The following is a 55014-nucleotide window of genomic DNA, read 5'->3' on the forward strand; positions in this document are numbered from 1 at the left end:
GGAGCTTCTCCATGCGAGAGTAGGTCATCGTCAGGCATCTATCCCGCAAAACCCCGGCCCAACGGCCGGGGTTTTTGCGTTGGGGGCCGGGGAAATGGACCCACACCGGGCCTTTTGCCTGCTCCTGCAGCACGGGCAAGGGCCCACGCTGCCTCGTCGTTTATACCAGCCCACCGATTCCTCGGCCCTACCACCCACTCCTGAACTCCCCAACCTGCTCACCTCGCAGCCACTCCACCAGCCAGCTTGAACCTATCCTTGTCCTGCAAGCCCTCCATAATTCTCCGATGATGGAGCGCACATGATACGGTGCAGCGTGGAGCTAATCGGTCTGGATCCGAGCTGGCTGAATTGCCCCGTGCCAAGCGGGCATCTTGTTTTATGCCTGACGGAAGCGGGTCAGCCGATCTGCACGGAGCCGCGAGCGTAGCGCAGTCCCTTGTCGCGCTGCGTGGACATGAGATAGCCCAGCGACAGCGGGCCGACACGCCCCAGCAGCATGGTCACGATGAGTGTCAGCTGGCCACCCGCGCTCAGATCGGCGGTCACGCCCCGCGACAGGCCGACGGTGCCGAAGGCCGAGACACTCTCGAAGGCCAGGTCGAGAAAGGGCTTGCCGGATTCGGTCACGGTCAGCAGAAACAGGCAGGTAAATATCAGCAGCATGCCCGCCAGAGCCACCGCCACGGCCTTGATGACGGTTTCCTGGGGGATCGCCCGTCCGAAGGCCACGGGTTGCGCGTTGCCGCGGATGAAGGCTCGTGCCACCAGCAGCAGCACCACGAACGTCGTGACCTTGATGCCGCTGGCGGTGGACCCCGATCCGGCGCCAATGAACATCAACAGCATGGTCAGCAGCGCCGTGGGGTCGGTCAGCGCCCCGGTGTCCAGGGTACTGAAGCCGGCGGTGCGCGGGGTGACGGCCTGGAACCAGGCTGCCTGCAGCTTGGCGCCGAGGGTCTCGAGTCCCCCCAGGGTGGCGGGATTGCGCCATTCCAGTGCCAGCACCGCCAGTGTCCCGCCCAGGGACAGCCAGAGCGTGGCATGGAGGACGATGCGCGCATGCAGGGTCAGCCGCCGTGTTCGGCGCCACTCGAGCAACTCGGCGATGACCACGAAACCCAGCCCGCCGACGATGAACAGGCCCGTGATCACCAGATTGTCCAGCGGGCTGGCGACGAAATCGCTCAGGCTGTCCGGCCAGAGCGAGAACCCGGCGTTGTTGAAGGCCGAGACGGCATGAAACAGGCTGACCCACAGGCCGTGGGACCAGCCGAATCGTGGCACCCAGCTCAGCGCCAGCAGCAGCGTGCCGATCGCCTCGGCGACAAGGGCGAAGACCATGACCAGGCGAACCAGCGTCATCAACTCGCTGAACGAGGTGTGATTCAAACTCTCCTTGATCAGGTTTCGCTGGTAGAGAGGCAGCCGCATGCCCATGAGGACCAGTGTCAGGGCGGCGAAGGTCATGAAGCCCAGCCCGCCGACCTGGATCAGGCACAGTACCACCCACTGGCCGAACAACGTCAGATCGGCGGTCTCGATGACCGACAGGCCGGTCACGGTGACCGCGGAGGTGGCCGTGAACAGCGCCTCGTGCCAGTTCAGCGGCGTCGTGGCCGAGATTGGCAACCACAGCAGCAGGGTGCCGAACCCGCTGAGCAGCGCGAAACCGAACAGCAGGATCTCCGGTGGCGAGAGCTGGATCACGCGGCCGTGCGGCAGATGACGAAGCGGGCGCACGATGCGATGGCGGTAGCTCATGGCGCGCGTCTCAAAGTTGCTTGCCCAGCTCGCGAAGGGCGTCGAGATCCCCGATCAGCACCAGATGGTCATTGCCGCGCAGCGAGGTATCGCCGGCCGGATCCCGGACGACCTCGCTACCGCGCTTGATAGCGATGAGCGAGAGATCGGTTTCATCGAGGGGCAGGTCGGCCACGGTCGGGCAGCGTTCGCTGAGATTGTCGGTCGCCTGGAGCTCGACGATGAACTGCCGGTCGCCGAGCTGGATGAAGTCGACCATGGCGCGATAGTGCAGGCTCTCCGCGACGCGCAGGCCGGTATCGTACTCGGGATAGACGATATGATCGGCGCCGATATGCTTGAGCAGGCGATAGTGGGTATCGGAGTGTGCCTTGACCCAGATTTCCTGGACCCCCTGTTCCTTGACCAGCAGCGTGCAGATCATGCTGGCCTCGATGTTGTCGTCGACATCGATTACCACGGCGTCGTAGTCGCCCAGCGAGAGCTCGGCCAGCGCCTTTTCGTTGGTGATGTCGGCGACCACCGCATGGGTCAGCAGATCCGCCAGTGCGTTGACGCGATCCTCGCTGTGATCGACGCCCAGGACATCATTGTGCTGGCGACGCAATTCCTGGGCGACGGTCACGCCGAAATATCCCAGGCCGAGGATCGCGAACTGGTGAGCCATGACACCTCCTTGCAGAAAGACGGGGGCTAGTCGCGTGTCGCCTCAAGGGCGAGCCCGGCCTCGAGCTTGTCCAGCAGCCGGAAAAGGTCACGATACTCTGCCGTGCTCAAGGTCGCTACCAGCGACTGTTCCCAGGCCAGCGCCCGGGGAATCGCCGAGTCGAGCAGGTCGAGTCCCGCCTCGCTGAGTGTCAGCCACAGGGTGCGCTGATCGCTGTCATCGCGCTGCCGGCAGATGAGCTCGCGCGAGAGTAGTTGCGAGACTGCCCGCGACACCCGGGCCTTGTCCATGGCCGTCAGTTCGCAGATGCGCTTGGCGGTCAGTGGCTGGGCCTGCTGCAGCCAGGCCAGGATGCGCCACTGGGCGATGGTCAGGTCATATTGCTCGGCATAGATCGTGGACAGTGCCTGGCTGATGCGCTCCGCCAGGTTCGCCAGGCGATAGGGCAGAAATACCTTGAGGTCGAGTTCGGCACGGGATGCGGCAGTGGTCGAGTGCAAGCGGCGACTCCTGATGGGCCAGTCGTGAACGGTTCCCCGAGTATAATTCCGCCCCGAAAGTCGTGGCAGGGGAATGTGCTGTACGGAAAAGTTGACAGCTTTGTGGGTCGGCTACGACTAAGGGGGGGAGGAGGCCCCTTGAGCGATCGGAGGCATTGCGCATACTGTTTCAAATGAAACTTTATGCCGGGTCGGCGATGCTCGGTCCACTTCCCATGACTGCTGAAGGAGGTCGCGATGGCTGAATCGCCTCCTGTTCTTTATGGCTACTGGCGCTCCAGCGCCACCTACCGTGTGCGGATTGCCCTCAATCTCAAGCAGGTCGAGGTCGAGCATCGCAGCGTGCATCTGGTGCGAGACGGGGGCGAGCAGCACGCCCCGGCGTATCGACGCCGCAACCCGGAAGGGCTGGTGCCGCTGTTCATCGACAGCGACGGCACCTGCCTGTCCCAGTCGCTGGCGATCATCGAGTATCTGAACGAGACGCGTCCCGGTGCATCGCTGCTGCCCGAGGACCCTGTGGCCCGCGCCCAGAGCCGTTCCCTGGCCCAGGTCATCGCCTGCGAGATCCATCCGCTCGACAACCTGCGGGTCCTGAAGTATCTGAAGCGCGAGCTGGGGGTCGAGGAGCCGGACAAGCTGCGCTGGTATCGCCACTGGGTCGCACAGGGACTGGCGGCGCTCGAATCCCGGGTGGCCGGGTGGTCGACGCCGTTCTCGCTCGGCGAGCGGCCCGGTCTGGTCGAGCTGTGTCTGGTGCCGCAGCTCTACAATGCGCGGCGTTTCGACTGCCCGCTCGATGACTATCCGGCGCTGGTCGCGCTGGATGCCCGGGCTCGCGATCTCGAGGCGTTCCGGCGGGCCGCCCCCGAGCTGCAGGCCGACGCTGTCACGGCATGAACGATTTCGGTTATCGCAGTGCTTTCTGCTGCAAAATGCTCAAGGTACGGCAGAATCGGGTGCGAGGTTGGTGCAAGCTCACCGCTTGGCGCTACAATCGCTGCCCTGTTTGCCAAACCCTGTGGGCGGCCTTTGGCACAACAATAAAACCTTCAAGGTGTGTGTTATGACGACAAGAGAAAAACCGCAGAATCTCTGGATGGGTCGCTGGGGCTTCGTGCTTGCCGCGACCGGCTCCGCGGTGGGGTTGGGCAATATCTGGAAGTTCCCCTACATGACCGGGGAGTACGGCGGCGGGGCCTTCGTGCTAGTCTATCTGCTGTGCATCGCGGCCATCGGCATCCCCATCATGATGGTCGAGATCGGCTATGGTCGTCGCGGCCGGGGCAGCCCGATCGACGCCATTCGGCGCGTGGCCCGGGAATCCGGCCAGGGAGCGGGATGGTCGCTGATCGGCTGGATGGCGATGCTCTGCGGCTTCATGATTCTTTCCTTCTATGTGGTGGTGGCCGGCTGGTCGGTTTCTTATCTGTGGAAGACGGTGACCGGCGGGCTCAACGCCGACACGGTCGACGGCATGGCGGCGATCTTCGGGGCCAACAACGCCAGTCCCTGGAACCTCGGCTTCTGGAGCACGCTGGTGACGGTGGTCACCATGGTGATCGTCGGCAAGGGCGTCCAGGAAGGCATCGAGAAGAGCGTGCGCTGGATGATGCCGGGCATGGTGGTCATGCTGGGTATCATGATCGTCTACGCCATGTTCTCCGGTGGCTTTGGTCAGGCGCTGGACTTCCTGTTCGGCTTCGAGATCGGCAAGCTTTCCAGCGCCGGCCTGCTGGCGGCCATGGGGCATGCCTTCTTCACCCTGTCCCTGGCGTCCGGGGCGATCCTCACCTACGGCTCCTACCTGCCCGACGGCAAGTCCATCGCCCGTACCACCTTCACCGTGGCGATCTGCGACACCCTGGTGGCCCTGATGGCCGGTCTGGCGATCTTCCCGGTGATCTTCGCCAACGGCCTGGATCCGGCCAGTGGCCCGGGACTGATCTTCATGAGCCTGCCGCTGGCCTTCGAGCAGATGCCGCTGGGCACCCTGCTGGAAGCCATCTTCTTCATCATGCTGACCATGGCCGCGCTGACCTCGGCGATCTCGATGATCGAGGCCACCGTGGCCTGGCTCAACGAAAGCAAGGGCATTTCCCGGGTCAAGGCGGCCTGGGGGACCGGCATCGTGCTGTGGATCGTCAGCACGCTGGCCATGCTGTCGTTCAATGTCGGTGCGGACTGGACGCTGGTCGGCAAGAACGTCTTCGGCTGGCTGGACTACCTGACCTCGCGCTGGATGATGCCGCTGGGCGGCCTGGGCATGGCCATTCTCGCCGGCTTCGTGCTGCGCGACGACATCTTCCGCTCCGAGCTGGGCCTGAGCCGCACTCAGCACGCCCTGTGGCTGTTCATGATCCGCTACGTCAGCCCGCTGGGCATCGTGGTGATCTTCATCGACGCGCTGGGCGTGATGACGCTCGACATGGGCCGTCAGTGGCCCTGGCTGCTGGCGGCGCTGGTCGTGCTGACCGTCATCGGTGAACTGTTCAGCCCGCGCCTGCGCAAGCAACTGGCCGGCTGATCCCGCCCTCCGGGACAGCCTGACCCGACGCCTCCGACGAAATCCCGTCGGGGGCGTCTTGCGTTCCAACGATCGAGTTATATGCTGGCAACCAGACGTTACTGGTACCGGGCGCCCCAGTTCATTATTTTTACGTATAAGATTTATCGACTTTCTATGTTTTCGTTATAACAGGGTGCCCCATGTTGTCGACCGACGATGCCGTCTCGAATCCCGCGCGTCTCGCGGCGCTGCGCGACTTCCCGCGTGGGCAGGTCTGTCTGGTCGGGGCCGGCCCCGGCGATCCCGAGCTGCTGACGCTCAAGGCGCTCAAGCGGTTGCAGACGGCCGATGTGGTACTGCACGACCGCCTGGTGAGCGACGAGATTCTGGCGTTGATCCCCCCGCACACGCAGCGGCTCTACGTCGGCAAGGCGCGCTCCCGACACAGCGTGCCCCAGTCGGGCATCAATCAGGCGCTGGTCGACTGGGCTCGCCGCGGCAGGCGGGTGGTACGTCTCAAGGGCGGGGACCCTTTCATCTTTGGCCGCGGCGGCGAGGAGCTGGAAAGCCTGGCCCAGGCGGGGATCGACTTCGAGGTGGTGCCCGGCATCACCGCGGCGTCCGGCTGCGCGGCCTACGCCGGCATCCCCCTGACACACCGGGATCACGCCCAGTCGGTGCGTTTCGTCACCGGGCATCTCAAGAACGGCAGCTGTGACCTGGACTGGCCGGCGCTGGCGCGCGAGGGGCAGACGCTGGTCTTCTACATGGGGCTGGGCAGCCTCGATGTCATTCGGCGGGAACTGCAGGCTCACGGCCTGGCCGGAGACACGCCTCTGGCGCTGGTCGAGCAGGGCACCACGGCGCGACAGCGCGTTCACGTCGGTTCCCTGGCGGCCCTGCCGGCGAGCCTCGACAGTGACAGCATCCGGCCGCCGACGCTGATCGTGATCGGTCACGTCGTGGGCCTGCAGGAAAGGCTCGACTGGTTCGAGGCCCAGCGTGCCACCAGCCGCGGCTGGGACGAGGGCAAGCACCCGACACCGCAGGCGCAGGCCGACAGTGCCTGACATCGGCGCCTCGGATTGACGGAAGTCGGTCGGGCTTCCGAGAATGACGGCAACACGTCACGGGAGACCGACATGAATGTCGAGCAGCTGGACATCCGCGATCACCTGGCGCAGTTCGCGCCCTTCGACAGCCTGTCGGACGATCTGCTCGACAAGGTCGCCGCGTCGGTCGAAATCCGTTACTTCCAGGCCGGCACCGAACTGCTGGTCAAGGACCAGCCGATCGAGGCCCTCTGGTACGTGCGCAGCGGGGCGGTGGAGATGTACCTGCGCAACGGCCGGCTGTTCAACCGGCTGGGGGAGGGCGACATCTTCGGCTACTCGGATCTGCTGCGCAATCGTCGGGTGCGCTATCCGGTCCGGGCCATCGAGGACACCCTGATCTACTTCATTCCTGCCGAGGTGTTCGAGGAAGTCTGCGACCAGGACGATGAATTCGCCGAGTTCGTCGACACCGGTGGCCAGCGGCTCAAGGCCACGGTCGAGCAGCAGCGTCACGACAGCGACATGATGACCACCCGGGTACGCAAGCTGCTCGGTCGCCCCGCCGAGATGATCGAGGCCGGCGTGACCCTGCAGGAAGCGGCACAGCGCATGCGCGATGCCAACACCACCTGCGTGCTGGTCATCGAACCGGCGGAAAAGGCCTCGCCGTATACCTTCATCGATCGCGATGGTCACGGCCGCCGCCTGTGCGGCATTCTCACCGACCGCGACTTCTGCACCCGCGTGCTGGCCGAGGGAGTCACGCCCCAGGCCCCGGCGACCGATGCGATGTCCCGGCAGCTGATCGTGGTGCAGTCCGACGAGACGGTCTACGAGGCGATGCTGAGCATGCTGCGCAACCAGGTTCACCACCTGCCCGTGCTGCACCGGCGTCAGCCGATCGGTGTCCTGCACCTTTCCGATATCGTGCGCTACGAGACGCACAGCAGCCTCTTCCTGGTCAACAACATCTTTCTCCAGAACGAGGTGGGCCAGCTTGCCCACCTGTCCGAAGAGGTGCGCACCGCCTTTGCCCGGATGGTGGCCGACGGCGCCAACTCGGAGATGGTGGGGCGGGCGCTGGCGACCGTGGGGCGCAGCTTCGCACACCGCTTGATCGAGCTCGCCGAAGCCAGGCTGGGCCCGCCGCCGGTACCCTACTGCTTCATGGTGCTGGGGTCGATGGCGCGTGACGAGCCGACCATCACCGCCGACCAGGACAATGCCCTGGTGCTCGACGACCGCTTCGAGCCTGAGCAGCACGACGCCTATTTCGAGGCCCTGGCCAAGTTCGTCAGCGACGGCCTTGCCGCCTGTGGCTACCCTTACTGCAAGGGCGACGTGATGGCCACCAACCCGCGGTGGCGCCAGCCCCTGCAGGTCTGGAAGCGCTACTTCACCGAGTGGATGGATGCGCCCAATCCCGAGCGGCTGCTGCACAGTTCGATCTTCTTCGATCTGGCGGCGGTACATGGCGAGGAGCCGCTGGTCGAGGCCCTGCAGGACCTCATTGCCGAACGCGCACCACAGCGGCCCTTCTTCCTCGCGGCGATGGCCCGCAATGCGCTCGGCCGCACGCCACCACTGGGCTTCTTCCGTACCTTCGTCATGGAACAGGACGGCAAGCACCGCAAGTCCATCAATCTCAAGCGGCGCGGTACCGCGCCACTGGCCGATCTGGTGCGCGTGCATGCCCTGGCCTGTGGCTCGAAGGCCCAGAACACCTTCGCTCGGCTGGACGACATCGCCAAGACGCGACTGCTGGCCGAGGGCGTCAACGAGCGGCTGCGCTACGCCTTCGAGTTCCTCTCGATGGTGCGCATCCGGCATCAGGCCCACGATATCGAGCAGGGCGAGGAGCCCGACAACAATATCGAGCCGGAAAACATCGACAGTCGCGAGCGACACCATCTCAAGGATGCCTTCGAAGTGATCAGTCACGCCCAGAAGTTCCTGGGATTCCGCTATCCCATGCCCTCGAAACGGGCGCGCGGATGAAGGCCGGCGGAGTCTTCAGGCACCGCGAGACGCGGCCGGACTGGGATGCCTACCTCGCCTCGCGGGCCCGGGAGGCCCGGGATCCGCGTCTGGTGAACTTCTTCTCGGCCGGCGTGGAGGCGCTGTCTCCCGACACGCCGATCGGCCGGGTGCCGCTGGCGGCCCTGGATCTGGAGACCACCGGCCTGGATGCCGGTCGGCACGACATCGTCAGCATCGGGGTCATGCCCTTCACCCTGGAGCGGATACGGGTCCGCGAGGGGCGCTACTGGGTGCTGTCGCCCCGGCGCAACCTGAGCGAGGAGTCCGTCGCCTTTCACCACATCACGCACTCGGAGGTGGCCGGCGCTCCCGATCTCAGCGCGATTCTCGATGAGCTGCTGGCGTGCCTGTCGGGACGCCTGGTGGTGGTCCACTACCGGCGTATCGAGCGCAGCTTCCTGGACGCGGCGATTCGCGAGCGCCTCGGCGAGAGCCTGCTGTTTCCGGTGATCGACACCATGTCGCTGGAAGCCCGCATCCATCGTCAATCCTGGTGGGCCCGGTTGCGTCGCTGGCTGGGCCAGCCGGTCGCCTCGATCCGGCTTCACGAGAGTCGCCAGCGCTATCATCTGCCGCCCTACACCGGCCACCATGCCCTGGTGGATGCCCTGGCCACGGCGGAACTGCTGCAGGCGCAGGTGGCCCGCTATCACACCCTGGAGACCCCGGTGGGCGAGCTCTGGCGCTAGTCGGTCGTTCCGCCCGCTCAGTCCGGGGCAGGAAATCCGTTCAGCCCGGCAGAAACGCAAACGGCCCGCCGAAAGGCGGGCCGTTGTCGTTGCGAAGGACTCGGCTGTCAGGTCCGGGGCTCGCTGCGCAGGCCCTGGATGATGGCGTAGCACGCCGCCAGCAGGACCAGCGTGAAGGGCAGGCCGGTGGAGATGACCGCTGCCTGCAGCGCACTCAGGCCGCCGCCCAGCAGCAGGGCGATGGCGATCGCGCCCTCGATCAGGGCCCAGAAGATGCGCTGCGGCTTGGGCGCATCGACCTTGCCGCCGGCGGTGATGGAGTCGATCACCAGCGAACCGGAGTCGGACGAGGTGATGAAGAACACCATGACCAGGATGATGCCGATGAAGGAGGTGATGCCGGTCAGCGGCAGCTGGCCGAGCATGACGAACAGCTGCAGCTCCAGGGCAGCATCCTTGACCCCCTCGAACCCGTTGGCGATGACCTGGTGAATGGCGGTGGTGCCGAAGGCGGTCATCCACAGCACGGAGACCAGCGAGGGCACCAGCAGCACGGCGATCAGGAACTCGCGTACCGTGCGGCCGCGGCTGACGCGAGCGATGAACATGCCCACGAACGGCGACCAGGAGATCCACCAGGCCCAGTAGAAGGCGGTCCAGCCCTGCACGAAGTTGACGTCTTCACGGCCGAAGGGATTCGACAGCGCCGGAAGGTTCTTCAGGTAGGAGCCCAGGTTCTCGAAGAAGCCGGTGGCGATCATCAGCGTGGGGCCGACGAAGATCACGAAGGCCAGCAGCAGGAAGGCCAGGACCATGTTGAGCTGCGAGAGGCGCTGGACGCCCTTGTCGACGCCCAGCACGACCGACCCCAGCGCGACCAGGGTGATGCCCATGATCAGCACGACCATCGCCACGTTGTTGTTGGGCGTGTCGAACAGATAGTGCAGCCCCGCGGACGCCTGGGATGCCCCGATGCCCAGTGAGGTCGCCAGACCGAACAGGGTGGCGAACACGGCCAGGATGTCGATGAGGTGGCCCGGCCAGCCCCAGACGCGCTCACCCAGGATCGGGTAGAAGATCGAGCGCATGGTCAGCGGCAGGCCCTTGTTGTAGGAAAAAAGGGCCAGCGCCAGGGCGACCACGGCATAGATGCCCCACGGATGCAGCCCCCAGTGGAAGATGGTGGCGGACATGCCCAGTGCGATGGCGCCCTGCTCGTCACCCTGGGCGGCGCCCAGCGGCGCCCAGTCGGTACGCACGCCGTTCTCGACGGTGGTGCCGCCCAGCGAGGTGCCGAAGTGGGTCATCGGCTCGGAGACGCCATAGAACATCAGGCCGATGCCCATGCCGGCGGCGAACAGCATCGCGAACCAGCCGGCGTAGCTGAAATCCGGCTTGGCGTGAGCTCCGCCGATGCGCACCTTGCTCAGCGGCGTGAAGATCAGCACCACCGAGACGATGACGAAGATGTTGGCGGACAGCAGGAAGAGCCAGCTCAGGTGACTGGTCAGCCACTGGCGGGCACCGTTGAAGATCGGCCCCATCTGGTCGGGCAGCGCGAGAGTGATGATCACGAAGAACAGGATCAACAGCGACGAGATCGTGAAGACCTTGCCGTGCAGGTCGACATCGAAGCCAAACTTGTTGGTGGTGATGTTGTCCTGTCCGATCACGTAATCGGTATCGATGAGATTGGCCGGGCCTTCAGGGGCTGGCACGCCTTCCTGTGGCGGCTCCGGCTGGCTGTTGGTGTCTTGAGCCACGGGTTGTCTCCGTTTTTCAGTCCGAGATGCAATGTCGGGGATGATACCGCTCTCGACATTCCCCTTGCGTTCCCCATGCGTCGTTCGAGCGTGTTTCGCCGGCAGGGGGCGGCGACTCGACAGGAACGCGCAAGCGTCAGGAATTATCCTGAATCAATAAATCCCTGCCTACCACCTTTCGGGAGAAATTGCGGCACAAAGATGGTGAAACCGGCCGTTCGGCGATGCGTCGAGGCAACATCGCGATGCACCGCCCGGCGAAGGTCGAGATGACGGCGCCGGCCGATCTGCGCTACATTCAAGCGACCGTTTGAATCTGCTGGAGTCCCGTTCATGGCCTACTATCAGGCACCCCTGCGTGACATGCGCTTCGTGCTCAACGAGGTTTTCCAGGCCGGTGACGAGTGGGCCGCCATGCCCGCCACCCGCGAGCTGACGCCCGATCTGGCCGATGCCATCCTCGAGGAAGCGGCCCGCCTGACCCGCGCCGAACTGTTCCCGCTCAACCAATCCGCCGACGCTCAGGGGTGTCGTTTCGAGGCCGGGCGGGTCGCCACCCCGGACGGCTTCAAGGAAGCCCGGCGCACGCTGGCCGAGGGCGGCTGGTTCGGCCTGGGCGGCAACCCCGAGCATGGCGGCCAGGGCATGCCCAAGCTGTTGACCGTCGCCTTCGAGGAGATGCTCTACGCCACCAATACCGGTTTCGCCCTGTATCCGGCGCTCAACACCGGCGCGACCCTGCTGCTGGATCATCACGCCCCGGAGCCGGTCAAGCGTGTCTACCTGCCGCGCATGTACGCCGGCGAGTGGCTGGGTACCATGTGCCTGACCGAACCGCACTGCGGTACCGATCTCGGGCTGATTCGCACGCGTGCCGAGCCCCTGCCGGGGGAGGACACCACCGGACAAGCGCGCTATGCACTGACCGGCAGCAAGATCTGGATCACCGGCGGCGAGCACGACATGGTCGACAACATCGTGCATCTGGTGCTCGCCAGGCTGCCCGATGCCCCGGCCGGTACCCGGGGGATCTCGCTGTTTCTGGTGCCCAGGCGCAAGCTGGACGCGGCGGGCGAGCCTGGCGAGACCAACGGGGTCAGCTGTGGCGGCCTCGAGCACAAGATGGGCATCAAGGGCAGCGCGACCTGCGTGATGCACTTCGACGCCGCCGAGGGCGTGCTGATCGGCGAGCCGCATCAGGGCCTGGCGGCGATGTTCACGATGATGAACTACGAGCGGCTGTCGATCGGGCTGCAGGGGCTGGGGCTAGGCGAGGTCGCCGGCCAGAGCGCCATGGACTTCGCCCGTCAGCGGCGCCAGGGGCGGGCGCCGCAGGGCGCGGCGGAGCCCGACCAGCCGGCCGATCCGATCCTGGTGCACCCCGACGTGCGTCGCATGGCGTTGGACATCCGCGCCTGGAACGAGGGCGGGCGCGCCTTCGCGGGCTTCGTCGCCGGCCAGCTCGACCGGGCGCGCCTGCATCCCGACGCCGCCGTGCGCGAAGACGCCGAGGCCCTGGTGGCTCTGCTCACGCCGGTGGCCAAGGCCTTTCTCACCGATCGGGGCTTCGACGTCACCGTCGAGGCCCAGCAACTCTATGGCGGCAATGGCTACTGTGTGGAGTGGGGCGCCGAGCAGTACGTGCGTGATGCGCGTATCGCGATGATCTATGAAGGCACCAACGGCATTCAGGCGATGGATCTGGTCGGACGCAAGCTGTTCCGCAATCAGGGCGCTCTGGTCGCGCGACTCGTCGAGCGCGTCCGCAGTGAGCTCGACGCGCAGCGCGACCCGGAACTGGCCGATGAACGCCGGCGCGTCAGCGAGGCCGTGACCGGACTGGAGCGCGCCACGTCGGCCTTGCTGGCGCGGGCCCGGGGGGATGCCGCCGAGCTTGGGGCGGCGGCGGCCGGTTATCTCTCTCTGCTGGGCCATGTCGTCTATGCCTGGCTGTGGTGGCGCATGATGACCACGGCCCGGCAGGGCCTGCAGCAGCAGGGGCCCTCCGGCGACGCCTTCTATCGCGCCAAGCTGGCGGTGGGGCGCTATTTCTTGACGCGCCTGCTGCCCCGGGTGGAGTCGCTGGAGCAGGAGATCGGGGCGGGCGCCGAGACGCTGATGGCGCTGCCCGAGGAGGCCTTCTACCCGAGGGATTGAGTATTGAAGAAGCCCCCCTGCGGCAAGGACCCCGACCTTGCCACAGGGCGGCCCCCCGGGGCTCACCGTTCAGGGGGTCACATCGCGGAAGCGGGCGTTGACGAAGCAATAGATCGCATAGGCCATCAGGCCGAGCGCGACCACGCCGAGCAGCCAGGGGCCGAAGGGCTGGCGGGCCAGCACGTTCAGGGCGCCGCCCAGCCCCTGGGCCTGGCTAGGGTTGGTCTGGACGGCGGCGACGACCAGAAAGCCGCCGATGATCAGGAAGACCACTCCCCGTGCGGAAAGCCCCCAGCGCGTGGCTGCCTCGGCCAGGTGTTGCTGGGCGTCGCTCATCTCGATCATGTGCCAGTTCTTGAGATACGAGCGCTTGACCGCCCGCCAGATCTGACGAATGCCCACGCCGGCAAAGCCGATGCCGATCGCCAGTACCAGCAGCACGCCGCCGGGATGGCTCATCAGTTCCGCCGTGCGGTCGGTGGTCGAGGTGTTGCCGGTCGCGGCGTTGCGCAGCAGGTTGGCACAGTACAGTGCCAGACCGGCGTAGATGCCGCCGCTGATCAGAAATCCGGCTCGGGTGACGAGCCCGCGTATCCCGTGGCCGAGGTGCTCGGTATCCAGCAGCACCTGGATGAGCCGCCACAGGGCATAGGCCAGCAGGCCGAGGCCCAGCAGGGCGAGCATCACGCCGCCGAAGGGCTGGGTGGCCAGCTGGGTGATGGCTTCCTTGGTGCCGGCGTTGCGGCCGCCCAGGTCGGCGGCGGCCAGGCTGGCCAGGCCGCCGACAATCAGGTAGACGATGCCCTTGGCGACATAGCCGCAGCGGGCAATGATCTTGATCGTCAGAATCAAGGCGTGGGAATGAAAGTTCACAAGCGCTCCTTGCTTGTTCGTGGTGGATGTCACGAGCCGGCATGCCCTTGCGGCTCATTCTCGTTGCGGGGCGAGCGCCTGCCGCTTGTGCCAGGCCAGGGGCTTGAGCAGCTCCAGAATCTCCAGGTATTCCGCCAGGCTGTCACCCACCATGATATAGAAATGTGCCTGCGGATCAGGGGTGGCCAGAATCAGGTAGCGAATGCCTTCCACACCTTCCCGGTAGGCACTGCCGACCTCGATGTCGGGGCTGGCCACGTGGATCGTGTAGGCGCCCGCGACCTGCTCGAGCGGCGTGAAACCGGCGCGATCGAGAAAGGTCGCATCATCGCTCGGGGTGGTCTCCCCGGTGTGGATGAGTTCATGGAGCGTGTTGCAGCGCTTGACCAGCTTGCCGTCGCTGAGCCGGTAGACGCCCTGGCCCGTCAGGTCTTCTCTCGGCATGGCTTTTCCTCCGGGTGTATTGCCAGTGGTCCTCCCAGTGTCGTCCAACTCGCGCGGAATGTCGTCAGGTTCGCCGGCGTGGGAACACGCCTCCGCCAAGGAAAAAGGCGCAGTGTCGCCGACAGGTGACATTTCAACTGCCTGTTTTCAAAGGATTATTCGGGTGAGTCCGGTAGTCTGGTCGCGACACGGCCCGCCAGTCGGCGTTTGGCAACACTCCATGGCCCGGCAGGGCCGTGCCGACCCGTCGCCGGGTTGTGGGTTTGTTTTCAAGTTTTTGATTTTATTGATTTAAGATATTTTCTGGCACACCTTTGGCAATGTATTGGGTGAACGGGAAGGCGAGGCAGCAAGCGCTCTCGCGCGTTTCACTCCCTTCCTTGCCGTTCACTGCGATGTGTGACTCAGGTTGCGATGAGATGGCACCGCCTTCGGGCATGGAAAGGTGCTTCGGGAAAGGACTCCCCGGCAAGGATGCCACCCGAATTGCGGCGTCCCGCCCACGGCGGGGCTGCAATGAACGACGCCCGAGACCGGCGTCGTTGCGGGGCTTTGCCCCTTCGACATTCCGCCAGTCCCGGAATGTTCGTGACCCTTCAGTTCCCTGCGTACCTGGACCGCCCACGTTGGCGGTCCTTTTTTTATGCCTCTCCTTGGTCACTGTTGGTCGGATCCGCGCTCTCGTCCGGCCGGGAGCGGGCTAGCGCGCGGGTTCAGTCGCGGTGCTCGGTATCCTCCCGGCCGGGCTTCTCGCGTACCGTGCCATGCGGGCCGTGAATCACCAGGTCGACGGCATCGCGTTCGGCCATGGCCCGTCCGTGGGCGATTGCCTCGGCCGGGCTCGAGAACTGCTCCTCGCCGTGCTCGGTGTCGCCCTGGCGGACTCCCCATTCGTCGTCGTGGGCTATCACCTGGACTTCCGCTGTCATCGCTCGCCTCCTCCGCTGAGTTCGAGATTGCCACCCGGCGTGTCGGTCGGGGCACCGCCGCCGGCCGGTCACGCCATCATCAGCGTGGTTGGCGTGTTCGGCCGCGTCTGTAGCAAATCGTCAGCATCGGGTTGAAATGCGTAAGCCGGCGAAGTGCGTTCCTTACTCGACGCGACCCAGCAGCAGGAACTCGAGCAGGGCCTTCTGGGCGTGAAGCCGGTTGCCGGCCTCCTGCCAGACCACGGCGCGCGGATCGTCGAGCAGCGTCTCGCTGATTTCCTCGCCGCGGTGCGCGGGCAGGCAGTGCAGGAACAGGGCATCCCCGGCGGCCCGGTCGAGCAGGGCTTCGGTGACCTGGAAGCCGCGGAAGGCCTGCTCGCGCCGGGCCTGTTCCTCTTCCTGACCCATCGAGGCCCAGACATCGGTGGTCACCAGATCGGCGCCGTCCACCGCCTGTTGCGGGTCGCGCAGCACGCTGACGCGCTCGCCGGCGGCGGCGAGGATCGCCGGGTCCGGATCGTAGCCTTCGGGGCAGCAGATGCGCAGCTGGAAGTCGAACTGGCGGGCGGCATTGATCCACGAGTGGCACATGTTGTTGCCGTCACCGATCCACACGGCGGTCTTGCCGCGTACCGAGCCCCGGCATTCGGTCCAGGTCATCACGTCGGCCAGCAGCTGGCAGGGATGGTAGTCGTCGGTCAGGGCATTGATCACCGGCACCGTGCTGGCGGCGGCGAAGGTTTCCAGGCCGGCGTGGGAGAAGGTGCGAATCATTACCGCATCGACCATCTCGGACAGCACGCGGGCGGTGTCGGCAATGGGCTCGCCGCGGCCCAGCTGGGTGTCACGCGGGGACAGGAACAGGGCATGGCCACCGAACTGGGCCATCGCCGTCTCGAACGACACCCGGGTGCGGGTCGATGATTTCTCGAAGATCATCGCCAGGGTGCGGTTGGAGAACGGCGTGTAGGTCGGGCCGTGAGTCTTCAGGCCGTTCTTGATGGTGATCGCCCGGCGGATCAGGTGGGACAGTTCGTCCGGGGTCAGGTCCAGCAGGGTCAGGAAGTGACGTGTGGCCATGGCAAGCTCCTGTCATCGGCAAGCCGCTAACGAAAAGGGCGCCGAGGGCTGGCCTGCCAGCCCTCGGCGCCCCGGCCGGAGTCGAGAGCCGGCCGCGCGAAAAACGATCATCCTAGCCACAGCCGCGACGGCGCGCAATGCACCCTGTCGCGCAGCACTGTGGCCAAGACGTCACGGGGCTGTTTTCGGGCGGCGGCGCGCGTAGAATAATGGGTCACGCAATCATTCACCGGCAACGCGGCACCCGTGACATGACGGTGCCCCGGCAAGGAAGACGCGATGAGTACCACGCTCGAGAACATCCAGCAGCAGATCCGTGAAAACCCGATCCTGCTCTACATGAAGGGCACGCCCCAGTTGCCGCAGTGCGGCTTCTCCGCCCAGACCGTGCAGGCGCTGATGGCCTGTGGCGAGCGCTTCGCCTTCGTCAATATCCTCGACAACCCGGATATCCGCGCCGAGCTGCCCAAGTACGCCAACTGGCCGACCTTTCCGCAGCTGTGGGTCGAGGGCGAGCTGGTCGGCGGCTGTGACATCGTCGTCGAGATGTACCAGAGTGGCGAGCTGGAAACCCTGATCAAGGAAACGGCCGCCAAGGCCGGTGCCGAGCAGAACGACGCCTGAGCGATCTTTCGCTCTTCCCGGTATCGGCCGAGCGCGTAACGCCCCGTCCTCATGGCGGGGCGTTCGTGTTTCGGGGCGGGGCCGGTGTCAGTCTTCCATGCCCTGTTCGCGCTGGGCCAGGTCCCAGCCGCCCAGATCCTTGAAGCGATTGACGATGGCGCAGAACAGCTCGGCGGTGCGCTCCGTGTCGTAGCGCGCCGAGTGGGCGGCGGCGTTGTCGAAGTCGATGCCCGCGGCCCGGCAGGCGCGAGCCAGCACGGTCTGGCCGTACACCAGGCCGGCCAGGCTGGCGGTGTCGAAGCTCGAGAAGGGGTGGAAGGGGTTGCGCTTGATGCCGCAGCGATTGACGGCGGCGTTGAGAAAGCCGTGATCGAAGGCCGCATTGTGGCCCACCAGCACGGCCCGCGTGCAGCCTTCCGACTTGATGGCCTTGCGCACGGGCCGGAAGATCTCGCCCAGGGCGTCGGCTTCGGCCTTGGCCACACGCCGACGCAGGGGGTTGTCGAGGTCGATGCCGGTGAAGTCCAGTGCCGCCTGGTCGATGTTGGCTCCCTCGAAGGGCTCGACATGAAAGGCGTAGGTGGCGTCCGGCATCAGGTTGCCCTGGGCGTCCATGGTCAGCGTGACCGCGGCGATCTCCAGAATGGCATCACGCTCGGCGTTGAAACCGCCGGTTTCCAGGTCCACCACCACCGGCAGGAAACTTCGAAAACGCTGGGACAACAGCCCTTGGGCGTTCGCCTCGGTCATGCCTCTCTCCCGTCCTGAGTCGATTCCCCGCGGTCGTCCCGCGTTGCATAGCGCGAGAGTCTAGCATTTTGCACGGTTGGCGTCCCCAACGGCGGTGTTCGCCACTCGGCCGGGGCGCTATAATCGCGGAATCGTCGTGCGTCGGCGCGTCACCGTCGACGTCCCATGTTGCCAAGCGCAAGAATCAGAAGGAGCCCCCGATGTCCGATGTGAAAAAGGTAGTCCTCGCCTATTCCGGCGGCCTGGACACCTCCGTGATCGTCAAGTGGTTGCAGGAAACCTACGATTGCGAAGTGGTGACCTTCACCGCGGACATCGGTCAGGGCGAGGAGGTCGAGCCGGCGCGGGCCAAGGCCCAGGCGCTGGGAGTCAAGGAGATCTACATCGAGGACCTGCGCGAGGAGTTCGTCCGCGATTACGTCTATCCGATGTTCCGCGCCAACACCATCTACGAGGGCGAATACCTGCTGGGGACCTCGATCGCCCGGCCGCTGATCGCCAGGCGGCTGATCGAGATCGCCAACGAGACCGGCGCCGATGCCATCTCCCACGGGGCCACCGGCAAGGGCAACGATCAGGTGCGCTTCGAGCTCGGCGCCTATGCGCTCAAGCCGGGGGTCAAGGTGATCGCGCCGTGGCGCGAATGGGACCTGACCTCCCGCGAGAAGCTCATGGCCTACTGCGAACAGCACGAGATTCCGGTCGACTTCTCCAAGAGCAAGAAGAAGTCGCCGTACTCCATGGACGCCAACCTGCTGCACATCTCCTACGAGGGCGGCATCCTCGAGGATCCGTGGGCCGAGGCCGAGGAGGACATGTGGCGCTGGAGCGTCTCGCCCGAGGCGGCCCCGGATCAGCCGACCTACATCGAGCTGACCTTCGAGCAGGGCGACATCGTCGCCATCGACGGCGAGCGCCTGGCGCCGCACGAGGTGCTGTCGCGCCTCAACCAGCTGGGCGGCGACAACGGCATCGGCCGCCTCGACATCGTCGAGAACCGCTACGTGGGCATGAAGTCGCGCGGCTGCTACGAGACCCCGGGGGGCACCATCATGCTACGTGCCCACCGGGCCATCGAGTCGATCACCCTCGACCGCGAGGCCGCGCACCTCAAGGACGAGCTGATGCCCAAGTACGCCGAAGTGATCTACAACGGCTACTGGTGGAGCCCGGAACGCCGGATGCTGCAGGCGGCGATCGACGAGACCCAGACCCACGTCAACGGCGTGGTGCGCATGAAGCTCTACAAGGGCAGTGCCACCGTGGTGGGTCGCAAGTCCGACGAATCGCTGTTCGACGAGTCGATCGCCACCTTCGAGGATGATGCCGGCGCCTATAATCAGAAGGATGCCGAAGGCTTCATCAAGCTCAACGCGCTGCGCCTGCGGATTGCCGCCGGCAAGGGTCGCAGCGCCAACTGAGAGCGTCCTTCCGGGATGTCCGGCGCCCGGAAGGCTCCGTGAGGAGGCGACATGCTCAAGAAGCTGATCGACGGATTGTTCCGCAGTGGCAACGTCAATGACGAGGAGATTCCTGCCACCGAGTATCGCGGCTATCTGATCACGCCCGACCCGCAGGATGCGGGCGGGCAGTATCGGGTCAGCGGCTGGATCCGCAAGCCGGTCGAGGGGGGCGAGACGCTCGAGCATCGTTTCGAGCGCTCCGACACCGTCGGCTCCCGGGAGGCCTGCGTCGAGTTGACCCTGGAAAAGGCCCAGCGGTTCATCGATGACCTGGGGGACGAGATCTTCGCCTCGCACCACTGATCATCACGGCTTGCCGTATTGACGACCCCGTCTGCCTCCTCGCAGACGGGGTCGCCGCGTTTTCGGCCGGTGGTATCCGCTCGAGTGGCAATGCGCTAGGGTCAAGAACCGTCATGTCGATCTCGCGAGGCCCTGTCATGCTCGAAGTGCACCATCTGGAAAATTCCCGCTCGCAGCGGGTGCTCTGGCTGCTCGAGGAGCTCGCGCTCGACTACACGGTGGTTCCCTACACCCGGGACCCCGAGACACTGCTGGCGCCGGCGTCGCTCAAGCAGGTGCACCCGCTGGGCAAGTCGCCGGTGATCGTCGACGGCGAGGTGACGCTGGCCGAGTCCGGCGCGATCATCGACTACCTGATAGACGCCCATGACCCGGACGGCCGGCTGATGCCGCCGCCGGGGACCCCGGCGCACCGCGCGTACCGCTACTGGCTGCATTATGCCGAGGGCTCCGCCATGCCGCTGCTGGTGATGTCGCTGGTCTTCACCCGGCTCGGCAAGCCCCCGGTGCCGGCGCTGGTGCGACCGTTCGGCCGGTTGCTGGGCCGTGGCGTCGCCTCGCGGTATCTGGAGCCCCAGATCAGGACCCATCTGGACTACTGGGAACAGACCCTGACGGCATCGGACTGGCTGGCCGGCGAGGCCTTCAGTGCGGCCGACATCCAGATGAGCTTCCCGGCGCTGGCCCGGGACGCCCGCGGCGGCCTGGGCGAGCGCCCGGCGCTGCGCGACTGGCTGGGCCGCCTCAAGGCACGCCCCGCCTATCGGCGAGCCGTGGAGCGCGGCGGCGAGTTTACCCTGTAATCCGGCCGGGCTGACCGGCGGCTTTGCAAGCGGCGGCGGGCTCGGGTAGCTTGCCGGTCATTTGCCGAGGACTCGCCCGTGAAGGCCCTGCTGCTCTCCGCCTATGCCGCCGCCAGCCACCGTTTCTGGGCCGACGGTCTGGAACAGGCATTCCCGGAAATCGACTGGCAGCGCCTGGAACTGCCGCCGCGCCACTTCCAGTGGCGGGTGCGAGGCAACCCGCTGATGTGGCGGCTTGCCAATCACGCGGTGCTGGAGCAGTCGTTCGACCTCGTGGTCGCCACCTCGATGGTCGACCTGGCCACCCTGGTCGGCCTCTGTCCGTCGCTGGCGCAGGCCCGCAAGGTGGTCTACTTCCACGAGAACCAGTTCGCCTTCCCGCGCTCCTCGCGCCAGGTTCTGCGCCCCGAGCCGATGATGGTCAACCTCTATGCGGCATTGGCGGCGGACGTGGTGGTGTTCAACAGTGCCTACAACCGCGACAGCCTGGTGGCCGGTGCCCGCGACTTCCTTTCTCGCATGCCGGACCGGCTGCCGCTCGAGCCGTGGCTGTCGCGGCTGGCCGCGCATGCCCATGTGCTCCCCGTGCCGCTGCCCGATCAGGCGGTTCGGCCGGCGGGCCGGGGGCGTCGCATCGTCTGGAACCATCGCTGGGAATACGACAAGAATCCCGAAGCGTTCTTCGCCGCGCTCGAGCGGCTCGTCGCCGAGGGCATCGACTTCGAGGTGGCGGTGATGGGGCAGCAGTTCCGGGATCGGCCGGCGGTCTTCGACACGGCGCGGGCCTGGCTGGGCGAGCGCATCGTGTGCTGGGGCGAGCAGCCCGCGGCGGACTATGCGGCCATGCTCGATGCCGCCGATATCGTGGTGTCCACCACCGACCACGAGTTCCAGGGGCTGGCGATCATGGAGGCGGTCAACCGCGGCTGCCTGCCGCTGGTGCCCGACCGGCTGTGCTTTCCCGACTACTATCCCGACGCCTGCCGCTACCCGGGGGATGTCGAGAGCCTGGTCGCGCGGCTGCGTGGCTGGCTGACCGATCCCGCCAGCCGGCCGCCGCTGCCGGATGCCCGCCAGTGGCAATGGCCTGCCTGGCGCTCGGCCTATGGCGAGGTCCTGGGGCTGCGCCCGCGACCGGACACGGCTTGATCCGCGTCAAGGCGTCTCTCGGCAAGTCGCGCCATGCTGCCTGTCGGGGAGGGCCTTCCGGTCGTCCCGAGGGCAGAGGGCGGCCATGGAATTCAAGGACTACTATCACGTTCTCGGCGTGGAGAAGGACGCCTCCCAGGAGGCGATCAAGCGGGCCTACCGCAAGCTGGCGCGCAAGTATCACCCCGATGTCAGCAAGGAGCCGGATGCCGAGGTCCGGTTCAAGGAACTGGGCGAGGCCTACGAGGTGCTCAAGGATCCGGAGAAGCGGGCCGCCTACGATCAGCTGGGGCGCCAGTGGCAGCCGGGCGAGGAGTTCCGCCCGCCGCCGGACTGGGATGCCGGTTTCGCATTCTCCGGCGGCGGCTTCACCGAACAGGATGCCGCCGGGTTCAGCGACTTCTTCGAGACCCTGTTCGGCCACGGCTTTGCCCCGGGCGGCCGGCGTGGCGGTTTCCATGCTCATGGCGAGGATCGCCACGCCCGGCTCGAGATCGACCTGGAGGACAGCTATCACGGCGCCACCCATGTGATCACCCTGCGCCTGCCCGAGCACGACGCTCACGGGCGGGTCAACTGGCACGAGCGCAAGCTCAGCGTCACCGTACCCCGGGGCATCGCCCCCGGGCAGCACATCCGCCTGGCGGGGCAGGGCGAGCCGGGGCACGGCCAGGGCAAGGCCGGCGACCTGTACCTGGAAGTGGCATTCCGGCCCCATGTGCTGTATCGCCTGGACGGGCGCGACGTCTATCTCGACCTGCCGGTGGCGCCCTGGGAGGCGGCGCTGGGCGGGCCGGTCACGGTGCCCACGCCCACCGGCAGCGTGGAACTGAAGATTCCCGCCAATGCGCGCAACGGGGCCCGGCTGCGCATTCGTGGGCGTGGTCTGCCCGCGGCGCGCCCGGGTGACTTCCTGGTGGTGCTGAAGATCGTGCAGCCGCCCGTCGACGGCGACGCGGACCGCGACGCCTACCGGGCCCTGGCGGCCCATTTCGCCGATTTCAAGCCGCGTGCCGGGCTGGGAGGATGAGCATGGTCGATCGTTCGCAACCCCTGAGCGGCGTGATTCTCGAGGAGCAGGAGACGCTGACCCTGGCCGATCTCAGCCGCGCCTGCGCGGTGCATGCCGAGGCCATCATCGAGCTGGTCGACGAGGGCATCCTGACGCCCGGCGGGCCCCTGCCGCAGCAGTGGCACTTTTCCGGCCGCCACCTGATCCGGGCGCGCGTGGCGCTGCGCCTGCAGCGGGAGCTGGGCGTCAACCTGGCCGGGGCGGCGCTGGCGCTGGAACTGATGGACGAGATCGAGCGGTTGCGAGGGGGCTGAGCGGGGCCCTGTGCCCGTATCCGGCCGCTCAGGCCGGCTCGGTCTTGTCCGGATACTCGCAGAGATCCTCGATCACGCAGCTGCCACAGCGCGGCTTGCGTGCCACGCAGGTGTAGCGGCCGTGCAGGATCAGCCAGTGGTGGGCATCCTGGCGGAACTCCGTCGGCACGTGGCGCATCAGTTTCTGCTCGACCTCGACCACGTCCTTGCCACGGGCGAGCCCGGTGCGGTTGGCGACCCGGAAGATATGCGTGTCCACGGCGATGGTCGGCTCGCCGAAGGCGGTGTTGAGAATCACGTTGGCGGTCTTGCGACCGACCCCGGGCAGCGCCTCCAGCGCCGCACGGGTTCGCGGTACTTCGCCGTCGTGCCGGTCGATCAGGAGGCGACAGGTCTTCATCAGGTTCTCGGCCTTGGTGTTGTACAGGCCGATGGTCTTGATGTGCTCCTTCAGGCCGTCGAGGCCCAGGTCGAGAATCGCCTGCGGCGTGTTGGCCACCGGGAACAGCCGGGCACAGGCCTTGTTGACACCCACGTCGGTGGCCTGCGCCGAGAGCAGCACGGCAGTGAGCAGCTCGAACGGCGTCGACCAGTTCAGCTCGGTGGTGGGCTCGGGGTTGTGCTCGCGTAGCCGCGCGAAGATGGCATGGCGTTTCTGGGCGTTCATGCGGTTCCGTTCCTGGCGGTGTCGAGCATGGCCCGGGCCTGTTCGCACTGGGCCCGGGCGCCGGCGATGGCCTCGGCATCGTTCTGGCGTTCGGCGTGGGCGAGCTGGGCGCGGGCGCGACGCAGGGCCTGTTCCGCGGCCCGCACTGCCATGCGCTGACGATGCGGACGAGCATCGGCGGACTGCGGCGCGGAAGCCTGTTCGGCGAGACGGCGATCGAGTGCCGCCAGCTGTTCGCGATGGTCGGCGATGCGCGTTTCCAGTTCGCGGGCCGAGGGCGTGTCGGCCTCGAGCTCGCGGCGTTGGCGCTCCAGGCGCTTGAGTGCCGCGTTCAGGGTCACGCGCTGGGTCTTGAGCCGTCGAGTATCGTCGGCGGTGGTGGTCGCCGGTTCGGCGGGGGTGCTGCGCGCCTGCAATGCGCGGCGTCGGGCTCGGCGGGTCTCGGCCTCGCGGGCCAGGCGTGCCTGGCGGGCCGCATGGCGCTGCCGGCCGAGCGTGGCACGCCGCGCCAGGAAGGCATCCTGCGCGGCCGGCGTGTCGGCGGCCTCCCAGCCCGGGTGGGGCTGGATGTCGATGCAGTCCACCGGGCAGGGCGCCACGCACAGCTCGCAGCCGGTGCACTCGGCCTCGATCACCGTGTGCATGCGCTTGGCCGCGCCGAGGATGGCATCCACCGGGCAGGCCTGGATGCACTTGGTGCAGCCGATGCATTCGTCCTCGCGAATCACCGCCACCTGCGGCGATTCGGCCGGGCGCTCCAGCGGCAATGGCGGCTGCCCGGTGAGTTCGGCCAGCCGCTGCAGGGTCCGCTCGCCGCCGGGCGGGCACTTGTTGATCGCCTCGCCGGCGACGATGGCCTCGGCATAGGGCCGGCAGCCATCATGGCCGCACTTGCCGCACTGGGTCTGCGGCAGGACGGCGTCGATGACATCGATACGGGCGGCGGTCATGACGGCCTCAGGTGACGCGCAGGCCCGGCTTGGCGCCGCTGTGCGGTTCCAGCAGGTAGATGCCGTCGCCGTCCCCGGCGGCCAGCACCATGCCCTCGGAGACGCCGAAGCGCATCTTGCGCGGCGCCAGGTTGGCGACCATTACCGTCAGGTGGCCTTCCAGGGCCTCGGGCGCGTAGGCCGAGCGGATGCCGGAGAACACGGTGCGGGTCTCGCCGCCCAGATCCAGGGTCAGCTGCAGCAGCTTGTCGGCGCCCTCGACGTACTCCGCCTTGGCGATGCGCGCGATGCGCAGATCGACTTTTGTGAAGTCGTCGAAGGCGATCTCCTCGGCGATCGGGTCATCGGCCAGCGGCCCCTTGGGGGTTTCCTTGAGCTTCTGTTCTTCCACCAGATCCTCCTTGGACGCCTCGATCATGGCGTCGATGCGGTCGCGCTCGACCCGGGTCATCAGCGGCTTGAACTTGGCGATCTCGTGATCGAGCAGCAGTTCCTGCCGGCTGTCCCAGGCCAGGGCGTCGAGCTTCAGGAAGGCGCGGGCGCCTTCGGCCATGGCCGGCAGTACCGGCGCCAGGTAGACCATCAGCTGGCGGAACAGGTTGATGCCCACCGAGCAGATGTCGAGGACCTCCTGCTCGCGGCCTTCCTGCTTGGCCAGCACCCAGGGCTCGGCCTCGGCGATGTAGGTGTTGGCCTCGTCGGCGAGTTCCATCACCTTGCGCATGGCACGGCCGAACTCGCGGGCCTCGAAGTACCCGGCGATCTCGTCGCCGGCGGCCACGAAGCGCTCGACCAGCTCGGGCTCGGTGCAGCGGGCGGAGAGCCGCCCGCCGCCGAGCTTCTTGACGAAGCCGGCGCAGCGGCTGGCGATGTTGACCACCTTGCCGACCAGGTCCGAGTTGACGCGCTGGGCGAAGTCCTCGAGGTTGAGGTCCAGGTCGTCGACGCCGGCGGTGAGCTTGGCGGCGAAGTAGTAGCGCAGGTACTCGGGGTTCAGGTGCTCGGCGTAGGTCGCGGCCTTGATGAAGGTGCCGCGGGACTTGGACATCTTGGCGCCGTTGACGGTGACGAAGCCGTGGCAGTTCACCGCGGTCGGCGTGCGCAGTCCGGCACCATGCAGCATGGCCGGCCAGAACAGGGCATGGAAGTAGACGATGTCCTTGCCGATGAAGTGATAGACCTCGGCCTGGGAGTCCGCGCGCCAGTAGGCGTCGAAGTCGAGACCCTCGCGCTCGCAGAGGTTCTTGAAGCTGGCCAGGTAGCCGATCGGCGCGTCGAGCCAGACGTAGAAGTACTTGCCCGGGGCGTCGGGGATCTCGAAGCCGAAGTAGGGCGCGTCGCGGGAGATGTCCCACTCGTTGAAGCCGGACTCGAACCACTCCATCAGCTTGTTGCGGATCTGCGGCTGGACGTGGTCGTCGTTGATCCAGCCCTGCAGGAAGGCCGCGAAGTCGGGCAGCTTGAAGAAGTAGTGGGTCGAGCTTCTCACCTCGGGGGTGGCGCCGGAGATCGCCGATACCGGATCGATCAGCTCGGCCGGGGTGTAGGTGGCGCCGCAGGCCTCGCAGTTGTCGCCGTACTGATCGTCGGCCCGGCACTTGGGGCAGGTGCCCTTGATGAAGCGGTCCGCCAGGAACAGGCCCTTGACCGGGTCGTACATCTGCTCGATGTCGCGGGTGGCGATGTGGCCCTGGTCGCGCAGCCGGGTGTAGATCAGCTCGCTGAAGTAGCGGTTTTCCTCGGAATGCGTCGAGTGGTAGTTGTCGAAGGCCACCCCGAAACGCGCGAAGTCGGCCTGGTGTTCCTGGCTGACGCGATCGATCAGCGCCTGGGAGGTGATGCCCTCCTGCTCGGCGCGCAGCATGATGGCGGTGCCGTGGGCGTCGTCGGCGCAGACATAGTGGCAGTCGTGGCCGCGGCTCTTCTGGAAGCGTACCCAGATATCGGTCTGGATGTACTCCAGCAGGTGGCCCAGATGGATCGACCCGTTGGCATAGGGCAGGGCACTGGTGACCAGGATCTGGCGCTTGGCGTTGGCGGTTGTCGACATGGCGGCTCTAGTGACTGATTCGAAAGGGGATGGCGTCCTTGAACGCGGACAAGGGGGCGATTGTAGCCCGCCTGACGCACGGCTGCATCCGTGGCGGCCGGCTTACTCGGGTCGATAGACGCCGAACCCGGTCAGTCCGCGATCGGCCAGGTGCATGGCCTGCATGCGGCTCATCACGCCCCGGGCGCAATACAGCAGGTAGCGGCGGCCGCCGCGCAGCGCGGGGGCTCGGTCGGCCAGCTCGAAGAAGGGGATCGCCAGCACCTCGCCGTGGGGCAGCACGAGTGGCGCGGCCTCGCGCTCGTCGGGATGACGGATGTCGATCACCGTGGCCTCGGGCAGGGCGGCGAGCGCCTCGCGGGAGTCGACGGTCGGGATGTCGGGCAGGGCGGGCGCGGTGTCGAGCAGGCGGTCCACGGGCGTCAGGGTGGACGCGGCGATGGCGCTGTCGAGCACGGCGTCGTCGAAGGCGGCCTCGGCCTCGGTGATCTGCGCCGGCCGGGGCTTGACGTGCGGGCGCCGGGCGATGGTGCCGCAGTATTCCGGCAGCGCGGCGGCATGCGCCGCCGTGCCGATGTGGCGAGCGTCGCCGATGATCGTCTGCTTGTCGCTGGCGATCAGCGGGCGCAGCACCGGGCGTTCGCTGACGGCATCGATCAGCCCCAGGTTGACCAGGCTCTGGCTGGATACCTGGGCCAGGGCGTCGCCGGTGATCAATGCCGGAATGCGGGCACGGCGGGCGACCCGGTTGGCGGCGTGCAGCATCATGCGCTTGAGCACCACGCCGGCCAGCCCGGCCGGCACCCGGCGCTGGATCTCGTCGACCACACCCTCGAAGGGCACGCTGACGAAGTTGACGCGATGCGAGGCGCCGTAGCGCGACCAGACGTGATGTACCACCTCGCGGACCGCGGCTTCATGGGCCGGCCCGCCGAGGCTGAAGAACAGGTAGTGGATCTTGAGGCCGCGGCGCAGCAGGTGCCAGGCGGCCACCGGGGAGTCGTAGCCGCCGGAGATCAGCGCCAGCGCCTGGCCCTGGGTGCCCAGCGGATAGCCGCCCAGCCCCGGGCGGCGGCGGCTGACCAGGCGCAGGATGTCGTCGCTCAGCTCGAGGCGAACGTCGATCTCGGGGTGTTTCAGATCCACGCGGGCGCCCTCGGCGGCGGTCAGCAGTTCGCCGCCCAGATAGCGCTCGAGCGCCTCGGACGTGAAGGCATGGCGACCGCGCCGCTTGACGCTGACCCGGAAGCGGCGGCCGGCGATGGCGCTTCGCCAGTACGGCACCACCTGCTCGGCGGCGGCCGCGAAGGTGGTGAAGGCATGCGTCTCCACGGCCTGGACTTCGTGGATGCCGGGAATCCGCGTCAGTCCCTCCTCGAGTTGCGCCAGCGCGGCCGCATCGGCTTCACGACGCGGGCGGACCTCGAGGGCATCCCAGCAGTCGGCGACGCGGACCTCGAGCCTCTGCCGGGCGAAGGCGTTGCGGATGTTGGTGCGCAGGCAGCGGACCATTTCCTGGCGCACCGCGCGGGACTTGATGGTGATTTCCGGAAACAGCTTGATCCGATAGCGCATGGGCGTGGCGGTGATGCGTGAGTGGTCGGTGACGTCGGGGCGGGCAGGGTATCAGGCCTGCCCCGATGGCTCCACTGGCACGGACGGGCGCTCGGTTAGGCCGGCACCGGGCCGGCCGCGATGCGGTTGCGTCCCGCCTTCTTGGCGGTGTAGAGCGCGGCATCGGCCGCGGCCCCCAGGGCTCCGGGGGTCGGGGTATCGAGCCGGGTCGATACGGCCAGGCCGACGCTGATGGTGACCACGTCCCCTTGCGGGGCGGTACCGTGCTCGATGCCCAGCGCCTCGACGGCGGCGCGAACCGTCTCGGCCTGTTCTCGAGCGGCGGCCGGGCCCGTGTCGGGCATCAGGACCGAGAATTCCTCGCCGCCGGTACGGGCCAGCAGGTAGCCGGGAGCGGCCAGGCTGGCCTGCATGGCCTGGGCGACCCGCTTGAGGCAGACATCGCCGGCGGGATGGCCGTAGTGATCGTTGTAGGCCTTGAAGTGGTCGATGTCGATCATCAGCATGGCGACCGGCCGAGCCTCGTGGCGGGCTTCGTCGAGTGCCCGGGCCAGGCGCCGGTCGAACAGCCGTCGGTTGGCCAGCCCGGTCAACGGGTCATGCTGCGAGAGCTGGACCAGCGAGTGCGTGCGGCGACGCTGAAAGGCCAGCAGGTGGTTGAAGGCCTGGGCGAGCCGGCCGATCTCGTCCTGACGACGAGTCAGGGGGGCCGGCACCCGGGTGTCCTCCTCGAAGCGTACCCGGTCGGTGAGTCGCGCCAGCTGGCGCAATGGCCGCAGCACGATCATCTCGAGCAGCAACAGCACCACCAGCACCACGAGCACGACCAGCGCCAGGGTCCAGTAGAGGGCGAAGCGGAAGGTGCCGAGGGATGTCTGGAAGGCGTCCCGGGGCAGGGTGGCCTGCAGCTGGATGGCATGTCCGGCCGGCGAGGCGGCGAGGCGGCGGGTGGCGAGCATGTCATCGTCACTCCGTCGCACCAGCAGCGGCGGGTCGGCATCCGCGGCGTCACTGGCCGGCGTCGCCGTGAAGGCGATCCCCGTGCTGGCTTTCAGGCGAACGAGCCAGGTGGCGTTCATGCCGCGCGCCATGGCCAGCCAGCCTGCCGGCGGCCCGCTGCCGTCGCTCTTCAGCACCGGCCAGGCGCTGACCATGCTCAGCGTGGGCCAGGCATGCAGCCAGGTATGGCGGGTGTGGGCGCGCTCCCGGGCGACATGGCGCTGCATCGAGGCAACCAGCGGCGCGGCCCAGCGGCAGGCGCCGGTGGGTGCCGTGCAGATCGTGTAGTCGCCGGTGTCGGGGTCGATCCCGGCCACGCGGTACGGCCGGTAGGCAGTGTCCAGGAACACGACCAGGCGCAGGTTGGCATCGTCGAAGAGCTGCCCGTTGGTCAGGTTGCTGCTGGGGTAGTCGGGATAGCGCCCGCGCAGGAAGGCGTAGCTGTCGTCCCAGACCGCCCAGTCCTTGTTGAGCAGGCTCAGGTGGCCCAGTTCATTGTCGATGGCCCTTTGTATCCGGTCCAGCTCCTGGCTGGCATAGAGGCGCTCGTCCTTGAGCAGGGCCGGCAGGACCAGCAGCTTCGCGATCAGGGCCAGGGCCGCCAGGGCCATGAGCAGGGTGGTGCCCAGGGCCAGGAAGAAGCGATAGCGCAACGAGGCGAGAAAACGAGGCATGGCATTCTTGATGTTGTGGCGACGGAAAGAGCGTGGGCGAGATCGTGTAGGAGATCGCTTACACGCCTTGGCGAGCTATCGGCCAGGCCCACAGAATATTTAGCACTTTCCTGGCCGGTCGATGATTGCTGACGTTCAGCTGCCCAGTTGCTGCAGGAATCGCCCCCATGCCGTGGGGTCGATGAGCAGGGTGATCACGATGCCGCCCAGGGCGCCGCCCAGGTGAGCCTCGTGGGCCAGGCCGCCCTGCCGGCCTGGCTGGCGCTGGCGCATGGCGTACATCGACAGCGCCACGAAGCCGATCGCGAACAGCAGGGCGGGTATCGGAATGGCGAAGAACAGGTACAGCGGCTGGAACGGCGCGTACAGGCAGAAGGCGAAGACCAGCCCGGTAATCGCGCCGGAGGCGCCCACCGCCATGTAGTGCGGGTTGGCGCGCTGGAGCAGCAGCGTCAGCCCCTGCGCGGCGGCGTCGGCGCCGAGGTAGAGGATCAGATAGCGCAGCGGGCCCAGGTAGCGCTCCAGAACGGGCCCGAAGAAATACAGCGTGAGCATGTTGATCAGCAGGTGCGCCCCGTTGGCGTGCAGGAAGCCGGCCGTGAGCAGGCGGTAGTATTCATGGTGATGCAGGATGCGCGTCGGGCGCAGGGCCAGGGCGACCAGCCAGGCCGGCCGGCGCTGCAGGACGTAGAGGCTGAAGACCACGTTGATCAGCAGCAGCGACAACGTGACGGGCGTTTGCATCAGATCGGTCATGCCGGGCCTCGAGGCAGGGGCTGGGATATCAGCGTCCGACGATACCGCAACGGCGACGCGCTTGCCGAACCCGGGGCCGGTTGCCGTGCAACCTCTCGCCGGGATGCGGGTCATAAATCACAGACGTGACGACTCATCTGCCACCCGGAGGCCCATCATGCTCGAGGCGATTCAACAGTTCTTCCAGCGTGCCCTGGCCGTGCCCGAGGGGAGCGATTCGCGCCGCCATCGGCTGACGCTGGAGCTGGCCACGGCGGCCCTGCTGTGCGAGATCGTGCGGGCCGACCATCACGACGACGTCAGCGAGCTCGAGGCCCTGCACGGCATGCTCAAGGCACGTTTCGCCCTGACCGACGAGGCGGTCGACGAGCTGATGACGCTGGCCCGTGCCGAGGCCGAGCAGGCCGTGGATCACTTTCAGTTCGTGCATCTGGTCAACGCGCACTACGGCTACGCGGACAAGGTCGAGCTGGTCGAGCTGATGTGGCGGCTGGCCTATGCCGATGCGTCGCTGGACGCGCACGAGGAGCACCGCATCCGCAAGCTCGCCGACCTGCTGTTCGTGCGCCACAGCGACTTCATCCACGCCAAGGTGAGGGTGCAGCGGGAGCAGGGCATCACCGTACTCTAGGCCGACTCAGGGGGACTGGTACCAGTGCCGCCCGGCCCGGGCGCTGCGTTCCAGCTCGGCGATCACCTGGGCGCCCAGCAGCAGGATGATGGCACCGATCTCCAGGCCCAGCAGCACCACGATCAGGGTGGCCAGCGAGCCGTAGACGGCATTGACATAGGAGAGGTTGGCGAAGTAATAGCCCAGCCCCAGGCGCACCAGCTCCCAGAGCAGGGCCGCGACGAAGCCGCCGATCAGTGCGCGCTGCATGGCGATGCGCACCACCGGCATGACCTTGTAGATGGCACTGAACAGGCCGAACATGCCGACGAAGCTCAGCAGGTTCAGCGTCACCTTGGCGAACAGCGCCGCCGGCAGCTCCACGTCCAGCAGGAGCACCAGCAGCTGATTGACGGCATCACCCATGGCGACCAGCAGGGTCAGCGCCAGCAGGCCGGCGCCCAGTACCAGCATGAAGGCGTAGGGCAGCAGCGCCGAGACCCAGAAGCGCCGCTTGCGCGGGTTGTCGGGCTGGTGAAAGATCAGGGCGATCGAGTCCTCGAGCATGCGGAAGGCGAACGAGCTGAAGAACAGCAGCACCAGGGTGCCGACCAGGCCGACCACATCCCGGGAATCCACCAGGGTGCGCACCGAGTCGAGGATCACGTCGGCGTGGGTGGGGGCCAGATGCTGAGCCTGGATGGCGATGATGCCCAGCAGCCGCTGTTCGCTGACCACATGGGTCAGCAGCACGCACAGCAGGGCGAACAGCGGAATCGTCGAGAGCAGCACGTTGTAGCCGACGCCCCCGGCGAGCAGGATGCCGCGATTGGCGAAGAAGGCCTTCAGGACCCGGGTCGAGAAGTGCCAGAGGCGAGGGATGAGGACCAGAGGTGGCATGGCGGCTCCGGCAGGCGGTCGTCGTTAGGGCGTCGGCGTGTCGCGTGCCGACAGTATCCGTCATAGCCTGTACCTTCACCAAGCCCCGTCCCGGCGGCTGCGGCCCCGTCCGGATGCGGTGGTGAGCGTCGCCGGGCTTGCGTAGAGTAGTGGGGTTCACGTTACTGACCGGATTGCGCCATGACCCTGGACGACTTCCTCGACACCCTTCGCCATCGGCCCGAGCGGCTGGCCTTCCGCGATACGCTGGCGGTGATCGACCGCTACTACCAGGTCACGCCGGTGGGGTTCCGCAATGGCGCGGTGCGCAATCGCCCCGGCGAGAATGCCGGCTCCTGCCGGGTGCTGGCCTTCGCGCGACGTCATGGTCTCGATGTCGAGCAGACCCTGCACTGCTTCGGCGAGGTCTACCGCGATGAGGTGCTGGGCGACCCGCAGGGCAGCGGCCATCGCAATATCCGCGAGTTCCGGCGCGTCGGCTGGGCCGGCGTCGTCTTCGAGGGCGAGCCGCTGCTGCCGCGCGACGTGCCGGCCGAGGGCTGACCGGCGCCTTCGCCGGTCTTCTCCCGACATCCATCATCCATGAGGCCTGCAACATGCTGTACATTTCGCGGCAGGTCAGCCTGCCCGACGACGAGATCGATCTGCAGGCGGTCCGCGCCCAGGGGGCGGGCGGCCAGAACGTCAACAAGGTGGCCTCGGCGGTGCATCTGCGCTTCGATATTGCCGCCTCGTCGCTGCCGGACAGTTACAAGGAGCGTCTGCTGGCGCTGCGCGATCGGCGAATCACCCGTGACGGGGTGCTGATCATCAAGGGCCAGCGCTTCCGCACCCAGGAGCAGAACCGCGAGGATGTCCGGCAGCGGCTGCAGGCACTGATTCGCAGCGTCGCCCAGCCTGCCAAGAAGCGCGTTCCCACCAGGCCCACCCGTGCCTCGCGTCGACGCCGGCTCGACGCCAAGGCCCGCAAGGGGCAGCGCAAGGCGCTGCGCGGCAAGGTCGACCACTGAGTTTTTCGGGCTAGACAAAAAGTCGCAAACAATATTCAACTCATTGATTTGAAGTGGTTTTCACTATGAATCCGTGGTCTGGCGGGACGCCGGTGATGGATTTCGTCTTGCTCGGCGGGCGGCATCGGGTCATGGTGGTGGGCCCGTTTCGATCGTCAGGAGACAGCCATGGCAGAACCCTCTTCGAATCAGCCGGACCAGTCGCCCCGCAGCCCGTTCAAGGACGTCCGGGTCCAGGTGATCACCGCCGTCGCGGTCGTCGCGGTGATCATTGCCGTCTACGTCGCCTCCAGTGCCAGTTCCCAGCAGGCAAGCTGGGAAGAAAAGCGCAGCGAGCTGCAGACGCGTATCGATCAGTTGACGCAGGACAAGCAGGCACTGGAGCAGCGCAACGCTGACTTCGAGAAGGCCTACGACAGCGTCGAGCAGGCCCAGCAGGCCCGCGACGATCTGCAGACGCAGAACAATCAGGCGCAGTCGCAGCTCGATGCCCTGCAGTCGCAGATCAATGATGCCAAGCAGCAGCTGAGCGAGCGTCAGGACCAGCTCGACACCCGCAATCAGCAGATCCAGACGCTTCAGGCGCGCATCGAGCAGACCCAGGCCAAGCGCGAGGATCTCGACGGCCAGGTCAAGTCCGCCCAGCAGACCCTCGACCAGGCACACGGCGAACTCAAGCAGGTTCAGGAAAAGACCGCGGAAGTCCAGGGGCAGCACACGACCCTGCAGAAGAAGGTCGAGTCGAGCCAGGAGCGGCTGAAGCAGCTGGACAAGCAGGTCTCCTCGCGTGAATCGGAGCTGGCCGAACTCCAGGGCCAGACGGCCCAGGCCAAGAAAAACCTGGACCAGGCGCGTGAGGCGGTGGCCCAGGCCCGCCAGCGTCACGAGACGCTGACCAAGCAGGTGCAGACTGCCGAGCAGCGCCTGGCGGACGTGACCGATCAGCTGCAGACTCGTACCCAGCGGCTTGCCGCGCTCAAGGCGCACCTGACGCAGGTGCAGCAGGAGCTGTCGGCCATCGCCGGGATGCAGGAGACCCTCAAGAAGCTGGGGGCCAGCGTCGAGACGAACGCCCAGACCGGCAACGGAACGGCTGCTGCCGATGCGTCCAGTGCGTCGGGCGAGCAGCAGGCCGGCAAGGCAGCGAAGGCGGATGACGCCGCTGCCTCTGCGGACCAGTCGGCTCCGGACCAGAGCAGCAAGGCGGACAGGGCCGATGCGTCGGAGAAGACCGACAAGGCGTCGAACAAGGCCGATGAGCCGCAACAGGCCGATGAGCCGAAAAAGGCTGGTGAGCCGAGCAAGGCTTCCGGCGGCAGCGATGCCACCTCGGAGCCGGCCTCTGGCAAGGAGTCGGCCTCCAACACTCGCGAGCCCACCACCACTGCCTGATCGGGCATTAACCGGGGCCGCAGGGCCTCCCTGAAAGGCCGGGGCATGTCCCCGGCCTTCTTGCGTCCGGAGGTGGCCAGCGCGAGGCCCTTTCGAGGTTGGCGAGACAGGCGGCGGGATGACTAGAGTGAAGACGCCAATGCCACTATCGCCGCAATGGGGTCATATCGATGGATCATTCGACGTATCGCCGCCAGCTCGAGCCGCTGGCCGGCAGCGAGTGCGTGTTTCCCGAAACGGAGTTCGAGCATCGCCGGCGCGCCGTCCGCGAGGCGATGCAGGCATCGGCGCTGGAGGCCGTGCTGCTGACCGCGCCGGCGGACATCTTCTACCTGACGGGCTACAGCACCTTCGAGGTCTCCGTGCATGCGGCGCTGCTGGTGACGCCGGAGCGGCTGACGCTGCAGGTGCCGTCGATCGAGGTGGGCCCGGCCGTGACCACGACCCGCGTCGATGACATCTGCAGTTATCGCTGGGAGAACCTCGACGAGGTGATCGAGCCGCTGGTCGAGCGCCTGGCGGGCGTGGCGCGCCTGGGTGTCGATCCCTGGCAGGGTGGCCTGCGCCAGGGCGTGACGACGGAACTGGCAAGACGCTTGCCGGGTATGGCGCTGGTCGATGCCGGCTCGCTGCTGGCCGGGGTGAAGATCGTCAAGTCCGCGCTCGAGCTCGACTGTCTCGCCGCCAGTGCCCGGATCACCGGGGCCGGGATCGCGGCAGCTGCCGATGCAGTGGCGGCCGGGGCGACCGACAGCGACATCGCCGCGGCGGGGGCACAGGCCCTGCACGAGGCCGGCAGCGAGTTCATGAGCATGCAGCCGATCGTGGTCGGCGGAGTGAGCAGCAGCGTCGGCCATCTGAATCATCGCCGCCGTCCCATCGCCGCCGACGAGCCGGTGTTCATGGAGTTCGGCTCGGCGTGGAACCGCTATACCGCCCCCATGATGCGCACCGTGGTCGCCGGGCGGCCCAGCGCGCGCATGCAGGAAGTCTTCGATACCTGTCGACGCCTCCATGACACCCTGCTGTCGGTGATGCGCCCGGGGCGTACCTTCGACAGCGCCGCGCGGGCGGCGGAGCAGGTCCTGGCGCCGCTGAGCGAGGCCGCCTACTTTTCCGGGGTCTTCGGCTACACCGTCGGCGGGCAGTTTCCGCCGTCGTGGGTCGAGGGCTCGGGGTTTATCGCGCGTGGACAGCAGCAGGAATTCGCGCCCGACATGGTCTTCCACCTGCCGCTGTGCCTGCGCCTGCCCGGTCAGTGGGGCATCGGCTGCAGCGACACGGTACGCATCACGGCGGAGGGCGCCGAGCCGTTGACCGCCAATCCCTGGTCGCTGACGGTCGAGTCGCCGGCGTGAATGGTTGAGCACCGTGCTTGGTTATGCCCCGCGGTCGCGGGTTATACTGGCGTCACACGACGCCCCGTGAAGGGCGTCGGGCAAACCAATCAAGGAGTCAACCGTGATCGAGGGAGTCAAGCACATCGTCGCCGTAGCCTCCGGCAAGGGCGGGGTCGGCAAGTCCACGGTGACTGCCAACCTGGCGCTGGCCATGGCGGCCGAAGGCTACCGTGTGGGCCTGCTGGATGCCGATATCTACGGTCCCAGCCAGGCGCAGATGCTGGGGATCGCACCGGGCACACGCCCCGAGGTGGTCGGTGAAAACAGTTTCAGGCCGATCATGGCCCACGGCATTCAGGCCATGTCGATGGCGCTGATGGTGGATATCTCCGAGCCGATGGTCTGGCGCGGTCCCATGGTCGCCGGTGCCTTCCAGCAGCTGCTCAACCAGACCGTATGGGATGATGTCGACTACCTGTTCATCGACATGCCGCCGGGCACCGGCGACATCCAGCTGACACTGGCCCAGAAGGTGCCGGTGGACGGGGCGGTGATCGTCACCACGCCCCAGGACATCGCGCTGCTCGACGCGCGCAAGGGCATCGAGATGTTCCGCAAGGTCAACGTGCCGGTGCTCGGCGTGGTGGAGAACATGAGCCTGCATGTCTGTTCGAACTGCGGTCACAGCGAGCCGATCTTCGGTACCGGCGGCGGCGAGCGCATCGCCGAGCAGTACGAGACCCGGCTGCTCGGGCAGCTGCCGCTGACACTGGGTATCCGCGAACAGGCCGACGGCGGTCGTCCGACCGTGGTGGCCGAGCCCGACAGCGAGGTGACCGCCACCTTCCGCCGGGTGGCGACGGCGGTGGTCGAGGGAATCGCCGGCCAGGCCGAGGAAGGGCCGAGCATTTCCTTCGGCGACTGAGACGCCGTGGCTTTCGCCACATCGACGGGGCCGTTATGATAACGGCCCCGTTTTTTCGCCCGGGCTTCGATGAGTGAGGCCGCGGCGACCGAAAGAGTGCAAGGACTTCCCGATGAGCATCAAATCCGACAACTGGATCCGCCGCATGGCCGAGCAGGAAGGCATGATCGAGCCGTTCGAGTTCGACCAGGTTCGCCATGTCAACGGCCAGCGGGTGATCTCCTACGGGACGTCCAGCTATGGGTACGATGTGCGCTGCGCCGACGAGTTCAAGGTGTTCACCAACATTCATTCGGCGGTGGTGGACCCCAAGGGCTTCGACGAGAAGAGCTTCGTCGACATCAAGGGCGATGTCTGCGTGATTCCGCCCAACTCCTTCGCGCTGGCGCGGACCGTCGAGTACTTTCGCATTCCACGCAGCGTGCTGACCATCTGCCTGGGCAAGTCGACCTACGCGCGTTGCGGGATCATCGTCAACGTCACCCCGCTCGAGCCCGAGTGGGAGGGCCATGTGACGCTCGAGTTCTCCAACACCACCAACCTGCCGGCGCGGATCTACGCCAACGAGGGCGTGGCGCAGATGCTGTTCCTCGAATCCGACGAGGAGTGCGCGATCTCCTACAAGGACCGCGGCGGCAAGTACATGGGGCAGCGGGGCGTGACCCTGCCGCGGACCTGACCCGGCTTCGCCGGGAGCCACAAGCCTGGAGCTGTAAGAAAAAGTGAACCCCATCGCCGCAAGGCCGATGGGGTTCACTTTTGATTATCTGGTTTACCGTTTACCGTTTACCGCTTACCGCTTACCGCTCCTCGTCCAGTTCCTCGGCGGCGTCCGCGTGGGAGAGCCGCATGCCCTGCGGCGGCAGCGGCACGCCGTCGAGCGTCGGCCCGTCGGCACCGAGCTGGAGGCGCCCCTCGAGAAACCAGCGCACGGCGATCGGGTAGATCAGGTGCTCGCGGGCGTGGATGCGCTCGATGATCGTCTCCTCGGTGTCGCCGGGACGAAGCTTCAGCACCGCCTGCATCACCACCGGGCCGCCGTCGAGCTCCTCGGTGACGAAGTGCACGCTGACGCCGTGCTCCTCGACGCCGTCGGCGAGCGCCCGGGCGTGGGTGTTCAGGCCCTGGTAGGCGGGCAGCAGCGAGGGGTGGATATTGAGCAGGCGGCCATGGAAGCGGTGCACGAACATCGGGGTGAGGATGCGCATGAAGCCGGCCAGCACCACCAGGTCGGGCTCGTGGCGCTCGATCACCTTGATCAGCGCGCCGTCGAAGGCCTCGCGGCTGTCGTACTCGCGGTGCGGCAGGGCGACTGCCTCGATGCCGGCGTCATGGGCGCGCTTGAGGCCGTAGGCGTCGGCCTTGTTGGAGATGACCGCGACGATCTCGCCGCCCAGTTCGCCGTAGGACTGGGCGTCGATCAGCGCCTGCAGGTTGCTGCCGTTGCCCGAGATCAGCACCACCACCCGGCGTGGCTCGGCCGTCTCGGCGGTGAAGTCGTTGAGGGTGTCGGTGGTCGACTCGTCGCTCATGCCTCGAGATTCTCCAGTCGTACCTGTTCCTCGTCGCCCTCGCGGGAGACGATCTCGCCGAGGGTGACGACCTGCTCGCCGGCGCCCTCCAGATGGGCGCGGGCCGCCTCGGCCTGGGCCGCCGGCACCACCACGACCATGCCGATGCCGCAGTTGAGCACGCGGTACATCTCGCGCGCGGCGACGTTGCCCTTTTCCTGCAGCCAGTCGAAGACCGCGGGACGCTGCCAGGCGGTGACGTCGACACGCGCGGCGAGGGTCTCGGGCAGGACCCGCGGCAAATTCTCGAGCAGGCCGCCGCCGGTGATGTGCGATAGGGCATGGACGGCGACGCCGCTTTCGCGGATCAGCGACAGCAGCGGCTTGACGTAGATGCGCGTCGGCGCGAGCAGGGCGTCGCCCAGCGGCCGGCCGTCGAGGTCGGCCTGCAGGTCGGCGTCGCTGACCTCGAGGATCTTGCGGATCAGCGAGTAGCCGTTGGAATGCGGCCCGGAAGAGACCAGGCCGAGCAGCACGTCGCCTTCGCCGACCCGGCTGCCGTCGAGGATCTCGGACTTCTCGACCACGCCGACGCAGAAGCCGGCCAGATCGTAGTCGCTGCCCTCGTACATGCCCGGCATCTCGGCGGTCTCGCCGCCCACCAGCGCGCAGCCGGCCTGCAGGCAGCCCTCGCCGATGCCGCTCACCACGTCGGTGGCGATGTCGACATCCAGCTTGCCCGTGGCATAGTAGTCGAGGAACTGCAGCGGCTCGGCGCCGGCCACCACCAGGTCGTTGACGCACATCGCCACCAGATCGATGCCGATGGTGTCGTGACGCCCCAGGTCCATGGCCAGGCGCAGCTTGGTGCCCACGCCGTCGGTGCCGGTGACCAGCACCGGCTGGCGGTAGCCGGCGGGCAGCTCGCACAGGGCGCCGAAGCCGCCCAGGCCGCCCATCACCTCGGGGCGATGGGTGCGCCTGGCGACTCCCTTGATGCGTTCCACCAGGGCGTTGCCGGCATCGATGTCCACGCCGGCGTCCTTGTAGCTCAGGGAGGGGGGCTGTGATGGATCGGCGTCGCTGCGGGTCATGGCGTGTCCTGTCGAAGTGACCTAGAGGTGAAAGCGCGCGCATTGTAGCATCGCGCCTGCCGGGGTGCATCGGCAGGCGCGGTTCCCGTCAACGGCTTGCAAGGACGAGACATGACACGTCAACACATCTGGATACTGCTGGGCCTGGCGGCCGTGCTGTGGCTGCTGGTGCTGCTCGAGCCGATCCTGATGCCGTTCTTCATCAGCATGATTCTTGCCTACCTGGGCGACCCGCTGACCGACTGGCTGGAAGCCCGCGGGCTGTCGCGGCGGCTGGCGGTGAGCGTGGTGTTCCTGGTGCTGTCGCTGGCCCTGGGGCTGGCCGTGCTGGTGATGGTACCGCTGCTCGGCCGGCAGCTCGGTCAGCTGATCGACGCCCTGCCGGCGATCTTCAACTGGGTGCAGGGCACCGTGCTGCCCTGGGTGCGCGAGGTCTCGGGCATCGACCTCAGTACCGACTTCGAGTCCCTGCGCCAGGCGCTGATGGCCAACTGGAAGGAAACCGGCACCTTCGCCGCGGGCCTGCTGGCGCGGGTGTCCCGCTCGGGGCTGGCCCTGGCGCTGTGGGTCGCCAACCTGGCGCTGATTCCGGTGGTGACCTTCTACCTGCTGCTCGACTGGGACCGCATCAAGGAGCAGGTGCGCGATCTGCTGCCGCGGCGGCTGGAGCCGACGGTGACGCGGCTGGCCCTGGAGTGCGACGAGGTACTGTCGGCCTTTCTGCGCGGCCAGCTGCTGGTGATGCTGAGCCTCGGCATCGTCTACGCGGTGGGGCTGACGCTGGCGGGCATCCAGTTCGGCGTGCTGATCGGCCTGCTGGCCGGGCTGGCGAGCATCGTCCCTTATCTGGGAGTGATCGTGGGGCTGGCCGTGGCGGCACTGGTGGCCTTCTTCCAGTACGGGGATCTCGTCCACCTGCTGGGCGTGGGGGCGATCTTCGCGGTAGGCCAGATTCTCGAGGGCGTCGTGCTCCAGCCGCTGCTGCTCGGCGACAAGATCGGCCTGCATCCGGTGGCGGTGATCTTCGCCGTGATGGCGGGGGGGCAGCTGTTCGGTTTCACCGGGGTGCTGCTGGCCCTGCCGGTGGCGGCGGTGATCATGGTAGTATTGCGCCATCTGCACGAACGCTATAAAAACAGTCAGTTATATGACGCCGGTGCACACCTGCCGGATAACGGAGACGACGCATGAGCACGGGGCCGGCGCAGCTGCCACTGGGCGTGGGGCTGCGTGACGATGCAACCTTCGCCAACTTCCTGCCGGGCGACAACGCGGCGCCGGTGGGCCGATTGCGTGCCCAGCTCGATGACGACGGGGAAGCCTTCATCTACCTGTGGGGCGGCGAGGGCTCGGGGCGCAGCCACCTGCTGCAGGCGGCCTGCCACGAGGCCGGCGCCCGTGACAAGCGCGCGCTCTACCTGCCCCTTGACGATCTGGGGCATTTTCCGCCCCACATGCTCGAGGATATCGAGCGCCTCGACCTGCTGGCGATCGATGATCTGGACATCGTCATCGGGCGCCGGCGCTGGGAAGAGGGGCTGTTTCACGCCTTCAACCGCCTGCGTGATGCCGGCAAGCGGCTGGTCATCGGCGCCGCCGCGGCCCCGCGCCAGTTGCCCGTGCAACTTCCCGACCTGGCGTCGCGCCTGACCTGGGGCGTGACCTTTCATCTGCATCGGCTCGACGACACCCAGCGCCTCGAGGCGCTGCAGTTGCGCGCCCGGGGGCGGGGCATGCAGTTGCCCGACGAGGTGGCGCGCTACATCCTGCACCGCGGCCCTCGCCACCTGAACGAGCTGTTCGCCACCCTCGAGCGGCTCGACCGCGCCTCGCTGTCCGCGCAGCGCAAGCTGACCATCCCCTTTGTCAAGCAGGCCCTCGACTGGTAAGACTCACTCGCCGTTGAGTGTCGCCAGTACCCGTCGCGCGCCGCCGTGCTCGCGATGTTCGCCGAGCCAGATTCCCTGCCAGGTGCCCAGTGCCGGCCGGCCGTCGCGAATCGCCAGCGTCAGCTGGGTGCCGAACAGGCTGGCCAGTACGTGGGCGGGCATGTCGTCGTCGCCTTCCAGCGTGTGCCTCAGGCCGGAAAGGTTCGCCGGGGCCAGGCGGTCGGCGAACAGCGCCATGTCATGACGCACGTCCGGATCGGCGCTCTCGTTGAGGGTCAGCGAGGCGGAGGTGTGCAGCAGCTGCAGGTGCAGCAGGCCGACGCGCAGCTCGGCGATCTCGGGCAGGGCCTTGACGAGGGCATCGGTGATGCGGTGAAAGCCGCGCGGGTGGGCGGGCAGGGTCACGGTCTGCTGGTGCCACATGGTGGGGCTCCCTGGGGTAGGGTGTGTGCGTGATGCCGTCGCCCGGCATGAGCGGGCCGGATGGCGACCTGAAGGCCGGGGCATGGCGCCGGGCTATCCTGCCGATTCGGGAGGATGATTGGCGTCCACCCCGTGGATATCGCCACACTGTACCAAGGATGCCAGGCAATGAATCAGGAGGATGACATGAGCGAGACTCGCATCGAGCGCGACAGCATGGGCGAGCTGGAAGTGCCGGCCAGCGCCCTGTACGGCGCCCAGACCCAGCGCGCCGTGAACAACTTTCCGGTCAGCGGCCAACCGATGCCGGCGGCCTTCATCCGGGCCGTGGCGCGCATCAAGCAGGCCGCCGCCCGCGTCAACCGGGAGCTGGGGCAGCTCGATGACGCGCGCGCCGAGGCCATCGACGCGGCCGCCCAGGCGTTGATCGACGGTGAGCATGCCGACCAGTTTCCGATCGACGTCTTCCAGACCGGCTCCGGCACCTCGTCGAACATGAACGTCAACGAGGTGATCGCCCATCTCGCCTCGCGGGACGATCTCGAGGTCGGCCCCAACGATCACGTCAACATGGGCCAGTCGAGCAACGATGTGGTGCCGACGGCGATTCATCTGGCGGCGGCGCTGATGGTCAAGGAGCACCTGCAGCCGGCCATGACGTATCTGAAGGCGACCATCGAGCGCAAGGCCGACGCGCTCGACGACGTGGTCAAGACCGGTCGCACGCACCTGATGGATGCCATGCCGGTGCGCATGAGTCAGGAACTGGGCGGCTGGGCGAGCCAGGTCGGTCAGGCGATCGAGCGCCTGGAGGACGGCCTCGGGCGCGTCTCGCGCCTGGCCCTGGGCGGCACGGCCGTGGGCACCGGCGTCAACGCTCACCCTGAGTTCGCCGCGAAGGTGGCCGAGCGGCTCGCGACCGAGACCCACCTGCCGCTGCGCCCCAACGACAGCTTCTTCGCCAGCCTGGGCGGGCAGGACGCCGCGGTGGAGCTCTCGGGGCATCTGCGTACCTACGCCTGCGCAGTGATGAAGATCAGCAACGACCTGCGCTGGATGAATTCCGGGCCGCTGGCGGGGCTCGGCGAGATCGAGCTGGAGGCCCTGCAGCCGGGCAGCTCGATCATGCCGGGCAAGGTCAATCCGGTGATTCCCGAATCCGCCGCCCAGGTGGCCGCCCAGGTGATCGGCAACGACGGCGCCATCGCCGTGGCCGGTCAGAGCGGCAACTTCCAGCTCAACGTGATGCTGCCGCTGATCGCCCGCAACCTGCTGGAGTCGATCACCCTGCTCGGCAACGTCAGCCGCCTGCTGGCCGACCGGGCCATCGCCACCTTCAATGTGCGACGCGACAACATCGAGGCGCCGCTGTCCCGCAACCCGATCCTGGTGACGGCGCTCAACTCGGTGATCGGTTATGACGCGGCGGCGCAGGTGGCCAAGAAGGCCTATCAGGCCGGGCGGCCGATCATCGACGTTGCCGAGGAGGAAACCGGCCTGTCCCGCGATGAACTCGAGACGCTGCTCGACCCGGCACGCCTGACCCGGGGCGGCGTGCCCGAGTGAGGGAAAGGGCGGCGGCGAGGTCTGGCCTCAGGCCTCGCCGTCGCCTTCGCGACGGGCCTCGTGGATGGTCTCGTTGGCCTCCTGACGTTCTTCCCGGTCCGCCTCGGGCGTGTCGTTCTCGTCGGCACGCGCGGGGCGATAGCGGAAGGTGGCGATGATCGGGAAGTGGTCCGAGCCGAACCGGGCCAGGCGGCGCATGTCGGCCAGCGTGAAATGCTCGCTGACGAAGATGTGATCGAGCGGCCAGCGCATCAGCGGGTACTTGGCGTGGAAGGTGCTGAACATGCCGCGTCCGCGTCGCGGATCGAGCATGCCGCTGATGCGGCAGAAGCGCCGGGTGGTGCGTGACCAGGCCACGTCGTTGAGATCCCCGAACAGCAGGGTGGGCTGCTCGTGCTGGTGAATGCCCTTGCCCACCAGCAGCAGCTCGCCGTCCCGCCACAGGGAGTCGTCGCTCTCGCCGGGGGCCGGCGGGCGCGGATGCACGGCATGCAGGCGCAGGCGGGTGCCGCAGGGCATCGGCAGCCAGGCATGGATCGAGGGAATGTCGCTCTGGATCAGCCACTTGACCTCGACGTCCTCCAGCGGCCGTCGGCAAAACAGGTGCATGCCGTAGAGGTTGTCCAGCGGGATCTTGACGCTGTGGGGCCAGCCTGCATCCAGTGCGCGGCTCAGCTGCTCGCCCCACCAGGCATCGGATTCCAGGGTCAGCACCAGATCCGGTTGCTCGGCGTGGATCTGACGCATCAGGTCGTCCGCATTGCGGTTGTCGGTCAGGACATTGGCGACCATCAGGGTCAGCTGGGCCTGCTCCGTGTCGTCGGCGGCATCGATGACCTGCTTGCGCCACAGCGGCGTCCAGGGCAGCACGTGGGCGAGCTGCACGAGCATGACCAGCAGGCAGGCGATCACCACGCCGATCTGCCAGGCATCGGTGCCCCAGAGCAGTGCCAGCACGCCCGTCAGCAGCGCCAGTCCGGCCAGCTGCAGGCGGGGAAAGTCGAAGCCGCGCACCCACCAGACACGCAGCGGCAGCAGGGGCATAAGGGTTGACAGCACCAGCAGCGCTGCGGCGACGGCCAGGCCGATATCGATCATGACGAGTTCCCGGGACGGGCCACGCCCTGTCGGCGTGACGTGATTGAGCCCCCATCAATAACATGAACGCCGCATCGGCACGAGCCGTCAGGCGGTCTGTGCCTGCTGGCGCGTGCGTGCGCGCAGATAGGCGCCCAGACGCTCGCGCCGGGCGGCGTCCAGGCGCAGGTAGAGCTTGCTGCGGCGGCGCAGCAGGTCGTCGACATCGACGACCCACTCCTGCTCCACCAGATAGTCCACCTCGCGGGCGGTGAGCCCGGCGCCGAAATGCTCGCCGAGCGCGGCCTCGCTGGTGCAGCCGTCGAGAAAGCGCCGGCACAGCGTGCCGTAGCTGCGGGTGAACCGCCAGGCGCGGGCCTCGCCGAGAAACGGGTAGTCGCGCAGCAGCCGGGCCTGAAAGGCTTGCGGGGTGTCGAAGTCGCCGCCGGGCAGCGGCGCCTCGGCGGTCCAGGGGCGTCCGGCACCGGGCAGGTACGGCGCCAGACTGCTCAGGGCGGCCTCGGCCAGCTTGCGGTAGGTGGTGATCTTGCCGCCGTAGATGGACAGCAGGGGCGCCCCTGAATCGTCCAGGTCGAGAGTGTAGTCCCGGGTCATGGCCGAGGGATCGGCGGACTCGTCATCGCACAGCGGGCGCACGCCCGAAAAGTGGGCCACGACGTCGTCGCGAGCGAGCGTGCGCGAGAAGTGCGCATTGACCACCTCCAGCAGGTAGTCGATCTCCGCCTCGCCGGCCGTCACCGTTGCCGGGTCGCCGCGATAGCGCATGTCGGTGGTGCCGATCAGGCTGAAGTCCTGCTCGTAGGGCAGCACGAAGACGATGCGTCCGTCCCGGTTCTGCAGGATGTAGGCGCGTTCGTCCGTGTTCAGGCGCGGCACGACAAGGTGGCTGCCCTGGATCATGCGGATGCCGTAGCGGGGCTGGTGCTCGGTACGCTGGCGCAGGAAGCTCTCCACCCAGGGGCCGGCGGCGTTGACCAGGGTCCGTGCCCGGCACTCGGTGCGCCGGCCGTCGCGGCTGTCTTCCAGCGTGAGCTGCCAGTGGCCGTCGATCTCGCGGGCCGCCACGCAGCGCGTGCGGACATGAATGTCGGCACCGTTGTCGCGGGCCTGCAGGGCGTTGAGCACCACCAGTCGGGCGTCGTCCACCCAGCAGTCGGAATACTCGAAGCCGCGAGTGATGTGTGGCTGAAGCGGGCTGGTGGCGTCGAAGCGCAGCGAGCGCGAGGCCGGCAGGCTGTCGCGATGTCCGAGATGATCGTAGAGAAACAGCCCGGTGCACAGCAGCCAGGCGGGCCGCAGGTGAGGGCGGTGAGGCAGGATGAAGCGCAGCGGCCAGATGATGTGCGGTGCCTTGGCGAGCAGGACCTCGCGTTCGCGCAGGGCCTCGCGCACCAGGCGGAACTCGCGGTGCTCGAGGTAGCGCAGCCCGCCATGGATGAGCTTGCTGCTGGCCGAGGAGGTCGCCTGGGCCAGATCCCCCTGCTCGCACAGGGCGACCCGCAGGCCGCGTCCGGCGGCGTCGTTGGCAATGCCCGTGCCGTTGATGCCGCCGCCGACGACGAACAGGTCGTAGAGAGGAGGGGATGACGTGCTGCCCATGCGTGGACTCCACTGCTCGTGTTCGCTGATGAAAGGGTGGTGCGTAATCGTTTCGAAAACGAAAATAGACTAATCGAAAACGAACATCAAGGCGCGAACACCGTCGGCTGGCCGTGTAAACCCTCCGGGTTGTTCACGGAAACCCCGTCCGGCTGACCGGGGTCGGTCATCCGGGCTGGCCGGCCTGCCGGAAGCTCCTTTGGGACGGGATGATCCCCGGCAGTGCGGGCCCTGAAGGGGACTTGTGGGAGAGGATTCATCCTCGACAGCGGTGGCCCGGTGGCTGGTTTATCGTGACTGAAGTCGCTCCCACGGCCAGGTTCCGGATGAACCGCCTACCGAGAGAGCACGGCTGGCATGCCGTGAGAGAAAGGGATCAGGCGTGCAGCGGGGCGGGCGTTTTCGGGCGCGGTGGCGCGTCCGCGTCGGCCAGATGCAGGCTGACGTCGTGGGCTTCCATCAGCGTCAGGAGGTTTTCGGGGGGCTGGCGGTCGGTGAACAGGGCATCGATCTGGGCGATGTTGCCCTGGCGGACCACGGCGTTGCGGCGGAACTTGGAGTGATCGGCGATCAGGTAGACCTGGCGGGAGTTGTGGATGATCGCCTGGGCGACACGCACTTCCTGGTAGTCGAATTCCAGCAGCGAACCGTCGTCGTCGATGCCGCTGATGCCGATGATGCCGAAGTCCACCTTGAACTGGTTGATGAAGTCGATGGTCGCCTCGCCGATGATGCCGCCGTCGCGGGAGCGCACCTGACCGCCGGCGACGATCACGTTGAAGTCTTCCTTGTGCTGCAGGATGGCCGCCACGTTGAGGTTGTTGGTGATCACCTCGAGGCCGTGGTGCGCGAGCAGGGCCTCGGCGACGATCTCGTTGCTGGTGCCGATGTTGATGAACAGCGAGGCGTGATCGGGGATGTGGCTGGCCAGCAGGTCGGCGATGCGTCGCTTGGCATCCAGGTTGAGCGTCTTGCGGGTCTGGTAGGCGGTATTGACGGTGCTGGACTCGAGTCCGGCGCCGCCGTGGACGCGCCGGATCAGTCCGTCGTCGGCCAGGGTGTTGAGGTCGCGGCGGATGGTCTGGGGCGTGACGCCGAAGTCCCGGGTCAGCTGCTCGATGGAGGCGTATCCCTGGCGCCTGACCAGGGCGATGATGGCGTCGTGGCGTTGCTGCTGGGTCATGGTGATTGCTGTCGGCAGGAGTGGGCGGGAATCGGCGCCGCGCGCCGGCTCGTCAGGCGCTATGGTATCAGGTGCAGGCGTGGCGAGGGCGGTCGCGTGAAATGTTCTCTTGCGAAAGCCCTGTGGGGCGCCGGCTGACTGAAAGCGAACATGAGGCCTTTTCGCCCGACGCGCGAGCGGCTCTTGTCGCGGCTGGCTGGATGCCGTGAGTCGGGAGCGGCGAGGCGGGTCGGTTCCGGCAGGGGACTCCCAAGCATTTGAGTTGGGCTGCATTTTTTCGTCGAGACGGGCTTGCATTTTCCGGCGTCATCCGTAGAATACGCTTCCGTTGTCGGGGCACACGAACCGGCAACTCGGCAGGACCGTAGCTCAGTTGGTTAGAGCGCCACGTTGACATCGTGGAGGTCAGCGGTTCAAATCCGCTCGGTCCTACCAAGTCGCTTTCGAGTGGCAGCCTCGTGTGAAACAGCTTTTGAAGGACCGTAGCTCAGTTGGTTAGAGCGCCACGTTGACATCGTGGAGGTCAGCGGTTCAAATCCGCTCGGTCCTACCAGATTCCGAACGCCCGATTCCCCCAGAAGGAGTCGGGCGTTTTCGCGTGCGGATGGCTCACGGCAGGTGACTGTCGACGAAGTGCCTGATTTCCTCCAGCGCCTGGCGGGCTGCGGCCAGGCGCGGCGCGAACCCCACGAAGACATGCGGCATGTCGGGCCACAGGCTCAGCTGGACCGGGCTGCCGCTCTGGCGGGCCTGTTCGGCATAGCGGCGGCTGTCATCCAGCAGGATCTCTGCCTCGCCGCACTGGATCAGCGTCGGCGGCAGCTCGCTCAGGTCACCCTCGATCGGCGACACGCGCGGGTCGTCGCGAGCGGCAGCAGGCGACTGGCCGAGGTATAGCTGGGCGATCAGGGGCAGCAGCTCGGGGTCGAGGATCGGCTCCACGTCGGCCTTGCGGTGCAGCGAATCGCTTTCCCAGTCCAGGTCGGTGGCCGGCGAGAAGGCCAGCACGGCGTCCGGGCGACGCAGCCCGGCGGTGTCGAGCGCGTTCAGGCAGGCCAGCGTCAGGTTGCCGCCGGCGCTGTCGCCGGCGAGCAGCAGGGGCGCATCGCCGTGTTCATCGGCGAGCCACGCCCAGGCATCGAGGCAGTCCTCGAGACCGGCCGGAAACGGGTGTTCCGGTGCGAGCCGGTAGTCGATGCTGATCACCTCGGCGCGACACGCCTGGGCGAGCCGGGCGGCCAGCGGGCGGTGGCTCGCCGCGCTGCCGGCCATCCAGCTGCCGCCATGCAGGTACAGCAGGTAGCGTCCGGCGGTGCCCGATGGGTCGTCGGGGCGCAGGCGTTCGGCGGCGATGACCCGGCCGTCGCGTACCGGGATCAGCAGCGGCTCGACGCGGCCGCGGATCGTCAGGATGGCGGGGTCGGCGGCAAAGTAGCTGTCGAGCAGCCGGCGCTTGACGGTCAGGTCGTTGCCGCTGGCCGCGTTCAGGGCCTTGAGGCGCTCGAGGTGGGCAAGCACGGCATCCAGGCCTTCATGGTTCGCGCCCGGCGAGGTGGTCGTCATGGCAGTCCCCCGGAAAAACGGAAAGTGGCGTGGTGTTCGAGGGTCAGCATGGCGGGTCCGGCCGATTCGGGCAATCGGCCAAGTGGGTCGACAAGAGGGGCTCGGCCTACCTCGTCATGCCAGACCGGCGAGATCAGTTCAGGCTCGGCAGATCGCTGGCCGCCACGAACGTCGTGACCAGCCGTTCGATGCCGGCCTGGTCGTCGGCGCTGAAGCGGGCCGGGCGGGGGCTGTCGAGATCCAGCACGCCCCACAGCCGGCCGTCGACGACGATGGGGACCACCAGCTCGGAGCGCGAGGCGGCATCACAGGCGATGTGATCGGCCACGGCATGCACGTCGTCGACGCGCTGGGTGGCGAGGCGGCGGGCCGCGGCGCCGCACACGCCCTTGTCGAAAGGGATCGGGTTGCAGGCCGGCTTGCCCTGGAAGGGGCCGAGCACCAGGGTCTGCGGGCGACGATGCAGGTAGAAGCCGGCCCAGTTCAGCTCGCCGACTTCCTGCATCAGGAAGGCGCAGGTCTGGGCAGTGTTGGTCAGCCAGTCGCGGGTGTCGAGCAGGGCCTCGAGCTGGCGGGCAAGCAGGGAGTAGTCGGTCATGAAAAGGCTCCTCGGAAACGCCTCGGGCCGGCAAGGCCGGCCCGAGTAAAGCGGTGCGTGCTGGATCGGCGGGCTTATTTCCAGCCGGGGACCGCGCCGCCCTTGAACAGCTCGTCGGCCTTGTCGATCACCGCCTGGCTGTGGTAGGCGTCGACCAGCTCCTGGATCGCCTCGCGGTCCTGATCGCCTTCGCGGACCACGATCAGGTTGACGTAGGGCGACTCGGGCCCTTCCTTGATCAGGGCGTCGTCCAGGCTCAGGCCGGCGGGCTGGGCGAAGGTGTTGTTGATGAACGCCATGTCGACGTCGGGCAGCACGCGGGGCAGCTGGGCGGCCTCGATCTCGCGGAACTCGAAGTCGTGCGGGTTCTCGGCGATGTCGATCGGCGTGGCCTCGAGGTTGCTCGGGTCGTTGAGCTGAATCAGGCCCTTGTTGTGCATCAGGATCAGTGCCCGGCCCTCGTTGGAGGGGTCGTTGGGCAGCGCGATGGTGGCGCCGTCGGGCAGGGCGTCGATGCTGTTGTACTTGGCGGAGTAGGCGCCGATCGGGTAGACGAAGGTGCGCCCGGCGATGGCGAACTTGTAGCCGCGGTCGCGGACCATCGACTTCATGTACGGCTCATGCTGGTAGGCGTTGGCGTCGAGGCTGCCGTCGGCCAGCGCGGCATTGGGCGTGACGTAGTCGGTGAACTCGACGATCTCCACATCGAGGCCGTACTTGTCCTTGGCGATCTGCTTGGCGACCTGCATGACGTCGGTTTCCGGACCGGCCACGGTGCCGACCTTGATGTGGTCGTCGGCGGCCTGGACGCTGCCGATCATGCCCAGGCCCAGCAGGGTGGCGCCCAGCGCCTTGGCGATTGCGTGCTTCATGATTGCGCTCCTTGTCTCGATGTGCGCGAGCGTTCCGCGCGTCGTCATGGGTGGATTGTAAGGCATAACTGCGGTTTTTATAATTCTTTTTGGTTATTAATCCAATAGGCTACTTGTGGTCGCTCCGGCGGACCAGATAGTCGCCGAGCATCTGAAAGCCCTGCACCAGCACCACCAGGATGACCACCGTGATCAGCATGATGGTGGGGTTGAAGCGGTTGTAGCCATAGCGGATGCCCAGGTCGCCGAGGCCGCCGCCGCCCACCGCACCGGCCATCGCCGAGTAGCTGATCAGGGTGACCACGGTGATGGTCAGGCCGGTGATGATGCCGCCGCGGGCCTCGGGCAGCAGCACCTTGGTGATGATCTGGTAGGGGGTGGCGCCCATCGACTGGGCGGCCTCGATCAGCCCCGGTGGCACCTCGTTCAGCGCGCCCTCGACCAGCCGGGCGACGAACGGGATGGCGGCGATGGTCAGCGGCACCGCGGCGGCGTTGGTGCCGATCGAGCTGCCCACCAGGGCGCGCGTGAAGGGGATGATCGCCACCATCAGGATGATGAACGGGATGGAGCGGCCGATGTTGGTGACCATTCCCAGCACCCGGTTGGTCAGGGGCTGGGCGAGGATCTGGCCCGGGCGGGTCACGTAGAGCAGCACCCCCAGCGGCACGCCCAGGGCCGTCGCGATGAGGCCCGAGACGGCGACCATGTAGAGGGTGTCGAGCGTGGCTTCGAGAATCAGTTCAAGCATCGCGCTGGACATGGCCGAGCACCTCCACTTGCAGGTCGTGGGATTCGAGGTAGGCGAGCGCCTCGCGGGTCTTGTCGGCGGGGCCGATCAGTTCGGCGATCATCAGGCCCAGGGTGCGGTCCTGGATCGATTCCACCTTGGCCTCGAGGATGCTGACGTCGATGTCGCAGTCCCGGGCCAGCCGCGACACCAGCGGCGTGGAGACCGAGTCGCCGGTGAAGGCCAGACGCACCACCGGGTGGGTGTCGTCGCCGGGCTGGGCGGCGAGGCGGTCGACCAGCGCCTGCGGTGGCTCGAGCTCCAGGAAGGCGTTGAGAAACTCGCGGCCCAGGCGGGTCTGCGGGGCGGTGAAGAAGTCGCCGACATCGGCTTCCTCCACCAGTTCGCCGGCGGAGATCAGGCTGACCCGGTGGCAGATGGTCTTGACCACTTCCATCTCGTGGGTGATCAGCAGGATGGTCAGGCCCAGCTTGCGGTTGATGTCCTGCAGCAGCTCGAGGATCGACAGCGTCGTCTGCGGGTCCAGCGCCGAGGTGGCCTCGTCGCACAGCAGCACCTTGGGGCGGCTGGCCAGGGCGCGGGCGATCGCCACGCGCTGCTTCTGGCCGCCGGAAAGCTGGGCCGGGTACATGTCCCGCTTGTCGGCCAGGCCGGTGAGCTCGAGCAGCGGCTCGACGCGCTCGCGAATCTCGCGCTTGGCGACGCCCATCAGCTCCAGGGGAAGGGCGACATTGGCGAACACGGTGCGCGACGACAGCAGGTTGAAATGCTGGAAGATCATGCCCACCCGGTGGCGGGCCCGGTTCAGGCTGGCGGCATCGAGCGCGGTGAGTTCGTCGCCGTCGACGAACACACGGCCGGTGGTCGGACGCTCGAGCAGGTTGACGCAGCGGATCAGCGTCGACTTGCCCGCGCCGGACAGGCCGATGACGCCGTGAATGGCGCCTTGCGGGACGTGCAGATGCACGGGCTTGAGGGCGTGAATCGCCTGCTCGCCCGTGCCGTAGGTCTTGGAAACGTTGTCGAGAGTGATCATGGGCCAGGTCGTGTCGCGGCGCGATTGCCGGCGGAGGGCGCTGCCGGGGCGGCCGGGCGAAAAAAAGGCCACCCTGTCGGGTGGCCATCAACGCTGGACACACCCTTTTAGCTGCACTTTCCGCACAGCAGCCCGAGGGCTTCTGGCGGAGGCGCCCGCAAGCCGGGATCAAATCGGCGCCTGAAGAATATCCGCGAAATTTTATAGGGGCGGCCGGGAGCCGTCAACGAGTCCGGGATATGTCGCAAGGCATGGCGGTTTCATGCAGAACATATTGCTGTGGCAGAAGCGGTTGGCGAGAAAATTCTTGGCGGAAAGGCCGGTGCCCATGGCGGGCTGGCCGGGGCGGCGTTTGCCGTGGACGCGCCCATGTGGCGTTCACTAGACTGGCCGCTTCACTTCAGGGAGACGCAAGATGTTCACGGGTATCGTTCAGGGGACCGCGGAACTGGTGGCGGTGGAGGAAGCACAGGAATTCCGTACCCATGTGCTGGCCCTGCCGGCTGCACTGCGCGAGGGACTCGAGCTCGGCGCCTCGGTGGCGCACAACGGCTGCTGCCTGACGGTGACGGCGATCGACGGCGAGCGGGTGAGCTTCGACCTGATGCGCGAGACGCTGCGCTTGACCAACCTGGGCCAGCTGGCGGTCGGCGACCGCGTCAACGTCGAGCGGGCGGCGCGCTTCGGCGACGAGATCGGCGGGCATGCCATGTCGGGGCACGTGATCGCCATGGCCGAGCTCGGCGAGATCGACGAGGCGCCCAACAATCGCCGACTGTGGTTCACTCTGCCGCAGCCCTATGAGCGCTTCCTGTTCGAGAAGGGCTACATCGGCATCGACGGCATCAGCCTGACCATCGGCGAGGTGAGAGGGCAGCGCTTCTGCGTCAATCTGATTCCGGAAACGCTGGCCCGTACCACGCTGGGCGAGCGCGTACCCGGCGATCGGGTCAACATCGAGATCGATCCGCAGACCCAGGCGATCGTCGAGACCGTGGAGCGGGTGCTGGCGGCGCGCCGGAGCGCCTGAGCGATACTGCGTCGAAGGGGCGTTGGCGACAGCGATGGCGCGGTCGTCGGCGCTTGCATATAAAGGGAGGGCTGCCGCCCGGGCGGCCCGAATGGCCTCGGTGCGGATGGCTCGCGTCGTCGTGACCCTTTGGGTACCATAGGCGGCTTTTCATGATCCCTGGAACCTGACGCGAGCGCGGGGCTGGCCAATGCTGAAGCGACAACTCAACAACTACTTCAAGCTGGACGAACACGATACCACGATACGCCGGGAGGTCATCGGCGGCATCACCACCTTCCTGACGATGGCCTACATCATCTTCGTCAACCCCAGCGTGCTCTCGCAGGCCGGGATGGACCAGGGGGCGGTCTTCGTCGCCACCTGCCTGGCGGCAGCGATCGGCTGTCTGATCATGGGGGCGTGGGCCAATTATCCGGTAGCGCTGGCGCCGGGCATGGGGCTCAACGCCTTCTTCACCTACACCGTGGTCATGGGCATGGGCAAGAGCTGGGAGGTGGCGCTCGGCGCGGTCTTCCTGTCGGGGGTGACCTTCTTCCTGCTCAGCATCTTCCGCATCCGCGAGTGGATCATCAATTCGATTCCGATCTCGCTGCGACTGGGCATTGCCGCGGGTATCGGCCTGTTTTTGGCGATCATCGCCCTGGAAAATGCCGGCATCATCGTCGAGCATCCCGCCACCCTGGTGACCCTGGGCGATCTCTCCCAGCCGCCGGCGTTGTATACCCTGGCCGGTTTCTTCGTGATCACCGCGCTCTCCTATCTGCGGGTCACGGGGGCGGTGATGATCGGCATCCTCGGCGTGACCGTGGTCGGGATCCTGCTGGGTCACAACCAGTTCGGCGGCCTGGTGTCGATGCCGCCGTCGGTCGGGCCGGTGCTCTTTCACCTGGACATCGCCGGTGCCCTCGACGTCAGCATGCTCAGCGTGATCTTCGCCTTTTTGTTCGTCGACCTGTTCGACACCGCCGGCACCCTGATCGGCGTGGCTCACCGCGGCGGGCTGCTGGACGAGGACGGCAAGCTGCCACGGCTCAATCGCGCGCTGATGGCCGACAGCTCGGCCACCATCAGCGGGGCGTTGCTGGGCACCTCGTCCACCACCAGCTACATCGAGAGCGCCTCGGGCATCGCCGCCGGCGGTCGCACCGGGCTGACCGCGGTGGTGGTCGCCATCCTGTTCCTGGTCAGCCTGTTCTTCGCGCCGCTGGCCGGTTCGATCCCCGCCTATGCCACCGCGGGAGCGCTGCTCTATGTCGCCGTGCTGATGTGCGGCAGCCTGGCGCATGCCGACTGGGACGACGTCACCGAGGCGGCACCGGTGCTGATCGCCGCGCTGGCCATGCCGCTGACCTATTCGATTGCCAATGGCATCGCCCTGGGCTTCATCAGCTATGCGCTGATCAAGCTGTTGTCCGGGCGTCACCGTGATCTCAACCCGGCCGTGGTCGTGTTGTCGGTGCTGTTCATTGCCAAGTTCCTGTTCCTCGACGGAGGCCACTGATGAGTAGTATCTACGGGGACTACATCAAGTCCGTGATTCGCACCGTGCCCGACTGGCCCCAGCCGGGGGTCAACTTCCGCGACATCACCCCCGTGCTGCAGAACAGCGCGGCGTTCCGCAAGCTGATCGACAGTTTCGTGCATCGCTATCAGGAGATGGACCTCGACGCCATCGCCGCGATCGACGCGCGCGGCTTCATCATCGGCGCGCCGGTCGCCTACGAGCTGGGCTGCAGCTTCGTGCCGGTGCGCAAGAAGGGCAAGCTGCCGTTCCGCACCATCAGCGAGACCTACACCCTGGAGTACGGCGAATCCACCGTGGAGCTGCATTCCGATGCCTTCCGCGAGGGCGATCGCATCCTGATCATGGATGACCTGATCGCCACCGGCGGTACCATGCTGGCCGCCGCCAAGCTGATCCAGCGCAGCGGCGGGCAGGTGGTCGAGACCGCCACCATCATCGACCTGCCCGAGCTGGGTGGGTCGCAGAAGATTCGCGAGGCCGGTCACGGCGTCTTCGCGGTGTGTTCCTTTCTCGAGAGCGACTGACGTCGTCTCCTGA

At 67.0% G+C, this 55014-nt stretch carries 53 protein-coding genes and 2 tRNA genes; 28 read left to right on the forward strand and 27 right to left on the reverse strand.

All coding sequences use genetic code 11. The annotated features are described in order from the left end of the window. Positions 1–399: 399 nt before the first annotated feature. The 3 genes from KGQ91_RS10850 to KGQ91_RS10860 are packed head-to-tail and all read right to left on the reverse strand — an operon-like array spanning position 400 to position 2931. Entirely contained in the window at positions 400–1764 is a 1365-nt protein-coding gene (locus KGQ91_RS10850; protein ID WP_224420981.1) for a TrkH family potassium uptake protein, read from the reverse strand. Between the two features lie 10 nt (positions 1765–1774). Beyond that, positions 1775–2431, reverse strand: coding sequence for a potassium channel family protein (locus KGQ91_RS10855; protein WP_224415132.1), 657 nt, complete (start codon positions 2429–2431; stop codon positions 1775–1777). A 26-nt stretch (positions 2432–2457) separates the two neighbouring features. Next, entirely contained in the window at positions 2458–2931 is a 474-nt protein-coding gene (locus tag KGQ91_RS10860) for a MarR family winged helix-turn-helix transcriptional regulator (RefSeq protein ID WP_224415131.1), read from the reverse strand. Between the two features lie 237 nt (positions 2932–3168). Between KGQ91_RS10860 and maiA the strand changes: the two genes are divergently transcribed. From maiA to KGQ91_RS10885, 5 genes are all read left to right on the forward strand, one after another. Then, the gene (maiA, locus tag KGQ91_RS10865) at positions 3169–3831 is read left to right on the forward strand and encodes a maleylacetoacetate isomerase (protein WP_224415130.1); all 663 of its coding nucleotides are present in this window, start codon (positions 3169–3171) and stop codon (positions 3829–3831) included. Between the two features lie 166 nt (positions 3832–3997). Beyond that, a complete protein-coding gene (locus KGQ91_RS10870; RefSeq protein WP_224415129.1) occupies positions 3998–5458 on the forward strand; it encodes a sodium-dependent transporter in 1461 nt (486 codons plus the stop codon). A 182-nt stretch (positions 5459–5640) separates the two neighbouring features. Then, entirely contained in the window at positions 5641–6510 is an 870-nt protein-coding gene (gene cobA / locus KGQ91_RS10875; protein ID WP_224420982.1) for a uroporphyrinogen-III C-methyltransferase, read from the forward strand. A gap of 72 nt (positions 6511–6582) precedes the next feature. Further along, on the forward strand, positions 6583–8493 hold the full coding sequence (locus tag KGQ91_RS10880) for a DUF294 nucleotidyltransferase-like domain-containing protein (protein WP_224420983.1): 1911 nt from the start codon (positions 6583–6585) through the stop codon (positions 8491–8493). Next, positions 8490–9224, forward strand: a complete 735-nt coding sequence (locus KGQ91_RS10885; protein WP_224420984.1) for a 3'-5' exonuclease — start codon at positions 8490–8492, stop codon at positions 9222–9224. The genes KGQ91_RS10880 and KGQ91_RS10885 overlap by 4 nt, the downstream gene beginning before the upstream one ends. A 107-nt stretch (positions 9225–9331) precedes the next feature. On the opposite strand, the gene KGQ91_RS10890 is transcribed toward KGQ91_RS10885, so the two are convergent. Beyond that, a complete protein-coding gene (locus tag KGQ91_RS10890; RefSeq protein WP_224420985.1) occupies positions 9332–10987 on the reverse strand; it encodes a BCCT family transporter in 1656 nt (551 codons plus the stop codon). A gap of 333 nt (positions 10988–11320) precedes the next feature. On the opposite strand from KGQ91_RS10890, the gene KGQ91_RS10895 reads away from it, so the two are divergent. Further along, the gene (locus KGQ91_RS10895) at positions 11321–13144 is read left to right on the forward strand and encodes an acyl-CoA dehydrogenase C-terminal domain-containing protein (protein WP_163649320.1); all 1824 of its coding nucleotides are present in this window, start codon (positions 11321–11323) and stop codon (positions 13142–13144) included. 69 nt (positions 13145–13213) lie between these two features. Here KGQ91_RS10895 and KGQ91_RS10900 read toward each other — a convergent pair whose 3' ends face one another. The 4 genes from KGQ91_RS10900 to argF form a co-directional block, all read right to left on the reverse strand. Continuing rightward, positions 13214–14017, reverse strand: a complete 804-nt coding sequence (locus tag KGQ91_RS10900) for a DUF1206 domain-containing protein (protein ID WP_224415123.1) — start codon at positions 14015–14017, stop codon at positions 13214–13216. A 54-nt stretch (positions 14018–14071) separates the two neighbouring features. Then, positions 14072–14461, reverse strand: coding sequence for a hypothetical protein (locus KGQ91_RS10905; protein ID WP_163649321.1), 390 nt, complete (start codon positions 14459–14461; stop codon positions 14072–14074). Between the two features lie 713 nt (positions 14462–15174). Further along, positions 15175–15390: a DUF2188 domain-containing protein gene (locus tag KGQ91_RS10910; RefSeq protein WP_163649322.1), complete on the reverse strand. Its 216-nt coding sequence runs from the start codon at positions 15388–15390 to the stop codon at positions 15175–15177. A gap of 162 nt (positions 15391–15552) precedes the next feature. Continuing rightward, a complete protein-coding gene (gene argF / locus KGQ91_RS10915) occupies positions 15553–16470 on the reverse strand; it encodes an ornithine carbamoyltransferase (protein ID WP_163649323.1) in 918 nt (305 codons plus the stop codon). 279 nt (positions 16471–16749) lie between these two features. Here argF and KGQ91_RS10920 point away from each other — a divergent pair, with 279 nt between their 5' ends. Then, positions 16750–17094 carry a Grx4 family monothiol glutaredoxin gene (locus tag KGQ91_RS10920; protein WP_163649324.1) on the forward strand — a complete coding sequence of 115 codons (345 nt, stop codon included), beginning with the start codon at positions 16750–16752 and terminating at the stop codon, positions 17092–17094. An 87-nt stretch (positions 17095–17181) separates the two neighbouring features. Here the strand turns inward: KGQ91_RS10920 and rnt are convergent, their stop codons facing one another. Beyond that, positions 17182–17844: a ribonuclease T gene (gene rnt / locus KGQ91_RS10925; protein WP_163649325.1), complete on the reverse strand. Its 663-nt coding sequence runs from the start codon at positions 17842–17844 to the stop codon at positions 17182–17184. 200 nt (positions 17845–18044) lie between these two features. On the opposite strand from rnt, the gene KGQ91_RS10930 reads away from it, so the two are divergent. The 6 genes from KGQ91_RS10930 to KGQ91_RS10955 all read left to right on the forward strand — a co-directional run bounded on the left by KGQ91_RS10930 (position 18045) and on the right by KGQ91_RS10955 (position 22888). Next, the gene (locus KGQ91_RS10930) at positions 18045–19265 is read left to right on the forward strand and encodes an argininosuccinate synthase (protein ID WP_163649326.1); all 1221 of its coding nucleotides are present in this window, start codon (positions 18045–18047) and stop codon (positions 19263–19265) included. A gap of 51 nt (positions 19266–19316) precedes the next feature. Continuing rightward, a complete protein-coding gene (locus tag KGQ91_RS10935; protein WP_163649327.1) occupies positions 19317–19610 on the forward strand; it encodes an HlyU family transcriptional regulator in 294 nt (97 codons plus the stop codon). A gap of 137 nt (positions 19611–19747) precedes the next feature. Continuing rightward, positions 19748–20413 carry a glutathione S-transferase family protein gene (locus KGQ91_RS10940; protein ID WP_163649328.1) on the forward strand — a complete coding sequence of 222 codons (666 nt, stop codon included), beginning with the start codon at positions 19748–19750 and terminating at the stop codon, positions 20411–20413. A 78-nt stretch (positions 20414–20491) separates the two neighbouring features. Next, positions 20492–21562, forward strand: coding sequence for a tRNA-queuosine alpha-mannosyltransferase domain-containing protein (locus KGQ91_RS10945; protein ID WP_224420986.1), 1071 nt, complete (start codon positions 20492–20494; stop codon positions 21560–21562). Positions 21563–21647: 85 nt separating this feature from the next. Next, complete coding sequence (locus KGQ91_RS10950) at positions 21648–22592, forward strand: DnaJ C-terminal domain-containing protein (RefSeq protein ID WP_224420987.1); 945 nt, start codon at positions 21648–21650, stop codon at positions 22590–22592. 2 nt (positions 22593–22594) lie between these two features. Next, positions 22595–22888: a chaperone modulator CbpM gene (locus tag KGQ91_RS10955; RefSeq protein WP_224420988.1), complete on the forward strand. Its 294-nt coding sequence runs from the start codon at positions 22595–22597 to the stop codon at positions 22886–22888. Between the two features lie 28 nt (positions 22889–22916). Here KGQ91_RS10955 and nth read toward each other — a convergent pair whose 3' ends face one another. From nth to KGQ91_RS10985, 6 genes are all read right to left on the reverse strand, one after another. Next, positions 22917–23555, reverse strand: a complete 639-nt coding sequence (gene nth, locus KGQ91_RS10960) for an endonuclease III (protein ID WP_163649332.1) — start codon at positions 23553–23555, stop codon at positions 22917–22919. Next, a complete protein-coding gene (locus KGQ91_RS10965; RefSeq protein WP_224420989.1) occupies positions 23552–24505 on the reverse strand; it encodes an RnfABCDGE type electron transport complex subunit B in 954 nt (317 codons plus the stop codon). Before KGQ91_RS10965 ends, nth begins: the two co-directional genes overlap by 4 nt. Before the next feature lie 7 nt (positions 24506–24512). Beyond that, positions 24513–26555, reverse strand: a complete 2043-nt coding sequence (gene metG / locus KGQ91_RS10970; RefSeq protein WP_224420990.1) for a methionine--tRNA ligase — start codon at positions 26553–26555, stop codon at positions 24513–24515. Between the two features lie 102 nt (positions 26556–26657). Continuing rightward, positions 26658–28130 (reverse strand): tRNA uracil 4-sulfurtransferase ThiI, encoded by a 1473-nt coding sequence (thiI, locus tag KGQ91_RS10975; protein ID WP_224420991.1) that lies wholly within the window; start codon positions 28128–28130, stop codon positions 26658–26660. Positions 28131–28225: 95 nt separating this feature from the next. Next, the gene (locus tag KGQ91_RS10980) at positions 28226–29803 is read right to left on the reverse strand and encodes a sensor domain-containing diguanylate cyclase (RefSeq protein ID WP_163649336.1); all 1578 of its coding nucleotides are present in this window, start codon (positions 29801–29803) and stop codon (positions 28226–28228) included. 135 nt (positions 29804–29938) lie between these two features. Continuing rightward, a complete protein-coding gene (locus KGQ91_RS10985) occupies positions 29939–30559 on the reverse strand; it encodes a rhomboid family intramembrane serine protease (RefSeq protein ID WP_163649337.1) in 621 nt (206 codons plus the stop codon). A gap of 157 nt (positions 30560–30716) precedes the next feature. On the opposite strand from KGQ91_RS10985, the gene KGQ91_RS10990 reads away from it, so the two are divergent. After that, positions 30717–31190, forward strand: a complete 474-nt coding sequence (locus tag KGQ91_RS10990) for a tellurite resistance TerB family protein (RefSeq protein ID WP_163649338.1) — start codon at positions 30717–30719, stop codon at positions 31188–31190. A 6-nt stretch (positions 31191–31196) separates the two neighbouring features. Here the strand turns inward: KGQ91_RS10990 and KGQ91_RS10995 are convergent, their stop codons facing one another. Continuing rightward, positions 31197–32069, reverse strand: coding sequence for a YihY/virulence factor BrkB family protein (locus tag KGQ91_RS10995; protein WP_163649339.1), 873 nt, complete (start codon positions 32067–32069; stop codon positions 31197–31199). Between the two features lie 180 nt (positions 32070–32249). Between KGQ91_RS10995 and KGQ91_RS11000 the strand changes: the two genes are divergently transcribed. The 6 genes from KGQ91_RS11000 (at position 32250) to dcd (ending at position 37415) form a co-directional block, all read left to right on the forward strand. After that, positions 32250–32612 (forward strand): HopJ type III effector protein, encoded by a 363-nt coding sequence (locus KGQ91_RS11000; RefSeq protein ID WP_163649340.1) that lies wholly within the window; start codon positions 32250–32252, stop codon positions 32610–32612. 53 nt (positions 32613–32665) lie between these two features. Then, positions 32666–33079: an alternative ribosome rescue aminoacyl-tRNA hydrolase ArfB gene (gene arfB / locus KGQ91_RS11005; protein ID WP_163649341.1), complete on the forward strand. Its 414-nt coding sequence runs from the start codon at positions 32666–32668 to the stop codon at positions 33077–33079. Positions 33080–33247: 168 nt separating this feature from the next. Then, positions 33248–34471, forward strand: a complete 1224-nt coding sequence (locus KGQ91_RS11010; RefSeq protein WP_224420992.1) for a coiled-coil domain-containing protein — start codon at positions 33248–33250, stop codon at positions 34469–34471. A 170-nt stretch (positions 34472–34641) separates the two neighbouring features. Beyond that, on the forward strand, positions 34642–35829 hold the full coding sequence (locus KGQ91_RS11015; protein ID WP_163649343.1) for a M24 family metallopeptidase: 1188 nt from the start codon (positions 34642–34644) through the stop codon (positions 35827–35829). A 103-nt stretch (positions 35830–35932) separates the two neighbouring features. Further along, positions 35933–36736, forward strand: a complete 804-nt coding sequence (apbC, locus tag KGQ91_RS11020; protein ID WP_377173385.1) for an iron-sulfur cluster carrier protein ApbC — start codon at positions 35933–35935, stop codon at positions 36734–36736. A 112-nt stretch (positions 36737–36848) separates the two neighbouring features. After that, positions 36849–37415, forward strand: coding sequence for a dCTP deaminase (gene dcd / locus KGQ91_RS11025; protein ID WP_163649344.1), 567 nt, complete (start codon positions 36849–36851; stop codon positions 37413–37415). Positions 37416–37536: 121 nt separating this feature from the next. Here dcd and purN read toward each other — a convergent pair whose 3' ends face one another. Next, positions 37537–38268, reverse strand: a complete 732-nt coding sequence (purN, locus tag KGQ91_RS11030; RefSeq protein WP_163649345.1) for a phosphoribosylglycinamide formyltransferase — start codon at positions 38266–38268, stop codon at positions 37537–37539. Continuing rightward, positions 38265–39341 carry a phosphoribosylformylglycinamidine cyclo-ligase gene (purM, locus tag KGQ91_RS11035; RefSeq protein WP_224420993.1) on the reverse strand — a complete coding sequence of 359 codons (1077 nt, stop codon included), beginning with the start codon at positions 39339–39341 and terminating at the stop codon, positions 38265–38267. Before purM ends, purN begins: the two co-directional genes overlap by 4 nt. A 111-nt stretch (positions 39342–39452) precedes the next feature. Between purM and KGQ91_RS11040 the strand changes: the two genes are divergently transcribed. Then, the gene (locus KGQ91_RS11040) at positions 39453–40532 is read left to right on the forward strand and encodes an AI-2E family transporter (RefSeq protein ID WP_224420994.1); all 1080 of its coding nucleotides are present in this window, start codon (positions 39453–39455) and stop codon (positions 40530–40532) included. After that, positions 40529–41230: a DnaA regulatory inactivator Hda gene (gene hda, locus KGQ91_RS11045; protein WP_224420995.1), complete on the forward strand. Its 702-nt coding sequence runs from the start codon at positions 40529–40531 to the stop codon at positions 41228–41230. The genes KGQ91_RS11040 and hda overlap by 4 nt, the downstream gene beginning before the upstream one ends. 3 nt (positions 41231–41233) lie before the next feature. Here the strand turns inward: hda and KGQ91_RS11050 are convergent, their stop codons facing one another. Beyond that, complete coding sequence (locus tag KGQ91_RS11050; RefSeq protein WP_224420996.1) at positions 41234–41653, reverse strand: secondary thiamine-phosphate synthase enzyme YjbQ; 420 nt, start codon at positions 41651–41653, stop codon at positions 41234–41236. A gap of 186 nt (positions 41654–41839) precedes the next feature. Between KGQ91_RS11050 and KGQ91_RS11055 the strand changes: the two genes are divergently transcribed. After that, positions 41840–43219, forward strand: coding sequence for a class II fumarate hydratase (locus KGQ91_RS11055; protein WP_163649350.1), 1380 nt, complete (start codon positions 41840–41842; stop codon positions 43217–43219). Between the two features lie 27 nt (positions 43220–43246). Here KGQ91_RS11055 and KGQ91_RS11060 read toward each other — a convergent pair whose 3' ends face one another. The 3 genes from KGQ91_RS11060 to KGQ91_RS11070 form a co-directional block, all read right to left on the reverse strand. After that, the gene (locus KGQ91_RS11060; RefSeq protein WP_224420997.1) at positions 43247–44317 is read right to left on the reverse strand and encodes an endonuclease/exonuclease/phosphatase family protein; all 1071 of its coding nucleotides are present in this window, start codon (positions 44315–44317) and stop codon (positions 43247–43249) included. An 87-nt stretch (positions 44318–44404) separates the two neighbouring features. Next, positions 44405–45916 (reverse strand): glycerol-3-phosphate dehydrogenase, encoded by a 1512-nt coding sequence (glpD, locus tag KGQ91_RS11065; RefSeq protein WP_224420998.1) that lies wholly within the window; start codon positions 45914–45916, stop codon positions 44405–44407. A 376-nt stretch (positions 45917–46292) separates the two neighbouring features. Beyond that, a complete protein-coding gene (locus tag KGQ91_RS11070) occupies positions 46293–47099 on the reverse strand; it encodes a DeoR/GlpR family transcriptional regulator (protein WP_224420999.1) in 807 nt (268 codons plus the stop codon). Positions 47100–47457: 358 nt separating this feature from the next. Here KGQ91_RS11070 and KGQ91_RS11075 point away from each other — a divergent pair. Together KGQ91_RS11075 and KGQ91_RS11080 are read left to right on the forward strand one after the other, a co-directional pair. After that, positions 47458–47534: transfer RNA gene (locus tag KGQ91_RS11075), tRNA-Val, on the forward strand. 41 nt (positions 47535–47575) lie between these two features. Further along, positions 47576–47652 (forward strand) — tRNA-Val (locus KGQ91_RS11080). Between the two features lie 56 nt (positions 47653–47708). On the opposite strand, the gene KGQ91_RS11085 is transcribed toward KGQ91_RS11080, so the two are convergent. From KGQ91_RS11085 to KGQ91_RS11105, 5 genes are all read right to left on the reverse strand, one after another. Then, positions 47709–48662: an alpha/beta hydrolase gene (locus KGQ91_RS11085; protein WP_224421000.1), complete on the reverse strand. Its 954-nt coding sequence runs from the start codon at positions 48660–48662 to the stop codon at positions 47709–47711. A gap of 133 nt (positions 48663–48795) precedes the next feature. After that, a complete protein-coding gene (locus tag KGQ91_RS11090; RefSeq protein WP_224415104.1) occupies positions 48796–49260 on the reverse strand; it encodes a GAF domain-containing protein in 465 nt (154 codons plus the stop codon). Between the two features lie 74 nt (positions 49261–49334). Continuing rightward, positions 49335–50081: a MetQ/NlpA family ABC transporter substrate-binding protein gene (locus KGQ91_RS11095; protein ID WP_224416786.1), complete on the reverse strand. Its 747-nt coding sequence runs from the start codon at positions 50079–50081 to the stop codon at positions 49335–49337. A 160-nt stretch (positions 50082–50241) separates the two neighbouring features. Then, positions 50242–50895 (reverse strand): methionine ABC transporter permease, encoded by a 654-nt coding sequence (locus tag KGQ91_RS11100; RefSeq protein ID WP_224415103.1) that lies wholly within the window; start codon positions 50893–50895, stop codon positions 50242–50244. Next, entirely contained in the window at positions 50876–51919 is a 1044-nt protein-coding gene (locus KGQ91_RS11105) for a methionine ABC transporter ATP-binding protein (protein WP_224421001.1), read from the reverse strand. Before KGQ91_RS11105 ends, KGQ91_RS11100 begins: the two co-directional genes overlap by 20 nt. 415 nt (positions 51920–52334) lie before the next feature. Here KGQ91_RS11105 and KGQ91_RS11110 point away from each other — a divergent pair, with 415 nt between their 5' ends. The 3 genes from KGQ91_RS11110 to KGQ91_RS11120 all read left to right on the forward strand — a co-directional run bounded on the left by KGQ91_RS11110 (position 52335) and on the right by KGQ91_RS11120 (position 55001). Then, positions 52335–52949: a riboflavin synthase subunit alpha gene (locus tag KGQ91_RS11110; RefSeq protein WP_224415101.1), complete on the forward strand. Its 615-nt coding sequence runs from the start codon at positions 52335–52337 to the stop codon at positions 52947–52949. Positions 52950–53139: 190 nt separating this feature from the next. After that, positions 53140–54453 carry an NCS2 family permease gene (locus KGQ91_RS11115; RefSeq protein ID WP_224421002.1) on the forward strand — a complete coding sequence of 438 codons (1314 nt, stop codon included), beginning with the start codon at positions 53140–53142 and terminating at the stop codon, positions 54451–54453. Then, positions 54453–55001, forward strand: a complete 549-nt coding sequence (locus tag KGQ91_RS11120; protein WP_163649361.1) for an adenine phosphoribosyltransferase — start codon at positions 54453–54455, stop codon at positions 54999–55001. Before KGQ91_RS11115 ends, KGQ91_RS11120 begins: the two co-directional genes overlap by 1 nt. The last annotated feature ends 13 nt before the right edge of the window (positions 55002–55014 follow it).

Origin of the sequence: Modicisalibacter tunisiensis (assembly GCF_020148005.1) — a bacterium.
Classification (GTDB): domain Bacteria; phylum Pseudomonadota; class Gammaproteobacteria; order Pseudomonadales; family Halomonadaceae; genus Modicisalibacter; species Modicisalibacter tunisiensis.

Coding starts and splice junctions, on each gene's coding strand:
- KGQ91_RS10850 (WP_224420981.1), bottom strand. CDS start 1,764: ATGAGCTACCGCCATCGCATCGTGCGCCCGCTTCGTCATCTGCCGCAC.
- KGQ91_RS10855 (WP_224415132.1), bottom strand. CDS start 2,431: ATGGCTCACCAGTTCGCGATCCTCGGCCTGGGATATTTCGGCGTGACC.
- maiA (WP_224415130.1), top strand. CDS start 3,169: ATGGCTGAATCGCCTCCTGTTCTTTATGGCTACTGGCGCTCCAGCGCC.
- KGQ91_RS10870 (WP_224415129.1), top strand. CDS start 3,998: ATGACGACAAGAGAAAAACCGCAGAATCTCTGGATGGGTCGCTGGGGC.
- cobA (WP_224420982.1), top strand. CDS start 5,641: ATGTTGTCGACCGACGATGCCGTCTCGAATCCCGCGCGTCTCGCGGCG.
- KGQ91_RS10880 (WP_224420983.1), top strand. CDS start 6,583: ATGAATGTCGAGCAGCTGGACATCCGCGATCACCTGGCGCAGTTCGCG.
- KGQ91_RS10885 (WP_224420984.1), top strand. CDS start 8,490: ATGAAGGCCGGCGGAGTCTTCAGGCACCGCGAGACGCGGCCGGACTGG.
- KGQ91_RS10895 (WP_163649320.1), top strand. CDS start 11,321: ATGGCCTACTATCAGGCACCCCTGCGTGACATGCGCTTCGTGCTCAAC.
- KGQ91_RS10905 (WP_163649321.1), bottom strand. CDS start 14,461: ATGCCGAGAGAAGACCTGACGGGCCAGGGCGTCTACCGGCTCAGCGAC.
- KGQ91_RS10910 (WP_163649322.1), bottom strand. CDS start 15,390: ATGACAGCGGAAGTCCAGGTGATAGCCCACGACGACGAATGGGGAGTC.
- argF (WP_163649323.1), bottom strand. CDS start 16,470: ATGGCCACACGTCACTTCCTGACCCTGCTGGACCTGACCCCGGACGAA.
- KGQ91_RS10920 (WP_163649324.1), top strand. CDS start 16,750: ATGAGTACCACGCTCGAGAACATCCAGCAGCAGATCCGTGAAAACCCG.
- rnt (WP_163649325.1), bottom strand. CDS start 17,844: ATGACCGAGGCGAACGCCCAAGGGCTGTTGTCCCAGCGTTTTCGAAGT.
- KGQ91_RS10930 (WP_163649326.1), top strand. CDS start 18,045: ATGTCCGATGTGAAAAAGGTAGTCCTCGCCTATTCCGGCGGCCTGGAC.
- KGQ91_RS10935 (WP_163649327.1), top strand. CDS start 19,317: ATGCTCAAGAAGCTGATCGACGGATTGTTCCGCAGTGGCAACGTCAAT.
- KGQ91_RS10940 (WP_163649328.1), top strand. CDS start 19,748: ATGCTCGAAGTGCACCATCTGGAAAATTCCCGCTCGCAGCGGGTGCTC.
- KGQ91_RS10950 (WP_224420987.1), top strand. CDS start 21,648: ATGGAATTCAAGGACTACTATCACGTTCTCGGCGTGGAGAAGGACGCC.
- KGQ91_RS10955 (WP_224420988.1), top strand. CDS start 22,595: ATGGTCGATCGTTCGCAACCCCTGAGCGGCGTGATTCTCGAGGAGCAG.
- nth (WP_163649332.1), bottom strand. CDS start 23,555: ATGAACGCCCAGAAACGCCATGCCATCTTCGCGCGGCTACGCGAGCAC.
- KGQ91_RS10965 (WP_224420989.1), bottom strand. CDS start 24,505: ATGACCGCCGCCCGTATCGATGTCATCGACGCCGTCCTGCCGCAGACC.
- metG (WP_224420990.1), bottom strand. CDS start 26,555: ATGTCGACAACCGCCAACGCCAAGCGCCAGATCCTGGTCACCAGTGCC.
- thiI (WP_224420991.1), bottom strand. CDS start 28,130: ATGCGCTATCGGATCAAGCTGTTTCCGGAAATCACCATCAAGTCCCGC.
- KGQ91_RS10980 (WP_163649336.1), bottom strand. CDS start 29,803: ATGCCTCGTTTTCTCGCCTCGTTGCGCTATCGCTTCTTCCTGGCCCTG.
- KGQ91_RS10985 (WP_163649337.1), bottom strand. CDS start 30,559: ATGACCGATCTGATGCAAACGCCCGTCACGTTGTCGCTGCTGCTGATC.
- KGQ91_RS10990 (WP_163649338.1), top strand. CDS start 30,717: ATGCTCGAGGCGATTCAACAGTTCTTCCAGCGTGCCCTGGCCGTGCCC.
- KGQ91_RS10995 (WP_163649339.1), bottom strand. CDS start 32,069: ATGCCACCTCTGGTCCTCATCCCTCGCCTCTGGCACTTCTCGACCCGG.
- KGQ91_RS11000 (WP_163649340.1), top strand. CDS start 32,250: ATGACCCTGGACGACTTCCTCGACACCCTTCGCCATCGGCCCGAGCGG.
- arfB (WP_163649341.1), top strand. CDS start 32,666: ATGCTGTACATTTCGCGGCAGGTCAGCCTGCCCGACGACGAGATCGAT.
- KGQ91_RS11010 (WP_224420992.1), top strand. CDS start 33,248: ATGGCAGAACCCTCTTCGAATCAGCCGGACCAGTCGCCCCGCAGCCCG.
- KGQ91_RS11015 (WP_163649343.1), top strand. CDS start 34,642: ATGGATCATTCGACGTATCGCCGCCAGCTCGAGCCGCTGGCCGGCAGC.
- dcd (WP_163649344.1), top strand. CDS start 36,849: ATGAGCATCAAATCCGACAACTGGATCCGCCGCATGGCCGAGCAGGAA.
- purN (WP_163649345.1), bottom strand. CDS start 38,268: ATGAGCGACGAGTCGACCACCGACACCCTCAACGACTTCACCGCCGAG.
- purM (WP_224420993.1), bottom strand. CDS start 39,341: ATGACCCGCAGCGACGCCGATCCATCACAGCCCCCCTCCCTGAGCTAC.
- KGQ91_RS11040 (WP_224420994.1), top strand. CDS start 39,453: ATGACACGTCAACACATCTGGATACTGCTGGGCCTGGCGGCCGTGCTG.
- hda (WP_224420995.1), top strand. CDS start 40,529: ATGAGCACGGGGCCGGCGCAGCTGCCACTGGGCGTGGGGCTGCGTGAC.
- KGQ91_RS11050 (WP_224420996.1), bottom strand. CDS start 41,653: ATGTGGCACCAGCAGACCGTGACCCTGCCCGCCCACCCGCGCGGCTTT.
- KGQ91_RS11055 (WP_163649350.1), top strand. CDS start 41,840: ATGAGCGAGACTCGCATCGAGCGCGACAGCATGGGCGAGCTGGAAGTG.
- KGQ91_RS11060 (WP_224420997.1), bottom strand. CDS start 44,317: ATGATCGATATCGGCCTGGCCGTCGCCGCAGCGCTGCTGGTGCTGTCA.
- glpD (WP_224420998.1), bottom strand. CDS start 45,916: ATGGGCAGCACGTCATCCCCTCCTCTCTACGACCTGTTCGTCGTCGGC.
- KGQ91_RS11070 (WP_224420999.1), bottom strand. CDS start 47,099: ATGACCCAGCAGCAACGCCACGACGCCATCATCGCCCTGGTCAGGCGC.
- KGQ91_RS11085 (WP_224421000.1), bottom strand. CDS start 48,662: ATGACGACCACCTCGCCGGGCGCGAACCATGAAGGCCTGGATGCCGTG.
- KGQ91_RS11090 (WP_224415104.1), bottom strand. CDS start 49,260: ATGACCGACTACTCCCTGCTTGCCCGCCAGCTCGAGGCCCTGCTCGAC.
- KGQ91_RS11095 (WP_224416786.1), bottom strand. CDS start 50,081: ATGATCGGCAGCGTCCAGGCCGCCGACGACCACATCAAGGTCGGCACC.
- KGQ91_RS11100 (WP_224415103.1), bottom strand. CDS start 50,895: ATGTCCAGCGCGATGCTTGAACTGATTCTCGAAGCCACGCTCGACACC.
- KGQ91_RS11105 (WP_224421001.1), bottom strand. CDS start 51,919: ATGATCACTCTCGACAACGTTTCCAAGACCTACGGCACGGGCGAGCAG.
- KGQ91_RS11110 (WP_224415101.1), top strand. CDS start 52,335: ATGTTCACGGGTATCGTTCAGGGGACCGCGGAACTGGTGGCGGTGGAG.
- KGQ91_RS11115 (WP_224421002.1), top strand. CDS start 53,140: ATGCTGAAGCGACAACTCAACAACTACTTCAAGCTGGACGAACACGAT.
- KGQ91_RS11120 (WP_163649361.1), top strand. CDS start 54,453: ATGAGTAGTATCTACGGGGACTACATCAAGTCCGTGATTCGCACCGTG.